Source organism: Ligilactobacillus agilis (assembly GCF_025311475.1).
Lineage (GTDB): Bacteria > Bacillota > Bacilli > Lactobacillales > Lactobacillaceae > Ligilactobacillus > Ligilactobacillus agilis.
Map to the genome: position 1 here is coordinate 1,725,172 of NZ_CP104397.1, position 57,671 is coordinate 1,782,842.

At 40.8% G+C, this 57,671-nt stretch carries 55 protein-coding genes and 2 tRNA genes (2 of these 57 only partly in view); 17 read left to right on the forward strand and 40 right to left on the reverse strand.

Annotation, left to right across the window (positions count from 1 at the left end; genetic code table 11):
* A protein-coding gene (gene rplK / locus N4597_RS08695; RefSeq protein WP_050610906.1) for a 50S ribosomal protein L11 crosses the window boundary here: on the reverse strand, positions 1-21 show its beginning. It extends 405 nt beyond the left edge of the window; the window shows 21 of its 426 coding nt (coding positions 1-21); it begins with the start codon at positions 19-21; its stop codon lies off the left edge, out of view.
* Between the two features lie 220 nt (positions 22-241).
* Here rplK and N4597_RS08700 point away from each other — a divergent pair, with 220 nt between their 5' ends.
* Complete coding sequence (locus N4597_RS08700; protein WP_089144739.1) at positions 242-1,057, forward strand: VOC family protein; 816 nt, start codon at positions 242-244, stop codon at positions 1,055-1,057.
* A gap of 31 nt (positions 1,058-1,088) precedes the next feature.
* Here N4597_RS08700 and N4597_RS08705 read toward each other — a convergent pair whose 3' ends face one another.
* The 6 genes from N4597_RS08705 to N4597_RS08730 all read right to left on the reverse strand — a co-directional run bounded on the left by N4597_RS08705 (position 1,089) and on the right by N4597_RS08730 (position 8,419).
* Positions 1,089-1,760 (reverse strand): 2,3-bisphosphoglycerate-dependent phosphoglycerate mutase, encoded by a 672-nt coding sequence (locus N4597_RS08705; RefSeq protein WP_089144740.1) that lies wholly within the window; start codon positions 1,758-1,760, stop codon positions 1,089-1,091.
* A 126-nt stretch (positions 1,761-1,886) separates the two neighbouring features.
* Positions 1,887-3,032 (reverse strand): C40 family peptidase, encoded by a 1,146-nt coding sequence (locus N4597_RS08710; protein ID WP_172580073.1) that lies wholly within the window; start codon positions 3,030-3,032, stop codon positions 1,887-1,889.
* A 218-nt stretch (positions 3,033-3,250) separates the two neighbouring features.
* Positions 3,251-4,273, reverse strand: a complete 1,023-nt coding sequence (locus N4597_RS08715) for a DMT family transporter (protein WP_260903451.1) — start codon at positions 4,271-4,273, stop codon at positions 3,251-3,253.
* 15 nt (positions 4,274-4,288) lie between these two features.
* Positions 4,289-5,239, reverse strand: a complete 951-nt coding sequence (locus N4597_RS08720) for an AEC family transporter (protein WP_089144743.1) — start codon at positions 5,237-5,239, stop codon at positions 4,289-4,291.
* Between the two features lie 152 nt (positions 5,240-5,391).
* On the reverse strand, positions 5,392-6,189 hold the full coding sequence (locus tag N4597_RS08725; protein WP_056975902.1) for an endonuclease/exonuclease/phosphatase family protein: 798 nt from the start codon (positions 6,187-6,189) through the stop codon (positions 5,392-5,394).
* Between the two features lie 70 nt (positions 6,190-6,259).
* Positions 6,260-8,419, reverse strand: a complete 2,160-nt coding sequence (locus tag N4597_RS08730; protein ID WP_089143970.1) for a PTS transporter subunit IIBC — start codon at positions 8,417-8,419, stop codon at positions 6,260-6,262.
* A 257-nt stretch (positions 8,420-8,676) separates the two neighbouring features.
* Here N4597_RS08730 and N4597_RS08735 point away from each other — a divergent pair, with 257 nt between their 5' ends.
* Complete coding sequence (locus N4597_RS08735; RefSeq protein ID WP_260903454.1) at positions 8,677-9,831, forward strand: LCP family glycopolymer transferase; 1,155 nt, start codon at positions 8,677-8,679, stop codon at positions 9,829-9,831.
* A gap of 177 nt (positions 9,832-10,008) precedes the next feature.
* Here N4597_RS08735 and N4597_RS08740 read toward each other — a convergent pair whose 3' ends face one another.
* Together N4597_RS08740 and N4597_RS08745 are read right to left on the reverse strand one after the other, a co-directional pair.
* Complete coding sequence (locus N4597_RS08740) at positions 10,009-11,001, reverse strand: alpha/beta hydrolase (protein WP_089143848.1); 993 nt, start codon at positions 10,999-11,001, stop codon at positions 10,009-10,011.
* Positions 11,002-11,006: 5 nt separating this feature from the next.
* Positions 11,007-11,576, reverse strand: a complete 570-nt coding sequence (locus N4597_RS08745; RefSeq protein WP_260903457.1) for a DapH/DapD/GlmU-related protein — start codon at positions 11,574-11,576, stop codon at positions 11,007-11,009.
* A gap of 123 nt (positions 11,577-11,699) precedes the next feature.
* Here N4597_RS08745 and N4597_RS08750 point away from each other — a divergent pair, with 123 nt between their 5' ends.
* Complete coding sequence (locus N4597_RS08750; RefSeq protein ID WP_192944604.1) at positions 11,700-12,575, forward strand: LysR family transcriptional regulator; 876 nt, start codon at positions 11,700-11,702, stop codon at positions 12,573-12,575.
* 77 nt (positions 12,576-12,652) lie between these two features.
* Here N4597_RS08750 and N4597_RS08755 read toward each other — a convergent pair whose 3' ends face one another.
* From N4597_RS08755 to N4597_RS08775, 5 genes are all read right to left on the reverse strand, one after another.
* The gene (locus N4597_RS08755) at positions 12,653-13,114 is read right to left on the reverse strand and encodes a hypothetical protein (protein ID WP_260903460.1); all 462 of its coding nucleotides are present in this window, start codon (positions 13,112-13,114) and stop codon (positions 12,653-12,655) included.
* Positions 13,115-13,229: 115 nt separating this feature from the next.
* Positions 13,230-13,922 (reverse strand): hypothetical protein, encoded by a 693-nt coding sequence (locus N4597_RS08760; RefSeq protein WP_260903463.1) that lies wholly within the window; start codon positions 13,920-13,922, stop codon positions 13,230-13,232.
* A complete protein-coding gene (locus tag N4597_RS08765) occupies positions 13,915-14,355 on the reverse strand; it encodes a DUF7768 domain-containing protein (protein ID WP_260903466.1) in 441 nt (146 codons plus the stop codon). The genes N4597_RS08760 and N4597_RS08765 overlap by 8 nt, the downstream gene beginning before the upstream one ends.
* A gap of 5 nt (positions 14,356-14,360) precedes the next feature.
* The gene (locus N4597_RS08770; RefSeq protein WP_260903467.1) at positions 14,361-15,128 is read right to left on the reverse strand and encodes a phage antirepressor; all 768 of its coding nucleotides are present in this window, start codon (positions 15,126-15,128) and stop codon (positions 14,361-14,363) included.
* Between the two features lie 71 nt (positions 15,129-15,199).
* On the reverse strand, positions 15,200-15,727 hold the full coding sequence (locus N4597_RS08775) for a hypothetical protein (RefSeq protein WP_260903469.1): 528 nt from the start codon (positions 15,725-15,727) through the stop codon (positions 15,200-15,202).
* 514 nt (positions 15,728-16,241) lie between these two features.
* Between N4597_RS08775 and N4597_RS08780 the strand changes: the two genes are divergently transcribed.
* From N4597_RS08780 to N4597_RS08795, 4 genes are read left to right on the forward strand one after another with little or no spacing between them, the layout of a single operon-like run.
* Positions 16,242-17,621: a hypothetical protein gene (locus N4597_RS08780; protein WP_260903471.1), complete on the forward strand. Its 1,380-nt coding sequence runs from the start codon at positions 16,242-16,244 to the stop codon at positions 17,619-17,621.
* 18 nt (positions 17,622-17,639) lie between these two features.
* Positions 17,640-20,438 (forward strand): ATP-dependent DNA helicase, encoded by a 2,799-nt coding sequence (locus tag N4597_RS08785; RefSeq protein ID WP_260903473.1) that lies wholly within the window; start codon positions 17,640-17,642, stop codon positions 20,436-20,438.
* Positions 20,439-20,454: 16 nt separating this feature from the next.
* Positions 20,455-20,658 (forward strand): helix-turn-helix domain-containing protein, encoded by a 204-nt coding sequence (locus tag N4597_RS08790; protein ID WP_073126685.1) that lies wholly within the window; start codon positions 20,455-20,457, stop codon positions 20,656-20,658.
* 19 nt (positions 20,659-20,677) lie between these two features.
* Positions 20,678-21,508 carry a hypothetical protein gene (locus tag N4597_RS08795; RefSeq protein ID WP_260903480.1) on the forward strand — a complete coding sequence of 277 codons (831 nt, stop codon included), beginning with the start codon at positions 20,678-20,680 and terminating at the stop codon, positions 21,506-21,508.
* Positions 21,509-21,556: 48 nt separating this feature from the next.
* Here the strand turns inward: N4597_RS08795 and N4597_RS08800 are convergent, their stop codons facing one another.
* The 15 genes from N4597_RS08800 to tnpA all read right to left on the reverse strand — a co-directional run bounded on the left by N4597_RS08800 (position 21,557) and on the right by tnpA (position 37,375).
* A complete protein-coding gene (locus N4597_RS08800) occupies positions 21,557-21,994 on the reverse strand; it encodes a DNA cytosine methyltransferase (protein ID WP_313958057.1) in 438 nt (145 codons plus the stop codon).
* 92 nt (positions 21,995-22,086) lie between these two features.
* Entirely contained in the window at positions 22,087-22,557 is a 471-nt protein-coding gene (locus N4597_RS08805; RefSeq protein WP_260903483.1) for a DNA cytosine methyltransferase, read from the reverse strand.
* A complete protein-coding gene (locus tag N4597_RS08810; protein ID WP_019189673.1) occupies positions 22,557-22,772 on the reverse strand; it encodes a helix-turn-helix domain-containing protein in 216 nt (71 codons plus the stop codon). Before N4597_RS08810 ends, N4597_RS08805 begins: the two co-directional genes overlap by 1 nt.
* Positions 22,773-23,061: 289 nt before the next feature.
* Positions 23,062-24,441: a 23S rRNA (uracil(1939)-C(5))-methyltransferase RlmD gene (gene rlmD, locus N4597_RS08815; protein WP_260903491.1), complete on the reverse strand. Its 1,380-nt coding sequence runs from the start codon at positions 24,439-24,441 to the stop codon at positions 23,062-23,064.
* Between the two features lie 100 nt (positions 24,442-24,541).
* Positions 24,542-25,549 carry a diacylglycerol kinase gene (locus tag N4597_RS08820; protein ID WP_050610885.1) on the reverse strand — a complete coding sequence of 336 codons (1,008 nt, stop codon included), beginning with the start codon at positions 25,547-25,549 and terminating at the stop codon, positions 24,542-24,544.
* 21 nt (positions 25,550-25,570) lie between these two features.
* Positions 25,571-27,004 carry an Asp-tRNA(Asn)/Glu-tRNA(Gln) amidotransferase subunit GatB gene (gatB, locus tag N4597_RS08825; protein WP_050610884.1) on the reverse strand — a complete coding sequence of 478 codons (1,434 nt, stop codon included), beginning with the start codon at positions 27,002-27,004 and terminating at the stop codon, positions 25,571-25,573.
* Positions 27,004-28,470 carry an Asp-tRNA(Asn)/Glu-tRNA(Gln) amidotransferase subunit GatA gene (gatA, locus tag N4597_RS08830; RefSeq protein WP_056976293.1) on the reverse strand — a complete coding sequence of 489 codons (1,467 nt, stop codon included), beginning with the start codon at positions 28,468-28,470 and terminating at the stop codon, positions 27,004-27,006. The genes gatB and gatA overlap by 1 nt, the downstream gene beginning before the upstream one ends.
* 2 nt (positions 28,471-28,472) lie before the next feature.
* Positions 28,473-28,775, reverse strand: coding sequence for an Asp-tRNA(Asn)/Glu-tRNA(Gln) amidotransferase subunit GatC (gene gatC / locus N4597_RS08835; RefSeq protein WP_050610882.1), 303 nt, complete (start codon positions 28,773-28,775; stop codon positions 28,473-28,475).
* Between the two features lie 57 nt (positions 28,776-28,832).
* Entirely contained in the window at positions 28,833-29,993 is a 1,161-nt protein-coding gene (locus tag N4597_RS08840; RefSeq protein ID WP_089144978.1) for a CamS family sex pheromone protein, read from the reverse strand.
* Positions 29,983-32,007, reverse strand: coding sequence for an NAD-dependent DNA ligase LigA (ligA, locus tag N4597_RS08845; protein WP_260903496.1), 2,025 nt, complete (start codon positions 32,005-32,007; stop codon positions 29,983-29,985). Before ligA ends, N4597_RS08840 begins: the two co-directional genes overlap by 11 nt.
* 12 nt (positions 32,008-32,019) lie before the next feature.
* A complete protein-coding gene (pcrA, locus tag N4597_RS08850) occupies positions 32,020-34,287 on the reverse strand; it encodes a DNA helicase PcrA (protein WP_260903497.1) in 2,268 nt (755 codons plus the stop codon).
* A gap of 175 nt (positions 34,288-34,462) precedes the next feature.
* The gene (locus N4597_RS08855; protein WP_172578628.1) at positions 34,463-35,593 is read right to left on the reverse strand and encodes an ATP-grasp domain-containing protein; all 1,131 of its coding nucleotides are present in this window, start codon (positions 35,591-35,593) and stop codon (positions 34,463-34,465) included.
* Between the two features lie 39 nt (positions 35,594-35,632).
* Positions 35,633-36,220 (reverse strand): glycoside hydrolase family 73 protein, encoded by a 588-nt coding sequence (locus N4597_RS08860; protein WP_260903500.1) that lies wholly within the window; start codon positions 36,218-36,220, stop codon positions 35,633-35,635.
* Positions 36,220-36,810 carry an ECF transporter S component gene (locus tag N4597_RS08865; protein WP_056976302.1) on the reverse strand — a complete coding sequence of 197 codons (591 nt, stop codon included), beginning with the start codon at positions 36,808-36,810 and terminating at the stop codon, positions 36,220-36,222. Before N4597_RS08865 ends, N4597_RS08860 begins: the two co-directional genes overlap by 1 nt.
* A gap of 124 nt (positions 36,811-36,934) precedes the next feature.
* Positions 36,935-37,375, reverse strand: a complete 441-nt coding sequence (gene tnpA, locus N4597_RS08870; protein WP_260903503.1) for an IS200/IS605 family transposase — start codon at positions 37,373-37,375, stop codon at positions 36,935-36,937.
* A gap of 65 nt (positions 37,376-37,440) precedes the next feature.
* Between tnpA and N4597_RS08875 the strand changes: the two genes are divergently transcribed.
* The 3 genes from N4597_RS08875 to gdhA all read left to right on the forward strand — a co-directional run bounded on the left by N4597_RS08875 (position 37,441) and on the right by gdhA (position 41,479).
* Positions 37,441-38,838, forward strand: coding sequence for an RNA-guided endonuclease InsQ/TnpB family protein (locus tag N4597_RS08875; RefSeq protein WP_260903506.1), 1,398 nt, complete (start codon positions 37,441-37,443; stop codon positions 38,836-38,838).
* 308 nt (positions 38,839-39,146) lie between these two features.
* Complete coding sequence (locus tag N4597_RS08880; protein WP_172585433.1) at positions 39,147-40,025, forward strand: LysR family transcriptional regulator; 879 nt, start codon at positions 39,147-39,149, stop codon at positions 40,023-40,025.
* A 119-nt stretch (positions 40,026-40,144) separates the two neighbouring features.
* On the forward strand, positions 40,145-41,479 hold the full coding sequence (gene gdhA, locus N4597_RS08885; protein WP_089144413.1) for an NADP-specific glutamate dehydrogenase: 1,335 nt from the start codon (positions 40,145-40,147) through the stop codon (positions 41,477-41,479).
* 74 nt (positions 41,480-41,553) lie between these two features.
* On the opposite strand, the gene N4597_RS08890 is transcribed toward gdhA, so the two are convergent.
* From N4597_RS08890 to N4597_RS08905, 4 genes are all read right to left on the reverse strand, one after another.
* A complete protein-coding gene (locus tag N4597_RS08890) occupies positions 41,554-42,942 on the reverse strand; it encodes a flavocytochrome c (RefSeq protein ID WP_172585337.1) in 1,389 nt (462 codons plus the stop codon).
* Positions 42,943-43,018: 76 nt separating this feature from the next.
* Positions 43,019-43,465: a MarR family winged helix-turn-helix transcriptional regulator gene (locus N4597_RS08895; RefSeq protein ID WP_050610872.1), complete on the reverse strand. Its 447-nt coding sequence runs from the start codon at positions 43,463-43,465 to the stop codon at positions 43,019-43,021.
* A 182-nt stretch (positions 43,466-43,647) separates the two neighbouring features.
* Positions 43,648-44,181 carry a TetR/AcrR family transcriptional regulator gene (locus N4597_RS08900; RefSeq protein WP_094130469.1) on the reverse strand — a complete coding sequence of 178 codons (534 nt, stop codon included), beginning with the start codon at positions 44,179-44,181 and terminating at the stop codon, positions 43,648-43,650.
* Between the two features lie 222 nt (positions 44,182-44,403).
* Positions 44,404-44,838 (reverse strand): CopY/TcrY family copper transport repressor, encoded by a 435-nt coding sequence (locus tag N4597_RS08905; RefSeq protein WP_056976312.1) that lies wholly within the window; start codon positions 44,836-44,838, stop codon positions 44,404-44,406.
* 157 nt (positions 44,839-44,995) lie between these two features.
* Here N4597_RS08905 and N4597_RS08910 point away from each other — a divergent pair, with 157 nt between their 5' ends.
* Entirely contained in the window at positions 44,996-45,910 is a 915-nt protein-coding gene (locus N4597_RS08910; RefSeq protein ID WP_050610869.1) for an L-lactate dehydrogenase, read from the forward strand.
* 294 nt (positions 45,911-46,204) lie between these two features.
* Here the strand turns inward: N4597_RS08910 and N4597_RS08915 are convergent.
* Positions 46,205-46,277 (reverse strand) — tRNA-Thr (locus N4597_RS08915).
* A gap of 63 nt (positions 46,278-46,340) precedes the next feature.
* Entirely contained in the window at positions 46,341-47,477 is a 1,137-nt protein-coding gene (gene wecB, locus N4597_RS08920) for a non-hydrolyzing UDP-N-acetylglucosamine 2-epimerase (protein ID WP_260903514.1), read from the reverse strand.
* A gap of 109 nt (positions 47,478-47,586) precedes the next feature.
* Between wecB and N4597_RS08925 the strand changes: the two genes are divergently transcribed.
* Together N4597_RS08925 and N4597_RS08930 are read left to right on the forward strand one after the other, a co-directional pair.
* On the forward strand, positions 47,587-48,819 hold the full coding sequence (locus tag N4597_RS08925) for an aminopeptidase (RefSeq protein WP_260903516.1): 1,233 nt from the start codon (positions 47,587-47,589) through the stop codon (positions 48,817-48,819).
* Between the two features lie 56 nt (positions 48,820-48,875).
* Positions 48,876-48,949, forward strand: a tRNA-Arg gene (locus N4597_RS08930).
* A 59-nt stretch (positions 48,950-49,008) separates the two neighbouring features.
* On the opposite strand, the gene N4597_RS08935 is transcribed toward N4597_RS08930, so the two are convergent.
* From N4597_RS08935 to N4597_RS08945, 3 genes are all read right to left on the reverse strand, one after another.
* Positions 49,009-49,425 carry a DUF3284 domain-containing protein gene (locus N4597_RS08935; RefSeq protein WP_170091688.1) on the reverse strand — a complete coding sequence of 139 codons (417 nt, stop codon included), beginning with the start codon at positions 49,423-49,425 and terminating at the stop codon, positions 49,009-49,011.
* 72 nt (positions 49,426-49,497) lie between these two features.
* Complete coding sequence (locus tag N4597_RS08940; protein WP_094130477.1) at positions 49,498-50,739, reverse strand: DEAD/DEAH box helicase; 1,242 nt, start codon at positions 50,737-50,739, stop codon at positions 49,498-49,500.
* Between the two features lie 15 nt (positions 50,740-50,754).
* Entirely contained in the window at positions 50,755-51,753 is a 999-nt protein-coding gene (locus tag N4597_RS08945; protein WP_192944637.1) for a Gfo/Idh/MocA family protein, read from the reverse strand.
* 212 nt (positions 51,754-51,965) lie between these two features.
* Here N4597_RS08945 and N4597_RS08950 point away from each other — a divergent pair, with 212 nt between their 5' ends.
* Together N4597_RS08950 and N4597_RS08955 are read left to right on the forward strand one after the other, a co-directional pair.
* Entirely contained in the window at positions 51,966-52,325 is a 360-nt protein-coding gene (locus N4597_RS08950; RefSeq protein ID WP_050610863.1) for a DUF4828 domain-containing protein, read from the forward strand.
* A 121-nt stretch (positions 52,326-52,446) separates the two neighbouring features.
* Positions 52,447-53,205 carry an epoxyqueuosine reductase QueH gene (locus N4597_RS08955; RefSeq protein WP_094130481.1) on the forward strand — a complete coding sequence of 253 codons (759 nt, stop codon included), beginning with the start codon at positions 52,447-52,449 and terminating at the stop codon, positions 53,203-53,205.
* 54 nt (positions 53,206-53,259) lie between these two features.
* Here N4597_RS08955 and N4597_RS08960 read toward each other — a convergent pair whose 3' ends face one another.
* The gene (locus tag N4597_RS08960) at positions 53,260-53,631 is read right to left on the reverse strand and encodes an iron chaperone (RefSeq protein WP_050610861.1); all 372 of its coding nucleotides are present in this window, start codon (positions 53,629-53,631) and stop codon (positions 53,260-53,262) included.
* 125 nt (positions 53,632-53,756) lie between these two features.
* On the opposite strand from N4597_RS08960, the gene N4597_RS08965 reads away from it, so the two are divergent.
* Positions 53,757-55,337, forward strand: coding sequence for a potassium/proton antiporter (locus N4597_RS08965; protein WP_260903523.1), 1,581 nt, complete (start codon positions 53,757-53,759; stop codon positions 55,335-55,337).
* A 72-nt stretch (positions 55,338-55,409) separates the two neighbouring features.
* Entirely contained in the window at positions 55,410-55,883 is a 474-nt protein-coding gene (locus N4597_RS08970; RefSeq protein ID WP_260903525.1) for a flavodoxin, read from the forward strand.
* 52 nt (positions 55,884-55,935) lie between these two features.
* On the opposite strand, the gene N4597_RS08975 is transcribed toward N4597_RS08970, so the two are convergent.
* Positions 55,936-57,671 carry the 3' portion of an ABC transporter ATP-binding protein gene (locus N4597_RS08975; RefSeq protein WP_260905291.1) on the reverse strand. Its footprint extends 73 nt past the window's final position, so only the last 1,736 of its 1,809 coding nucleotides appear in the window; its start codon lies beyond the right edge, outside the window; it ends in the stop codon at positions 55,936-55,938.

The window sequence follows — 57,671 nt, forward strand, 5'->3', positions numbered from 1 at the left end:
GTTGACTACGTTTTTTGCCACGGTAAAAACCTCCTTGTATTCCGTGTGTGGTTCGGATGGTCTTAAAATTTGACCTCCCACGAGTACGCATAAAGCATACCCATAAAATATAGCATAGTAAAAATAAGTTTGCAAGCCTTTTAGAAAATTTATTTGTAACCTAAAATAACTTACTTTTTATAAGTAAAATTGTTATAATGAGTTTACAATTATTAAATATTAAGAAAAGCGAGGTCACCTTATGTATAACCAAGAAACAGTAATTACTTCCTACCTTTTAAACGTTACTAACCTAGCTAACGTGACTAACTACTATCACCACCACCTTGGTTTAGATATCTTAGAAAAAGCATCTAAGCAAGTTATTTTAGGACTAGCTGGCCGCCCCCTCTTAATTCTTAAAGAACAAGTCGGCCAAACCCGTCAGCAGGTAGCCGGTCTTTACCACACCGCCTTTTTAGTTCCAGACCAAGCTAGTCTAGGTGGAATCTTGCGGCACTTACTAGTAACTAATACCCCCCTACTAGGCGGAGCAGACCATGGTTACAGCCAAGCGCTTTACTTACAAGACCCCGAAGATAACGGGATTGAGATTTATTGGGATAAGCCCCTTTCCAATTGGGACATCCGCGCCAACGGTCAAATCATCGGGGTAACAGAAGAGCTAGATGGCACCCGGCTCTTAGAACTTGCTGACAATCGGACCGGACTACCTCAAAATACTAAGTTAGGTCATATCCACCTTCAGGTCACCGACCTCAAAGCCAACCGGACTTTTTACCAACACAACTTAGGCTTTGAACTTAAAAGTAGCATGAAGCAAGCTGACTTTTTGGCTTACGGACTTTACCACCACCATTTGGCCGCTAATACCTGGACTAGGGCCAAGCTAACAATCAGGTCCCGAAACCAGCTAGGCTTGGGGACCTATGCACTCACTGTTCCCGACCTAGACCTAGTGAGAGAACAACTAGATGTTAATAATTACCCCTACCGTAATTTAGCCACCAAACTAGCCCTCACAGACCCAAACGGAATTGAGTTAATCATTAGCTAAAATAAAAGCGGACTATTTTGGTCCGCTTTTACTAGATAATTTCCTTTTTGACAATCTTTAACTGACCATCTAATTCATAGATAATCGGCTGGCAGTTTTCGACCTCTAAGCCGTCAATGCCTTCGTCACTAATTGACTCTAAGTACTTGATTAAAGCTCGAAGCGTCGACCCATGTGCAACTACTAGTTGATTTTTACCTACCAATAATTTAGGGGCAATCTCGTCTTGCCAGTAAGGCATAATTCGGTCTAGGGCTTGGGCTAAACTCTCCGCCGTGGGAATACTTCTAGGATCAAGGTTAGCATAACGCCGCTCTAAATCAGGCTTGGCTAAGGCTGGGGGAACGGCATAAAAGGACCGACGCCACAAGGCAACTTGATGCTTGCCATAAATTTTACGCGTATCATCCTTATTTAGTCCCCTTAAGGCACCATAGTGTCGCTCATTTAAGCGCCAAGTTTTATGCAAGGGCAGATACAGTTGGTGACACGCCTCTGCTACCAGATTGGCTGTTTTGATTGCCCGACCTAAAAGCGAGGTGTGAATATCAGTAAACTTTAACTCGTTTTGCGCTAGTGCTTGGCCAGCAAGAATTGCTTGCTTCACACCTAGTTCAGTTAAAGGGGCATCATTCCACCCGGTATACACGTTTTCTTTGTTAGCGATGCTTTGCCCATGTCTGATGAGCACTAATTTTACCATCTACTTATCCTTTCTTTCTCACACTCTTCTAGCCCAAATTATACCACACTTATTAAGTGTATAAAAAAGAAGCTAACTTAACGCCGCTGGCTAAGTTAGCTTTCCTTTTAAGTGAATTGTATTAAATTAGAGACGACCTGCAAATGATGGAGCCCAACCAGAGATGGAACCATACTTAACAAATTGGCCAAATGTAGGTGCGTGGATGTAACTACCGCCACCAACGTAGATTGCTACGTGGTAAACACCGCCACCTTCACCCCAGAATAAGAGGTCTCCAGGTTGTGCTTGGGAAACAGGAATCCGGGTAGTTTGTGCAGCTTGAGCAGCAGCAGTCCGAGCAAGTGACTTACCAAAGTGGCCGTAAACATATTGGGTTAAACCTGAACAGTCAAAACCTGAAAGACTTGAACCACCCCATACATATGGAATGTGCATCTTAGTCAATGAATCAGCCATTGCTAAAACTGAGCTAGAGTTAACACTTGAAGCAGCTGGCGCAGCACTAGTTGAAGCGGCTTGACTGCTTGCTTGGTTAGTAGTTTGACTAGCAGCTTGGTTGTTACTGTTATTGTTAGCATTGTTGCTTGAGGATGATACTGAAGCAGCAGCAGCTTCTGCTTGGTTAGCAGCCTTTTCTGCATCGTCAGTACTCTTAGCAGCAGCTACTTGCTTAGCAGCTTCTTCAGCTGCCTTCTTAGCTGCTTCTGCTTTGGCCTTAGCTTCATCTTCGCTAGCCTTCTTAGCTTCCAAGTCAGTCTTTTGAACAGCTAAGTCAGCCCGGGCTTGAGCTAATTCCTTGTTTTGTTCCTTTTGCTTTTCAGCAGCAGCTTGTAAGTCGGTTTGCTTTTGAGCTAACTTTTCTTTGTCAGCCTTTTGGTCTGCTAAAGTTTGGTTATTAGCACGAACCACAGTCGCCACTGTAACTGTCCGGCTAACGGCTTCTGTTACAGAATCTGAGTTAGCCACAAATTCAAGCATAGACCCTGCATCATTTAATTGGGCTGCCCGAGCTTGGTCAGCTAATTGTTCAGACCGTGCAGCGATGTTCTTCTTCAAAGTTGCAATTTCTTGAGAAGTCTTTGCTTCTTGACTTTCCAACTTAGATAAAGCAACTTGACCTTCTGAAACCTTCTTTTCTGTTTCAGCGATTTTAGCTTTAACAGCGTCTAAATCTGATTGGGTATCAGCTGAGGCACTTGTTGCTACCCCTAAAACTGTGAAAGCCGCTGCTGCCATCACAGCAACCTTTTTCAATCCTAATTTCTTCATAATTATATACTCTCCTAAAATACAATTCATTTACCGTTCAAACGGCTACGAATAATATTTTAGCATATAAATACTTTTACGCTATTACAGTAAATTTACAGTTACTGACTAAAAAAGCTTATAACCCCACTAATATTACAGTTATATTTCAATTTAGTAATATAAACGACAAAAAACACTTACAAACCCGCAGGACTTGTAAGTGCCTTACCACATTATTAATGTTTCAAATGTGTAGTATAGTGGCCTAACTTATCTTCTTCAGCCACCACTTCTTTTTCTTCTGGAAGTTTATTAACTACACTAGTATCTTCCACGGTTCTATTGCCCACAAAGGTAATCACTGAACCAATCAAGATAATTACAATCCCAATGATTGTAGTAGGCAGAATTTTTTCGTGAATTAAGATGGCAGCTAAAATCGGCGCTAACCCTGGTTTAATAAAGAAGACCAAGGAAGCAGTTGAAACGTCTGAATTTTCCATTGCCATAAAGTAAAAAGCAAAGCCCCCACCGGTCACACAAATTCCTAGGTAAAGCAACAAAGGCAAGGAGCCAATTGTAATATTAGCCAAGATAGGTAGGTTTGCAAACGTCTTTAAGGCTGGAATAGTTGCTAAGCTTCGAGCAACAAATGGTAAGTGGGTTACTAATGAGAGAACTAATAGTTCAATCGTTCCAGCAACAAAAGTATAAGCGGTCATAACAACTCCGTTTAAGCCAAGCTTATTTGAACCGTAGCGTGACACAATTGAATAAAAACCAAATGTTACCGCTGAAAGGAGGCCCAATACAATTCCAACTGGTTGAGAAAGGTGGGCTGGATCAATAATCACAACTAGCCCAATTAAAGAAACTACCACTGAAATAAAGCTTGCCCGACTCATGCGCTCCCGTAAAAGTAAAAAGGCAAATAATAAGGCGAATACGGGATTGCAACTAAAAAGCACTGCCACGGTTGAAGCCTTAGTAGCTGCAACGGCTAATTGAAAGAGGGTCATACTAACAATCACACAGCAAAAACCCGTCAGCCAAAAGATTTTCCAATCTGCCCTTGTTAATTTCCGTTTTAGCTTACTTAAGCTAGCTTGAGCAATTGGAAGTAAGACCAAACTCCCGATAAAAAAGCGAATTAAGTTTAACTGAATCGGATTAAAAGTCGCTCCAGCAACCTTTAAAGCAATTTCCATTGAACTAAACAGAAAAGTTGATAAGCAAATGTAAATAATGGTTTTTTTCACAAATAAAACTTCTTCCTATGTAAGATTTTGAGTTATTACCATTAAGATAGGGACAACAACCATTGTCATTAAAGTAGTTTCTGTCACCATTACTGCGGCATACTCAGCGTCAGCCCCGTACAATTTTGCTACTACCGGCGCGTTAGTCATAACCGGCATCGCCGCCTGTAAAATAAAGACCTGTTTCATCAAGAGGGGCATCGGTGCCTGCATTACCAACAAAGCCATTAGTGCAGGCGCAACTAGAAAGCGTCCCCCTAAGATTAGTAAGTTATCCTTATGCAAGGTCAACCGCCCTAAACCGGCGTTAGAGACCGCAATTCCGATGAAAATCATAGATAAGGGAATTGTCAACCCACCAATATAGTGGAGGTCACTTTGAATAAAGGTCGGGATTTTGACCCTTAAAAAGACCAAGATTACCCCTAGAATATATCCTAGTAGCGGCGGCGAGAATACCTTTCTGATAACCTGCCTTAAATCTAGCCGTGCCTTTTGTCCGCGACCATCCCGTTGGATAAAGTAGGTCCCAATTGTCCAAAAAAAGGTTGTATTACACATGTAATAGACTAAGACATACGGAATGCTTTGATTACCAAATAGCGCTTCGTTAATCGGGAGCCCGATAAAAACCGTATTTGAATTGAAAAACATTGAGGTAAATACCCCACGCCGACTCTTATCCACTCGAAAAATCCGGGCAATTGCCATCGCTAAAGCCATCAAGATTGTCATCGAGAGGGCCGGGTATTTCAATTCTGGTAGCATCTTCAATAATTCATGGGCAGTGAACTTACTAGTAACTGTATCCAACATGTAACAAGGCAGTGCCACTTGAGTTACTAATCGCGCAATCAATCCGCTAGAACGCCCGTCAAACCACTTTCTTTCAGTCAAAACGTAGCCCACAATAATCATTACTAAAATGACTAGCACTCCTGAAATACTATGGTAAAAAACCTGCATATATCTTCACTTCTTTCGTCCCTACATGCCCCCTAGTATATCATACATTAAGCCATTATTTTTAATCGTTTTGTAATGAAAACGTTCTAACTAAAAAAGATTTTTAGGCATATTAAAATAGCCTAGGAAGCAACCGCTCCTAGGCTATTTAGCTACTCTATTTCAACTAAGATTCCAAAATGATCACTAACTTGCGGACTAGTTTGCCCATCAAAAATCACCTGATACTTAGACACTTTAAAAGTATCACTGAGGTAGACGTAATCAATCCGCAGCTGTCCTTCATTATCTTGCCAACCATCAATAGCTTTCACTACCGTGTGCTCACCGTAACGTTTAGCAGCCACCTGGAAACTATCCACCAACCCTAAGTTAGCCTCCCTAATTTGTTGGTGGGCAGAACTTTCTGGGGGGTTATTGAAATCTCCCATTATTACCAGGGGCTGTTTTTGCCCCTTAAGCGCTGCTTTTGTTTTAGCCCATTCGTAGTCAAACCCATTTTTGCCTGCCCACGAATAATGTCCCACCACAAAGGTGGCTTGACTAGTTTGCCCCACTAAAATTTTACGAGTCAATTTTCCAACGTAGCTGGGATTAGAAGTTACTTGCTCTGTGCTAATTAACTTTTCTTTGCTCAATAGCGCTAACCCTTCTTGGTAGGTGTCATAACCAATGTGGGTATAACTATAAGACCAGTAATAATTTAAGCCTAATTCTCGCAAGCGGCTAACTAAAAGGTAGGCAAAATTATCCTCATGAAGCGGAACTTGGTTGGCTAAGGGGCAAAAATAGTCGTCACCCTCTATTTCCTTAGAAGTAATTAATTGGTTAATTTCTTGTAAAGCAACTATATCTGGGTTTTCTTCCTTTATATAGGTCGCTATCTGCGCTAGTTTTTCCAGCGGTTGGCTCTCAATGTAGCTATGTGTATTTAAAGTCATCACTTTCATATTCAATCTTCCTTTCCCCAATATCAAAAAACAGGGACATGAACTTAAGTTATGTCCCCATCTTTATTAATTAACCTTTGGCTTGACCAATTACAGTTCCAGCAGTTTGCTTGCCAGTCTTATCTAAAGTAAATGTTACTTGGTCAACGTTAGTGAAGGCAACAATCATTGTATCTTCCTTACCCGCAGCAGCTAAGGCGGCTAGATCAACTTGAGCCAACTCTTGGCCAGCCTCTACTTGGTCTCCTTCTTTAACCATTAAAGTAAATGGCTTACCTTCCAAGGAAACAGTGTCAATTCCCATATGAACTAACACTTCCATGCCCGCGGCTGTTTCTAAGCCAATCGCATGCTTGGTTGGGAAAAGACTCTTAACTTGACCAGCAACTGGGGAAACAATCTTTCCATCCGCTGGTTTAACAGCATAACCATCACCCATCATCTTTCCTGAGAAAACAGGGTCATTAACTTCAGTAATTGGCATTACTTCCCCATTGGCTACAGCTACTACTTCGGCTTGAGCACCCTTAGCCACTGTTTCTTTTTTAGCAGCAGCTGCATCAACTACCACGTTAGGAATTTCCATTCCAGAGTCTAAAATGTCTTGAATATCTGATTTCAACACGTCAGCTTTAGGTCCATAAACAGCTTGAACCCCGTTGTCTTTAGTGATAAGTCCCATTGCACCGACTGCTTTCCATTGATCTTCGCTACCAACTTTAGCTTTATCTTTTACAGTCACACGTAGACGGGTCATACATGCATCCACATCTTCAATGTTAGCTTTACCACCTAAAAGGTTGATGATGGCAAAGGCTTGATCATTACCTTCAACTGGTGCACCAGTTCCGCTAGCATTGTCACCTGTATCTAAATCGTAGTTACCGTTTCGGCCTGGAGTTGCAAAATTAAATTTCTTAATCAAGAAGTTAGCTAAGAAGTAAGTGAACACCCCAAAGAGAATTGAAACCCAAACAAAGTTGAGTAAATCTCCACCAAGACCGGCTTTAATTGCCAGTGGTGTCCGGGTTAGCAATTCGATGTTACCAAATGAGTGAACCCGCAATGAAACCAGGTCGGCTGTTGCAAAGGCAGCCCCTTGAATGAAGGCGTAAACAACGTACAATGGTACGGCTGCAAACATGAACATGAATTCAAGTGGTTCTGTTACCCCAGTTAAGAAAACGGCTAAAGCAGCTGAGAAGAACATTGACTTGTAAAGATGCTTCTTGTCAGGGTCAACGTTCTTGTACATTGCAAGTGTCATCCCCATCAAAATCCCTGTGGCCCCAATCATTTGTCCTACCTTGAAACGAGCTGGGGTCCAGTGAGTTAATACATAGTGATATTGGCTCATATCGCCAGCATTCTTAAGGTTAACTAAATCAGTTGCCCAGGCTAACCATAGTGGGTCTTGCCCGAAAACATGAGTCCCTGCTTGCGGACCAGATAAGATTTCATAAGTTCCCCCTAAGGCAGTGTAGTTAATAGGAATTGTTAACATGTGGTGCAAACCAAATGGGAGGAGCAAACGTTCTAGCGTCCCGTATAAGAACGGTGCCAAAATAGGAGCATTATCTTGTGATTCCGCAATCCATAACCCAAAGTTGTTGATACCACCTTGAATTGTTGGCCAAACGACGGCTAAAATCAAAGAACAAATTAATGACCATAAGATAACTACGAAAGGAACGAAGCGCTTACCATTAAAGAATGATAAAGCATCGGGTAATTTACGGTAGTTATAATACTTGTTATAAGCCATTGCCCCAATAAAACCGGCAATGATTCCGACGAAAACCCCCATGTTTAGTGCGGGCGCTTCCAAAACGCTGGTAAAGAAACCTTTAACCATGATTTTGGTTCCAAACAAAGTATGTGTGTAAGCTTTAGGATCGTTTAGCATTTCGCTAGTAACCCCAAAAATAGAACCAGTAATCCGGTTGATTAAAATGAAGGAAATCCCAGCTGCAAAGGCACCACCAGCTTTTTCTTTAGCCCAACTACCACCGATAGCCAATGCAAAAAGAATATGTAAGTTGCCAATAATTGCCCAACCAATGTTTTCAACCACGCCACCAGTCGTAACTAAGGCTGTTACGTGTGGGTTGATTAAAGGAATTGTCTTCCCAATACTAATCATTAAACCAGCTGCTGGCATAACAGCTACGACCACCATTAAAGCTTTACCGAATTTTTGCCAAAATTCAAAGCTAAATATTTTCTTCATATTAAGTCTCCTTTTTCTGTTGCGTAAAATTTACGCAACCGGTTTCGTTGAATTTATTATATCTTGTTTGCGCTTCAATGTAAACCTTTTCTTTCTAGGAAAATTTTTTCTCTAGCTTAAAAGAGTTGATTTTTCGGCTTTGATACCGCATTTCAATTCTTAAATATCTGTAAAAAAATTACCATTAGTTTTAATTTTAGGTCTACCCGTGTATAATGACTTATAGTGGATTTTTACATTTACATAAGGAGTTATTTATGAACAATAAAAACCAACATGACTATCGGCCGAACGATATTCCCCCCCGGCGTGAACATCGCGGTCATAGTTCACAGCACGTTCTTATCAGCCCCCATCGTAAACGCAAGCGTCTGTTCACAATTTTACTGGTGCTTGCCTTAGTCATTTTCTACGGCGGTGGCGCCTACCTCTACCACATGTTAGCCAATGCTAAAAGTGCTGTTAACGAAACCTATACTGCTACTAATATCAAAAAATCGCGTAACGTTTCAAAGGTTTTAAAAGCCAAAAAACCGATTTCAATTCTTCTCTTAGGAACCGATACTGGTGATTTAGGAAGAACTGATAAAGGACGCACAGATACCCTTATCGTTGCTACCATTAACCCATCTACTAAGCGCGTTACCTTAACTTCTATCCCGCGGGATCTTCAAGTTAAGGTTCCTGGTTCAATCGATAGTTACGATAAAATCAACGCTGCCTATACAATCGGTGGCGTTTCAACTGCCATCAAGACAGTTCAAAATACCTTCCACATCCCAATTGACTTCTACGTGCTTGTCAACATGGGAGGGTTAACTAAGATTGTTGATGCTATTGACGGTGTGACCGTTACTCCGCCATTAACCTTCTCTTACGAAGATGCACACGTAACCAAGGGTAAGAAGGTTACCCTTAACGGTAAGGAAGCCCTCTCTTATTCGCGGATGCGTTACGATGATCCCCTCGGAGATTACGGGCGGCAAAAGCGGCAACGCCAAATCATCACGGCCATCATTAAAAAGTCACTCTCAGTTTCAACCCTTTCCTCTTACAAGGAACTCCTCAATACACTAGAAGAAAATATGAAAACCGATTTGACTTACGATGATATTATGACCATCATTTCCGAATACAAAGCTGCCGGCCAAAGCATTAAGTCCTATGCCGTTCAGGGTGAGGAAGCCATGATTGACGGTGCTTCTTATCAAGTCGCTTCTGCAGCAGTTAAGCAAAAGAATTCCGACCGTATCAGAAATGAATTAGGCCTGGAACCATCCGATGCCGAGTTCACTGGGCGCGTTGACTATGACGATAGTTACGACAGCACGTCTACCACGACTTCTACCTACGACAACACTTACAGTGATTCTTACGGTAACTCCTACAGCACTAGTACCTACGACTACTAGTCCATAACTAAAATAACCCGCTGAATGTCCAGTAATTTGGACTTCAGCGGGTTATTTCTATGACTAATCAAGTCGCTCTATTTAAAAATGTGTACGGTAAGAATTATTATTCCAACTAATTTTTTAGAGACTAGACCACCTTAACTCTAATTTAACTTCTTTGTCATAAAAAACTCACTACAGATTTTCTTCAAAAAATTTCTGTATTTTTGCAAAGGGAATTACTCCCACATTGTCATATAAGTCAGTATGCGTTGCCCCTTTAATTGAAAGAAACTCTTTATTAGCAGAATACGGATTATCTTTCACCATATTTTTATAAGCATCTTTGCCCATATAATAGCTATGTGCTTTATCACCGTGCATAATAAGGACTGCACTGCGAATTTCATTGCTATACTCTAAGATGGGTTGATTAATAAATGACATAGTGCCTATTATATTCCAGCCTTGATTTGAATTGAGCGACCGACTATGGTAACCACGGTCTGTCTTATAGTAAGCATAATAGTCTTTCACAAACTGGGGAGCATCCTCAGGTAACGGGTCAACTACTCCTCCTGCTCTTTCATAGTATCCCACTTGATAATCTTTTGTCCTTTGTTCGTTCCATTTCTTTTTTATTTCATACCTAGCTTCTTCGTTATTCTCAGAGTCAAAATAACCTTTGGCCGCTACCCTAGTTAGATCATACATTGTAGACACAACGGTCCCTTTGATACGTGTATCAAGCGCAGCAGCGTTAAGTGCTAGGCCACCCCAACCACAAATTCCGACAATACCTATTTTATCAGCATCGACCCCTTCATAATTACTTAAAAAATCAACTGCCGCTTGAAAATCTTCTGTATTGATATCAGGTGAGGCCATATTTCGAGGGTTGCCTCCACTTTCACCAGTGAAGGAGGGATCAAATGCCATTGTTAAAAAACCTCGTTCTGCTAGCTGCTGTGCATATAAACCTGAAGACTGTTCTTTCACAGCTCCAAAGGGACCGCTTATCGCTATCGCTGGAAGTTTTCCATTAGGATTTTTCGGTTCATACAAATCAGCTGCAAGTGTGATTCCATAACGATTAATAAACGTTACCTTCATGTGCCTTACTAGCTTGCTTTTAGGAAATACCTTATCCCATTCAGTTACTAAAGTTAATTCCTCTTTTTTCACCATATCAATCACTCCTCAACATTTTTGATAAACCTTGCTGGAACACCGGCGACTACTGTGTTTTTCGCTACATTTTTCGTAACTACAGCGCCAGCTGCAATAACAGCTCCGTCCCCAATTTCTACGCCTTGACAAATAGTCGCATTAGCTCCAACCCACACATTTTTGCCAATTTTGATTGCTTTAGGAATAACATTTCCCCTATCTTTTACTTTTAGGTTATGATTAAGTGTGGCCATTACCACATTATGACCTATGAGCGTACCATCTCCAATTTCAATTCCACCTTGGTCTTGAAATATACAAGCAGCATTGATAAAAACATTCTTACCTAATTTGATATTTTTCCCACAATCCGTATAAAAAGGGGGAAACATCCTAAAGCTTTCATTTATTTTTCTACCAGTCAATTTTTCCATCAATACTCTAATTTCCTCACTGGTATGATATTTATTGTTCAACTCCATCGTGACTTTAAGAGCCTCTTGCGATAAATAAGACATGAATTGATGTTCTTTTGAGCCTGCAATAACCTCTTTTTCAGCCGCCATAGCTTCTAAAAAATTTGCTAACTCCATCTTAACCCCTCCTTGTAAGCGTATTATATACTTCTATCTTTAAAATATAAAATACTTATAATTTATTATTAGATATTCATTTTGTCTATATCTAGACGTATAATAACCTAAGGGGGAATCAATATGGAAATCAGAGTTTTAAAGTATTTTGTAGAAATGGCTAATCAACAAAACATGACCAAAGCAGCTAAAAAATTGCATCTTACACAACCAACACTTTCAAAACAATTAAAAGATTTAGAAAGTGAACTTGGTCAAAAATTATTTAACCGTTCCAACCACAGTATCAACCTTACGCCTGAAGGAAAAATCCTTTACAAAAGAGCACTGGATATTTTGGGAATTGTCCAAAAAACCAAGACTGAATTTCAAGCTATGAGCGCTTTTAATGGAGGTGATTTATATATTGGCTGCGCCGAATCTTACGGGATAACCATTATTGCTAAAGCCGTCAAAGTACTGAAACAAAAATATCCCAACATTAAGTTTCATATTTACAGCGGCAACTTCCAAACAGTAGTTGAAAGACTAAATAATAGCCTATTAGACTTTGCTGTAACCGTACAGAGCCTTGACACTTCTTCCTTTAACTCATTAAGTTTACCCTACCTAGATACTTGGGGACTTTTAATGCGGAGAGACAGTCCTTTAGCAGCTAAAAACAACGTAAGTATTGCTGATATTTCAAAATTACCTCTAATCATTTCAAGACAAGGCTTTTCTGACGAGATGCCCAATGATTTAAAAAGCATCCAAGCTCATTTGAACATCGTTGGAACATATGACTTGCTATACAATGCTAGCCTCTTTGTAAAAGAAGGTTTAGGTTATGCCCTTTGCTTTAAGCATTTAGTAAACACTAACGCGAATGAACTCATTTTCAAAGAAATAACTCCTACTATTTCCTCACCTATGAAGATTATTTGGTCAAGGAATAAAACTTTATCTAAAACCGCTACGTTACTTTTGACAGAACTAAAAAAACTAATCTCTAGTTAAATATTTATATCAAACTAAAATAACCCGCTGAATGTCCAGTAGCTTGGACTTCAGCGGGTTATTTTTAAGCATAGCATCTAATACCACAGTTGCTCATACGGTAAATCCAATATGTCAAACACATAATACTCTGGTTCCCAGCCATACTCGAGTAACAGATCTAGCACTACCTTTAACTGCTTAGTTTGTGACTCAGTTAAGCTGAGGTTTGCTTGCATACAGTTAAGCGCTAAGGTATTAGTAACGGAAAGCAATGACTTGTAGTAAGAGTCCGGTCCGTCAAAACTTTCCAAAAATTCAGCTAGGTTAGTTACATAGATTAGTTCTAAATCTATCACCTTTTCTGCAGGCGGATTAAATTTTTTAAAGTCGCTAATATTTCGTTTAACAGTGCTTAAGTTGGGAATTTTACTAGGATTATCAAAAGCCTTTGTGATCCGCTTTTTAGCTTCCTGATACTCATCCTCAAGTGAATTAGCGTTAAAGAACACATCAATTTGCCGACTAGCTGTAGTATTAGTCCGTCCGGTACAGCTCAACCAAAAGGTTTTCAATTTCTTTTGTTTGACTGCTGCTGATTTTCTTTCTCAACGTCGCAATGGTAAAAGCCTTTTTCATAAAAAATTCCTACCTTTTCACTAGATTTTGCTTTAGTCAAAATATCTCTTCTCTTTCTAACTTTGCATCTTTATTAAGCCCGCTTATAAGTTTTAGAATAATGCATCGTATGAACCAGCAGAAAGAAAGAATGTTCCTAACATAAATACGACGCTTAACTTCCGGAACCTGCTCAAGGCTTGCATCGAAGTCAGCAAAGTCATCCTCTTCCAGATAATCAAGAATGGTTTTATCCCCTTCATAGAACTCTACTTCATCAGAGTCATTGCCATAAAGGAATCTTGCAGAGTCTAAAGCATTGGTATCGTAATAAGGAAAAGTGTCTGCAATCCTGCGTTTCATATCTGCATACTCCTGCTCATCCGATATAATCTCAATAGGGAAGAAGATATGAAATCTTGGTCTAGCAGACTTATCTCCCTTTGAAATGTTGTGGTGTTTACTATACGATACAGCAAAAGCAACACCCGGTATTTCAAGTGCTATATCAAGGGGAGTTACCCATTCATCCGGGTTATCTGAATGGTCATTATCACAGTCAAGTGGAATGCAATCCGAAAACTTGAAGTTGTCCTTACTGCGATAATTCCCTTTATACTTTGCGGTTACATGATCCATCTTTGTTGCTGCAATAAAGAAGTCCTTGTCGGTAACAATCATCTTATTGGGATACAGGCAGTTCCCGCTATTACCGACACAATCTGCTGTGTATATAGTGAAATTAATCATATTCGTTTACCTCCTTCATCGCATGGTCAAACCATCTGATTTTCATTCTTCTTTTCTTGGCAACACCAATCTCACGAGCCATGCCACGACTTACCACTCCACCAAATACCCAAAGTTCCGTGCATTTACCAAGAAGTACATAATTGAAATGCATGGCCATCTCTCGCTCTGTCTCATTGCCGTCATCCATGAACTTTGGATAAAGAAGATGAGGTGTTACTGGGATAGCATTCTCCTTAACGGCATATCTGCTGTATGCTTTTGCATTCTTTACATTATTTTCGATATCACCTGCATACGGACTGCAAACATATACCAACGGAAGATAGACAGCCTTTTTATCAGCTGCCACTTCTTCACGATGGATATTGGTAAGAGCCTCATATGTAGTCGGGTCGGAATAACCCTCATGATTAAACTTATCAATGCCCATATCTTTTAATCCTCCTGTTCAATGACTGGTAAGATGCCTTCGTTCTTCAGAAGGTCATAAAGGAAAAGTCTGCCCTTCTGTGTCCAATAGGTATGCATCACACTTCTGCTCTCATCAATTGCATAGGTACGTGATTGTGTGTATCCGCATTCTGCATACTGCTGATATAAAAGCCAGGTCTTTCTGAACTTGTACTGAACTCCAAGTTCGTGAAGAAGTGCGTTGAACTTGCGACCACTCATACCGTAGTTCTTTGCAATCTGTGTAATAGGAACTGTGTTCTTGTTCTGTAAAATAAGGTCATAGTAGCTTGCCTTTGGCTGCATCTCTGCAATCTGCTGACGCTGAATAAGCGTCTGACATTCAAGCTGTTTTCTTCTCTCACGCTCTTCTTTAAGCTGTGTAAGTGCTGCAATCGCAAGATCAGGATTTTCCAAAATCTCATCGATGGCATACATTCCATGCTTACGGGTAGCCGGAAGAACCTCTGCAGTTACCCAATGTTTGAACTTCTTCGCATTAGGCATCTTGCTTGAAAGGATAAGACTGTAAAGACCAGACTCGTTGATAATGATGGTTCCCTTATCCTGGTTACCATCAAAGAGCATGACTTTATGTCTGTCCTCTTCATCTACATGACGGTTAATATCTCGACTACCGTTCTGGTACCCGAGAATGTCTGCTACATCCTTGCCGACAAACATAACCTCACCGTTTACAGTTGCTGTTCTTAGAGAGCCAAACTCTGTGCTGTTAAATACTTGTAATTCCATACGAATTACCTCCTTCAAAATAAAATTCTTTGGAGGTGTCACCCTCCTACCTGGTAGCCTTGGGAGAAGGGTTAAAAGGACGTTTTTGAAAAAACTTTTTTTAATTTTTTGATTGCACGTCTGTAACGATGACTGACATTGTTGGCATCTTCACCGATTGAAGCTGCATACTCGCCAACGGTCATGCCATAAAGAACAATCGCAATAACCATTTCTGCTGCGTCCGGCTTTAAAATTTCTCTTATATGAGAGCAATAATGTTTGTACTGCCATTCATGATCCATTCGCTCTTCCAGTCCATCGATATCTCTTGTGAAAACAGACTGGTCGATTGCTTTGGCCATAATTGCCTCTTCGGTGTTAACTTCAATAACACCCTCTTTGTTCTTCATCTTTGCATTTCCTGTATGACGGTCATGCTTGTGCCAACTGTTGTAATCGGGTCTGTTAAATCTCTCTTCGATTACATCTTGGATTCTCTTTTCGTAGTCTTCCTGACTTTCTTCTTCTGAAATGGAGATATTTAACCATTTCTCCAATTCCATGTTTTCGACCTCAAGTGTCTGATACTCGTTCTCGTAACGAATCTTGATTTTCATAAAGTTCCTGCCTTTCTGCCTGGTTCTTGCAGAAGGGCATAGGAAACAAATAGGGTCGTTGCTTATAGAAGTACCGACCCATGAAATGCCTGAAAAAGAGCATAAGGAAATAAGGGTACTTCTATCGCACCTTTCACAGGTTGTCCTGTGATTGATGCCGATATCTGTATCCCAATGCCCTTATAGCTAATCAGGCCTTGTGATATTTATTTTTAAGTGCCTCTGGCACTTAGTTGAATTCACCTAATGAACTCAACTAAAGGTCAGAGAGGTAAAATAACTGCATTTGTAAATTATCTCTGCGAACGCATATTAACAAACTGCGAAAACGTAGATTTTTGGGTTCCTTTCTGATATAATATTGGGTAGAACAATTTCCCAATACAGCCTTACAAGTAGCAAGCGCTCGCTGTTTGCTTTTTACACTTCACATTATAGATAAGTGGGTCGGTAGAACTTGGTAGTGGCTGGTAGGCTTCGGTAGTCTTGGGTGTAATGAAGAAAGAGGTGGATTATGGAATTCACAGAATTTGCAGAAATACTAAAACCCATCATCGGTGGTTCATACAGCACTCATGTTTTTACCAAAACACTGTTTGAATCAATCATCACTGAAGAGGGTCTTTTACAAATTGAAGATATAAGTGAAAACACTTTTAAGGCCTATTACAATGGCAATACTAAAATTACAAATATAGCAAAGCGTGTTTTACCACACATTGAGCCGGAACAGTTCATTTCGTATTTAAATAGTTTTCAAAAAGCAACAAGGCAAAGGTTGTGCGATGCTTTTCAAACTCATATAGAAGATATAAACCTGTACAATGCTTCAAAGAAAATCGCATATTTGTTTGAAGAGATTCTTACAACGACTGCTGTGCAAAAAAGAAAAAGCACTCCGAAGAGTGCTAAAAAAGACAGTGAAAAAACGCCACATGATATTCTTACCGAGAAAGTCTTGGCTTCAGGACAGGCTATTGCGGATGTATGGGGTAATGCTATTTCAAATTTAGTTGGTCCCACTACTTCAACTGACATGCTTGACGAGAATAGACTAAATCCAAAAGATTATGCCTTTCTTGAACGATTCAAAAGTCAGGTTGAACCCCTTCTCACATATTGTATGGATCATGACCCTACAGGAGAAGGAACAAAGTTATCACTTGCTGACGAAATTAATGATTTTCTTCAATCATGGAAATATGATGTGCGAAAAATTCAAGATGCCTGTTTAAGAAAGCTTGTAGTTGATGCAATGCAGGTACTTGGAGATTACACTTACTACATTTCAGATAAGTTTTTACGATGGATTCCTGATACTGATATTCTTTGGTTTAGGAACGAATCCATTGAAGAAGGTAATCAGCTACGTGATGTCCTTCGGCCAGAGACTATAAAAAAGCGAACTGAAATGAAAGATATTTATGTGCGTTTATATCCAATCCCCGAGGATAATACAGATATGAACGCACTTGAGATTCCGAGTAAGCAAACTACAAATGAGTCTCCATACTCTTCGGCGGACATTTTACTGCTTGAAGAATTCACTGCAGATTATGACGAAATCATGGTTACTCTCATCGGAGAAAACTATGCTGAGTCATTAATCGACATGACTCTGCCATCTAAAATAAAAGACTTGTATGAAACCAAATGGATGTCAAAAGCAGATACATTTGCTGATCCATCTTTAAAATCATATGTTTTTGGGTTACTTGGAGAATTAAACAATGTAAGCAATAGCTTCTTAGCTAGTGGTTCTGCAACTCCTTTTTTAGGAAGTTCCAGAACCAAAATACGCAATTTGTATGTAAAGCTTCATCTCGACCAGTTTGCTGGAACATTTCCGTATGATGCATTTATCGATGACTGGGACGATGGAGAAAATTATTAATCGGAAAGGAGGATGTTGATGCCATCGATTGATGAATCCATCCGTAAAATAGACAACGTCATATGTAGGCATTTAGATGAAATAGAAAACAATTCTCGTGGTGCTATTTCTCAAGATATTTTAGAGCAGCTGACAAAGTTCGTAAATCATGTCATGCTCAAGTTTTATGCCAACGGCAGAGAAATACCTATCACTGCCGAAAACATAGCAAAGGCCACAGAGTTTGCACAGATAAACAGTGAACTGTACACTTTATATAAATTCCATAATTACCTGGAAGTAGTCACCACACAATATACATTGGATGAAGACGGCTCCGAACGATTAATGCTTAAGTATTATCAATACCTGTTAGAAGCAAAGAATCTTATCTGGCACTACTTTGGTATTGAGGTACTGCATAATTTAGATAAGTTTCCTCTTCATCTAGATGATACTTTACAGGAATACTATAAAAAGATTTCTGAAAAAATAGAACGATATCCAGTGGAATTCAAAGCTGAAAAAAATGACAAATACTATATTCAGAAAATTAAGCCACTGTTTGTTAACAGACACATATATTATGAAATCACATTTACACCAATAGATGATAGAAAAAACAAGTCCAAATCTAATAGGGTAATTGCTTTTACTAAACTACCAATCAAAAGCAATTACGCATCAAAGTTTCATCTCGTACATGAGACTATCGAGATATTAGGAAAAACAATGCCTATCATTATTATTGACGGCTGGGAGGTCTCCATTCGTGACTGTGAATTTCAAAATTTTATTAAACTGATAAAAGGAGAGAAAAAAAGAGTACCATATCCAGAGCAACGCTTAATCTGTGAGTTCCTTACCAGAACAAAATACACTTTGACTGCTCTAATGGACTTCCCGGATAAAGCATATGATAGGCTTACTCTTGAATGGAAAAATAGCCTTAAATCTATGGTATTTATTCCTATTTTAGATTACTGCAGAGAACTTATTCGAAATGGTCGTAACGGAAAAAATGTGCTGCGATACCTTCTCTATAACATGAACAATGTTATTATTAAAGGTCAATATTCGGACGGCTACTATAGCAAATATTATGAAGAATGGGTACACGCCGGAAACAGTCATCTTTCTAATTTATATTTATCAAACGGTTGCAGGCAGTTTGATTCTTTACCATTTAACAGATCTCCTGTTGGACATAATCCAAAACTAGGTGCTGTTTTTGATTGTATTCCGTGTAAAGACAAACGCCCAGAATTGTTCGCAAGATTTATAAGGAACAACACTGAAGGTAGAGGACAACTCTTTACTGATGTTGATGAACTAGGTAATTTTCCTGATTACCCAAGACTCATCGAACAGTATAACGATAGCCTTTATTCAGGGCACAGACCTGAAAGTGATTTAATGCTTGAACATAATCAAGTATTTATAAACGATTACAAACTCGATACTTGCACTGTAATTGAAAAATTACAAGAGTTGGCAGAGTCAGGTATTGAGAACTACAGTGCCGATGTTGAAATTTGGCTGATGTTCGATGATTACGAAATTGACTGCGATGAAAAGAAAGACATCATTACCCGTATATTTTCGGAATCAAAGGTTGGTGTGATATACGGTTCAGCAGGTGTAGGAAAATCTACGCTAATAAACCATGTTTCTCACTACTTAAATGATGATTCCAAGCTATACCTTACACAAACAAATCCAGCAAAAGAGAACCTGATGCGAAAGATTGATGCAGAAAATACAACTTTCTCAACAATTGAAAGTTTCAAACGTCAAGGGTCTGCTTTTGCGAAGTATAAATTATTGGTTATTGATGAGTGTAGTACCGTCAGCAACAAAGATATGGTTGAGGTTCTTCAAAAGGCAAATTTTGAAATGCTTTTATTGGTTGGAGATACTTATCAGATTGATGCGATTCAATTTGGAAATTGGTTCTCGGTATTAAAAGCATTTTTACCAGAAAGTGCTGTATTTGAACTAACCCAGCCCCATCGAACAAAGGATGAACGATTACTTGAACTGTGGGATAAGGTCAGACAGATGGATGATACTGCAAAAGAAGTCATCGAAAGAGAAAGCTACTCCTTAAAAGTAGATGAATCCCTTCTCTCTTCTCTTGAACCCGGAGAGGCTATCCTCTGCCTAAACTACGATGGTTTATATGGAATCAACAACATCAATAGATTCCTACAGGAAAGCAATCCTAATCCTGCTGTTCAATGGGACATTCAACAGTATAAAGTTGGAGACCCGATTCTCTTCCTTAATTCAGATAGGTTCTTCCCTGTCATACACAATAATATGAAGGGAATAATCAAGGGAATAGAAATCTTAGACCCCGGCACTCATGAAGAACGCATTCAGTTTGATGTTGAGATACCTAAGGCAGTAGATGAAAGTGATCTCCGGCGTATTAATCTCGAACTACTTGAATGTTGGGAAAGCAAAGGAAAATCGTTAGTTAGATTTTGTGTTCACAAATTAAAGAGTGCTGACGAAGATGGAGATGAAAGTACCTCATTCACTGTTGTACCATTCCAAATTGCTTATGCTGTATCAATACACAAAGCACAAGGTCTTGAATATGACTCTGTAAAGATAGTTATTACCGATGAGGTGGAAGAATTAGTAACTCACAATATCTTCTACACTGCTATCACAAGAGCCAGAGAAAAATTAAAAATCTACTGGACTCCTGAAGTCGAGGAAAAGGTTATTAACCGAATCAGACCACGAGATATCAGTAAAGATGTAGAACTCTTAAAAAACTATCTCACAGAAAAACAGCAAGAAGAATCATTTGATTTTTGGTTGTAAAGCAAGGAGGTTAATTATGCGAATCAGTTATAACAAATTGTGGAAAATGTTAATCGACAAAGAAATGAATAAAAATGATCTTAAGGATGCTGCTGGAATCAGTGCAGCTTCCATAGCCAAACTTGGCAAAGGTGCAAACATCACAACTGATGTTCTTCTCAAAATCTGTGAGGCTATGGATTGTAAGTTGGAAGACATCATGGAAACGATAAAGGATTAAACCAAAGAGGAAATAAACTATGTCAAAAGCTTCAGACGCATTTGAAAATGAAATAGTCACAATGGTTAGTAAACACATTGGAGAAAGTCTACCATCAACTCTACCTGATTGGATGCTTAAGGAAGGAATTATTCCTGGTGCTAAAATAGTATCCGTTGATGGAATTGGTAGTAAAAGCAAAGATAATAAAACTGCTGTTATTATCAAATTAAGCGAGGGAGAGCCAATTAAGATTTCTGCCAAACTTAGAAATGCAGATTATTTCGGAAATTGGTATGGACATAAAAGATTCATAGCTGAGTTTGGAACGGCAGCTTTTGAAAGAATGACAAAGGCATCTACCGTTTGGGCTAACGAATGGGCAAAAACTGCAACTGCACCTTATGTTGGCGTAAGTATATGCTTTGGAAGAAGATCTGGAAAAACCGGGCAAGACTTTCTAGATATATTTACTGCTGATGATATTCTCACAGTTGCTCGTGGTTTTGGAAGCGGAGACCACGTTGCTAACTGTATGTATATTTCAAACAATAGTGCAAGTACTATTCAGTCTTTGATTAACAACATCGAGGAAATTACAACTGAATCTGTTAATGCAGCAACTGAAAGTTTCAAGGTTGCTCATAGACCTATAAATCCAATTACAGAAGGCACAAACCGTGGAAAGAACGTGTATACTCGATTCAAACCGTACCAAAAATTAGCCACCAAAACAGTAATACGCGATCCAAAAGAACTCTTTAAGTTAGGTGAGTTTGTTGAAGTAGAACCTAGTGCATTAAATCATAATCATATACTTGATGATTTAGAAGCAAATTACAATATCGTAATTCCAAGAAAAGGAAGATAGAAAATAAGGAGACTGTTCACTCATATTCGTAAACAGTCTCCATTATTTTTACTCTAATGCAGCCTTGATTCCTAAGACCACTTCGTATGCAAGATTTACAGGAACGGCATTACCAATCATTTTATAAGCAACATCAGTATTCTCATAGATGTATTTGAAATCGTCTAGGAATCCTTGAACTCTTGCAACCTCTCTAATAGTCATTCGTCTATAAAGATGTTCTTTACCTTCTACGAATCTACAATCATTTTTCCCGAATTTAACCATTTTAGGTGCTTGTGGATGAAGCTGGCACTGTCTTCCTGATGCCTGCACAGTAAATCCTTGTTCATCCCAGTCTCTCACTCTATTTCTACTCATGAAAATGGTTGAGAATGCGCCAGTAAAATATTCATTGTTATTAATTGCATTTGGATTATGCTTGTTTTTTTCTGCTGCCGGAACTGCGGTATCCTGTAAATCCCAAATTATGTCTCTCAGAGTAATTTTTTATCATCATCCTCTGTAGAACCTTTTGGGAATTCAAACTTGATTTTTAAATCTTTTCTGAATCCAATATAGAATACTCTTTTTCTATCCTATGCAACGCCATAATCTTTTGCATTTACAAGTGTAAGCGATACATCATAGCCAGTCTCATCAAAAAGTCTCAATATATTTTGCACAGCGTCTGAATGTCTATTTGCTAACATCCCACTTACATTTTCTGCTAAAAAGAACTTAGGCTTAAACTCCTTTAAGATTCTGATGTAATCAAAGAATAATTGTCCACGCTCATCTTCGATACCTCTAAGAGCACCTGCTTCCGACCAAGACTGGCAAGGCGGTCCTCCGATTATTCCGTCTACTTCTCCATCAATATACTGTGCGATATCTTCCTTGGTCACTTTTCTTACATCGCCCTCAATCAATTTTGTCTTAGGATGATTCGCCTTAAAAGTAGCCCATATTGTTTTATCAAATTCGTTAGCAACTGGAATATTAAATCCCGCTCTTTCAAAGCCAAGATCAAGACCACCGCAACCGCTAAACAAACTAATTACATTCATTATTTTTCCTCCCATACCTTTGAATCTACTTCAAAGGAAATATCGTTCTTTTCACAAAAATCTTTGATTTTCTTTAATGCCTGATAATTCGGAATTGCCTTTTCATTTTCCCAACGATTTACTGTTGAAAAAGAGACACCAATCGCATCAGCGAACTCCGTTTGATTCAACAGACATTTTCTTCTAATATCTTTAATCTCACTGCTTATACTCATGAGTGACCTCCTCATCCATTTATATAGTGTTATTATAGCATATTTAACGCAAAAAGTAAATTGATTTGAGTGCAAATTCCGCACCACCAATTAAATAAATACCATAAGACGTGTGCCAAAATACGGACAGCTAAAATCAATATTTTTGTCTGCCCAACCTTAAATCAACACTTCTATCTATCCGCCTATAAAAATCAATAGCTTTTCAGCCCTTAAAACGCAAAAAATCCGAGGACCTGGATTTACTTCCAAATCCTCGGAAAAGCCTTATATTTCAAGCATTTTCACACTATCTATTATGTACTTTAGTCAACAGAACTACGCACTCCACATGTGTTGTCTGTGGGAACTGATCCACGGGCTGGATGGGGGCTGCGACTTGGTAGCCCTTAGCAATAAAGGACTGTAGGTCACGGACTAGCGTGGCGGGATTGCAGGAAACGTAGACAATCTTTTTAGGAGCCATGGCGGTGGCGCTAGTGATTAGGCTTTCCGTTAGGCCCTTTCTTGGCGGGTCAACCATGATGACATCCGGCTTGATGCCTTGGGCTTGCCAGGTAGCCATCCAACTTTCGGCTTCACCAACCTCAAAGGTTAGGTTGGTTAGCTTATTGACTTCAGCGTTGCGCTTAGCGTCGGCAATGGCTTGGGGAACAATTTCAACCCCATAGACTTTGTTAGCATGGCGGGCCATACTTAGGGAAATGGTCCCGATTCCACAATAAGCATCAATAACTGTTTCCTTACCAGTTAGAACGGCTTGCTTAATAGCGGTTTGGTAAAGCCGTTCCGTTTGGGTGGGATTGATTTGGTAGAAGGACTGGGCCGAAATCTTGAAAGTCAACCCATCAAGTTGATCCTCAATTTCGGCTTGGCCGGCTAAAAGCTCAGTCTTGCTTCCTAAAATGACGTTGGTTTTAGCTTCGTTCACATTGTGTAAGAGGCTAACCACGTCCGGGCAAGCAGCCATGATGTCACGTGCAATTTCAGGTGCGTGCGGTAACTTCTTAGTCCGGGTAACGATTACCACCATTACCTGCTTCGAGTAGTAGCCCCGGCGTACCATTAGATGGCGCACTACGCCCGTGTGACTTTTTTCATCATAAGCACTTAGCTGATATTTTCTTAAAATATCCCTGACCGTGACTAGCACTTGGTCAATGCGTTTGTCTTGAATGTAGAAATCTTCTAAGGAAACAAAGTCATGACTACCTTGCTTAAAAAAGCCAATTTCTAGTTGACCTCTAACCTGGCGAACAGGAACCTGCGCTTTATTTCGGTAGGCATAAGGTTGGGCCATTCCTAAAGTTTGAGCCACTTCAAGTTGATCTAAGTGCGCTTTCGCTAGTAAATCCTTGATTAATTTTTGCTTGAAAGCTAGTTGAGCAGGGTAGCTTAAATGCATCAGCGGTGCAATCCCTGTTTGGAGGTACTTGGCCTTCGTTTTGACCCGGTCGGCTGAAGTACTTAGCCATTTTAAGGCCTTGGCGTAACCAAAATGTTTGCCTAACTTTTCAACCTTAACTACAACTTCCTCACCTGGTAAGGCCTCTTTAATGAATAACGGGTAGCCTTCTACTTTAGCAACGCCTAAGCCTTGGTAGGTTAAATCTTCAATTCTTACGGTCAACTCTTCTTTTTTATAAACTGGTAACTTTAACTTCGCCATAATTGTCCTTTCTTCCACACATAATCATTAATTACATAAGTCTTATTATAAGTTACAAGCCAAAAGAAAAACAAGCGCCAAGAGTAGCGCTTGTTTTTACTTATTCATTTTTATCCTTTGAATAGTCTTCGACACCCTTAACAAAGAGTTCACGGGCATCCTTTTCATTTTCTTCTTCCCGATTAGTGATGGCATCATTAGGAATCTTGTCGGTGTTAGCAAAGATTTCTAGATGTTGCTTTAAATTCCTGAAGGTCATTGGGGCATCGCCACCATATTCACCATCAATATTAATCATCATCTTACTATCGGGAGCTTCGGCCTTAACCTTTTTCGTCTTAACATATAAGACCCGTGGATCATTAACGTGCTTACCACCATTTAAAACCATGGTAATCAACTGTAAGATCTCTAGCAGGTTGCTGGTTTTAACCACAATTAAGGTAAACTTACCATCATCCAAAGAAGCATCCGGCACAATTTGTTCAAAGCCCCCAATTGAGTTGGTAAGGGCTAAGAAAAACATCGAAGCTTGGCCATCAAAAACCCCGTCATCATATTCAATCCGCATGTTAACTGGCCTAATTCTTGGTAAGAGTTCAGCCCCCTTCACCAGGTAAGCCAGGTAGCCAAATAGTGACTTGAGTTGTGAAGGTACACTATAGGTCAATTCAGACAACAAGCCTCCGGCGGCGATATTAACAAAGTATTGGTCGCCAGCCTGGCCGATGTCCATCTTAACGGTTTGGCCCTTAGCAATCACCTTAGCCGCTTCTAACGGACTCTCGCGGGGGATCTTTAAAGCCCGGGCGTAATCATTGGTTGTTCCGGCCGGAATAATTCCTAACTTAGGGCGTTTTTCTAGCGGTGCAATCCCATTAACCACCTCGTTAATGGTTCCGTCTCCCCCCGCGGCAATCACTAGGTCAAACCCTGCTAGGGCTGCCCGTTTGGCCTCGTTTTGAGCCGACTTAGGTTCGGGCGTGGTCGCATACGCACTTGTTTCGTAGCCCGCATTCTCGAGGACATTTAAAATTTCGACTAGGTCGTTTTTCATAGCCTCGCGTCCGGAAGTTGGATTGTAGATAATCCGACATCTTTTTTCCATAATCTTTCCTCGCCTAAAGCCTTATCTTTCTTTTAAACTTGCCATGAGTAACTTGTTAACCACTTTCGGATTAGCTTTACCCCGTGTCTTTTGCATAATTTGGCCAACTAAGAACCCAACTGCCCGGTCCTTACCATTCTTGAAGTCTTCGATTGATTGTTCATTGTTGTCTAAAACCTCATCAATGATTGGTTGCAGCTTAGCTGGGTCAGATAATTGCACCATTCCCTTAGCTTCCACGAAGGCTTTAGGATCAGTGTCATTGGCAATAATTTCTTTAAAGACCTTCTTGGCAATCTTAGATGAAATAGTTTCATCTTGAATCAACTTAATCATTCCCGCAAGGTGAGCTGGGGTTAAGGCAGTTTGGCCTAATTCTAACTTATTGGCATTTAAGTAGGCGTTAACTTCCACCATCAACCAGTTAGCAGCTAACTTAGGATCTGCTCCGTTAGCAACTGTTTCGTTATAGAAATCTGACATTTCCAAGGTTTGGGTTAAAACAGAAGCATCGTAGTCAGATAAGCCCCAGTCATTTACGTAACGTTCACGCCGCTTATCAGGCATTTCTGGGATAGAAGCCTTAACTTCGTTAATCCAGTCGTCACTGATATGAATTGGAGGTAGATCTGGTTCTGGGAAGTAGCGGTAATCGCTTGCCCCCTCCTTAACCCGCATCAAAATTGTTTCCCCGGTATTTTCATCGAAACGGCGTGTTTCTTGTTGAACCTTACCACCGGCTAAGAGCACCTGTTGTTGGCGCTTTGCTTCGTATTCAAGCCCCTTTCTAACGTGTTCAAAGGAGTTCAAGTTCTTCATTTCCGTCTTAGTCCCGAATTTATCAGAACCAATTGGGCGAACAGAAATGTTAACGTCAGCCCGCATAGAACCTTCTTCCATCTTCACATCAGATACACCCGTAAATTGAATAATTTGACGTAACCGTGTCAAGTAAGCGTAAGCCTCAGCTGGAGAGGCAATGTCTGGCTTAGAAACAATTTCAATCAACGGAGTTCCTTGCCGGTTTAGGTCAACGTAAGAGTAACCATCAGGATTGTGGGTATTTTTCCCCGCATCTTCTTCGACGTGCATTTCTTCAATCCCAATTTTCTTTTTACTACCGTCTTCCAATTCAATTTCCAGCCACCCGTTGGTTCCAATTGGCGTTTGGGCTTGCGTAATTTGGTAAGCCTTAGGATTGTCTGGGTAGAAATAGTTCTTGCGGTCGAAGTGAATATCCTTAGTAATCTCACAGTTTAAGGCTAAAGCTGCTCGCATCCCAAACTCTAGAGCACCCTTATTGACTTCAGGTAAAACACCTGGATATCCCCAATCGATTACGTTAGTATTGGTGTTTTGTTCTGCCCCATATTGAACTGGCGCTGGTGAGAAAGCCTTAGACTTGGTTTTCATTTCTACGTGGACTTCAAGCCCAATCGTTGTTTCAAAATTCATTAATTTTGACCTCCAATCGTTGGCACTGCCTTATGAAAGTCAGTCGCTTGTTCAAAGGCATAACCAGCTTTGTAAATCGTATTTTCAGCAAATTGTGGTCCAATTAACTGTAAGCCCACTGGTAGGCCATTAGCAAATCCTGCTGGTAGTGACATCCCTGGTAAACCAGCTAAGTTAACTGGAATAGTTAAAATATCATTCATATACATTGTGACAGGGTCATCGATATCTTCACCTAAACCAAAGGCTGGTGTTGGCGCAGTTGGTCCCATAATTAAGTCGTATTGGCTAAAGACCTTAGCAAAGTCTTGGCAAATCAAGGTCCGAACTTGAGCAGCCTTCTTGAAGAAGGCATCGTAAGTCCCAGCCGAAAGTGAGAAGGTCCCTAACATAATTCTACGCTTAACTTCGTCACCGAAGCCTTCAGACCGTGAACGAACGTAGACATCTTCAAGGTTCTTAACGTCACTTGCTCTAAAGCCATAACGAATTCCATCAAAGCGTTGTAAGTTAGAGGAAGCTTCGGAAGAAGCAATGATGTAGTAAACAGGTACCCCATATTTGCTGTAAGGAAGGGATACTTCTTCAACAGTTGCTCCCAAACTTTCAAAGGTCTTAGCTGCCTTCAAAATTGCTTCCTTAACTTCGGAAGCAACCCCTTGGCCAAGGTATTCCTTAGGTAAGGCAATCTTTAAGCCCTTGATATTGCCGTCTAAGCCCTCAGCAAAGTTAGGCACTTCCTTAGCTGAACTAGTAAAGTCGCGCTTATCATGACCAGCAATTGCATTTAGGATTAAGGCGTTATCCTTAACCGTTCTTGTCAACGGTCCAATTTGGTCCAAGCTTGAGGCAAAGGCAATCAAGCCATACCGTGAAACCCGACCATAGGTTGGTTTCATACCAACAATACCGTTATAAGCAGCTGGTTGGCGGATGGAACCACCTGTATCAGAACCTAGTGAGGCTAAAATTTGCCCTGAAGCTACTGCTGCTGCCGAACCACCAGAAGAACCACCAGGTACCTTAGTTTGGTCCCAGGCATTTTTGGTCAACTTAAAGGCTGAAGTTTCCGTTGACCCCCCCATGGCAAATTCGTCCATGTTGAGTTTACCAACGTTAATCATACCTGCTTGATCTAACTTATCCATTACAGTTGCGTTATAGATTGGCTTAAAGTTAGCTAACATCTTACTTGCGGCAGTCGTAGTTAAATCCTTAGTTACAATGTTGTCCTTAATCCCAACCGGAATCCCTGCTAGTAAGCTATCGGCTGGAATCCCCTTTTGATCTAGTTCTTCTGCCTTAGCTAGGGCTTGCTCTTTATTTAAAGCTAAGAAAGCCTCAATCTTAGGATCAATAGTTTCAATCTTGGCAAATGTTTCCTTAACCAATTCGGCTGAGCTTAAATCCTTATTAACCAAAGCTTGGTGTAAGTTTTCTAAGTCTGTCTTAAAGTAATCTACCATGCTTAACCTTCCTCACTTTCGTCAATAATAGCAGGTACCTTAATATAACCATCTTGGCTTTCAGGTACGTTTTTCATTAGTAAGTCTCGGTCTAAGCCCTTAACTGCCACATCTTCACGCATTACGTTAAAGGCATCAGTTACGTGGGTTGTTACAGGTACTCCCTCTGTATCAACTTCGCTGAGTTCTTGCACCATCTTGATGATTTCATCCATTTGACCGGTAAATTTCTCTAACTCTGTTTCATTAAATGAAAGCTTAGCCAAACCAGCAACGTGTGCTACTTCGCTTGCAGTAATTGCCATCATTCATCCTTCTTTCTTCGTATATAACAATTATTCTAGCATATCTTAAAAAAAAGTTTAATAACTAGTAAACACATGGGTATAGTAGGAACTATCCTTAGCCGTCTTCGCTAAGAAACTTTGCACCGTCCCATCAGAGCCCTTAACTTGAATATCAACTGGGATGCCTGACGGTAAGTATGTCTTGGCTGCTTTAGCTACATACTGGGTAAAACTGGTAATCTCAGTTTCTGAATAAAATTGGGTTGTGATTGTTACCTTCAACCCTTGGAGGTTCTTGCCCTTATACTTTGCTTGCGCCGTAACTCCGGCTAGGTTAGGGAAGAAGTTTTGAATTTTATTCTTAAACGACTCAAAGGCTGCCTCGTCATTATCGTTTGGAACTGATTTGGTTGAGGTTGCCGGAAAGACGTAACTAGAAATATCAGTATCCGTCCAGTCAGTAATTTCACTAGAACCTGCCTTTACCTCAGTGTAAGCGTAAAATGATCCGCCAACCAAACTATCCATTTCGGCTTGCTGGTACATCGCCACCACAATTGGGACATCATTTCCGACTTTCGCCCGTAACCGTGCCACCACCTTAGCAGCCGCAATCTTGCCTTGCTTCTCCATTTCTTCTTTAGAAATAGTGGTTACGTAGGTAGCACCATATTCTTCTTTTTGGTAATAATCCTTGCGGTTCATTCCAATTCCAACGGTAATGCCGGCCAAAGATAGATTCCCCTTAGAATCTTCTTTCATGTAGTCTTGTTCTTCAATTTGTTGGACATACATTGGGTTCCGCTCATTTTCACCATTTTTCCCATTATCCTCAGGGTTTAATCCGTCCGGATTCTTACTGGATTTCCGCGCTAACCAGTCTTCGACAGTTGACTTTGATAAGGTCTGTCCTTCTTGGAAAACGTAGTCCTTAGTTGAAAAATACTCTTTAGAAATATCCGTCAAACCAGATTCAAAGCTCTTAAGGTTGAGGAGGTTTTCTGAATTTTGACTAACGCCAACCCCACGCGACTTATTGGTTCGGTAACGTCCATTGATAATTACCCCGGTATACTCGCTATCGTTAGTCTGGCCGGTAGTTTGATAACCACTTGAAGCGCTCTCCTCGTTAGTATTAGTCGTGGTTCCACTACTTGATCCTAGGTTGCCACAGGCCGTCAATAAAAGCGTACTAAGCCCCAGCGTTACCATGAGATTTAACTTCTTATTCACCATCAATTGCCTCCATTTGTGCAATGAATTGTTGTTCATCCATAATTTCAATGCCTAATTCTTGGGCTTTGGTCAACTTACTACCCGCGTCATGACCAGCAATCAGAAGGTCTGTCTTCTTAGAAACAGAGCCCGTCACCTTGGCCCCATGAGCTTCTAACCACTGCTTGGCCTGCGACCGCTTTAACTGGTCCAATGTTCCCGTTAAGACTACCTTCTTTTCGTTAAAGAAGCTGTCTTCGTTAGCCTGGGCAATCTCACTTGCACTTTGACCTAAAAAGTCGAAGTTGACTGCAACCTCTTCAAGTTCAGCCAATAATTGCTTGACCTCTGGCCGTTCAAAATACGTTACCACACTATCAGCAATTACTTGCCCTAAACTGTCAATTTGAGCAATCTCTTCACTTGGAGCCTGACTTAACGCCGTCACACTCTTAAAACGTTCAGCTAACAGCCGGGCTACCTTGGCACCGACATGGCGAATTCCCAAGCCAAAAATTAGACGTTCACTAGAATTATGCCGACTATTTTCAATGGCTGTCAATAGCTTAGTAGCTGATTTTTCCTTAAACTTATCTAAAGCTAATAGGTCCTCCAGCTTAAGCTTATATAAATCAGCAACATCACTAATTAAGTGGGCCTCATACAACCGCTCGATAATTTTAGGTCCCAGCCCATCAATATTCATGGCATCACGGCTTGCAAAGTGGGCTAGACTTTCCTTGATTAAGGCCGGACACTTGGGGTTAATACATCGGAGTGCCACTTCATCGTCAAGGTGAACTAGCTTAGCCCCACACTCCGGACAAGTAGTTGGAATTTCATAAGGCACTGAATCCTCAAGGCGCTTAGCAACTACGACCTGTGAAATTTCAGGGATAATGTCCCCCGCCTTATGAAGTTTAACCGTATCACCTAAGCGGACATCTTTTTCTCTTAGGTAGTCTGGGTTATGCAGCGAGGCTCTTGCTACCATCGTACCTGCGATTTCAACTGGATCCATGACCGCGGTCGGAGTAACCACCCCGGTCCGTCCAACCGTCCACTCAATTTGGTGAATCACGGTTTCCTTTTCATCCGGTGGAAACTTGTAAGCAATGGCCCAACGTGGCACTTTGACCGTATTCCCTACTAATTCGTGTACCTTAAAATCGTCAGCCTTAATGACAATCCCATCAATTTCGTAAGCAAGTTCACCGCGTTTGGCATGAAATTCATCAATATAGTTATTGATAGTTTCCATATCAGTTGCCAACCTAAAGTCTGGGTTAACCTTAAAGCCGAGTTCAGCCAGCTTAGCTAGTGCCTGGCTTTGACTGGTTACCCCCAATTTTTCAGGTTCCATTAGGTAATAGATAAACACACTGAGGTTGCGTTTAGCAGTAATTTTGGTATCCAACTGTCTAAGCGAACCCGCGGCTGCATTACGGGGATTAGCAAACACTGCTTGTCCTTGGGCTTCGCGCTCCTTATTCAAGGCTAAAAATGAATCCTTGGGCATATAGCATTCTCCCCGCACTTCAATGCTGACAGGTTCCTTTAAGGTTAGCGGAATGGCTTTAATTGTCTTTAGATTAGCGGTAATGTCTTCGCCAATAATTCCGTTTCCGCGGGTAGACCCCTTGACAAATACCCCATTTTCATAGGTTAAGGAAATTGCTAGCCCATCTATTTTTAATTCACAATTGTAGGCAAAAGGGGCCTTAGTGGCTTCATTCAACCGGTCGATAAAGGCCGCTAACTCTTCTTTTGAAAAAACATCCCCCAATGATAACATTGGAATCTCATGTTCAACTTTGGTAAAGCTGGCTAAAACTTGCCCCCCAACCCGTTGGCTGGGAGAATCAGCCGTTACTAAGTTAGGAAATTGTTGTTCTAGCGTCAATAATTCTCGGTAAGCCTGGTCATAAACCGCATCTTCCACACTAGGATTATCATTGACATAATATTCCTGACTCCAAGTCATAAGTTGCTGTCGTAATGCTGCTAGCCTGCTTTTTGCTTGTTTTTCTTCCATGACCTTTCCTTCCTAAGCTTTGCTAATTGGTGCATATGCCGCCAAAAGTCGCTTGATTCCTTGCTCTTTAAAAGCAATATCTAATTCGGTCTCATCACCGCTACCACTTACTTTAACAATTGTTCCCAAGCCCCACTTCTTATGGTTGACCTTAGCGCCTACCTTCCAACTAGTCGCTACATTTGCCTCGCTCTTCGTTTGACTGAATTGAGGACTAGCCGGCCGTGCTTGTCTAAAGGGATTAGTATTTTTAACGGTCCGTAGGCCCCCACGGCTTTGGTGGTTCATGCGCTCTGCAAAGCTAAGTGGTTTAGGACTACCTTGTTTGGTGGCTAAGCCTACATGATTGATTAAATCCCCATCTATTTCTTCAATAAACCGCGAAACTGGGTTTGATTGGAAGCGGCCGTATAGCATCCGTGACGAGGCGTTTGTCAAGTAAAGTTCTTCTTGGGCGCGGGTAATCCCTACGTATGCTAACCGTCTTTCTTCTTCTAGTTCGTTTTCGTCTTCGTTGGCACGTGCTAACGGAAAAATTCCTTCTTCCATTCCGACTAAGAATACGACCGGAAATTCCAACCCTTTAGCAGCGTGTAGCGTCATCATTGTTACTTCATTAGGCTCATCTTCGACCCCGTCTTGATCAGAAACCAGGGCTAAATCGCCTAAGAATTCAACAAAGGGATCATCAGCCTCTTCACTTGGTTGCCAATTATCATCAAACTGCTTAGTAACCGTTAGAAATTCCTTCAAGTTTTCCAAGCGACTTTCGTTTTCAACCGATTGGTTTTCCGCTAACATTTGTTGATAACCGGTCCGTTTCAAAATTTCTTCCGTTAACTCTGTGATTGTCGCAGTTTCCTGGTAGGTATGTAGCTTCTCGATTAGGTTGGCAAACTCACTTAAGGCCTTGCTTGCCTTCCCCCTGATTCCTACGAGCTCGATTGATTGACAAGCTTCAAACAAGGATAAATCATGCATGGTTGCAAAATCCTGTAACTTAGCCAAACTAGTAGCCCCAATTCCACGCTTAGGTTCATTAACAATTCGTTCAAAGCTAAGCGAATCATTAGGGTTAGTAACCAATCTTAAGTAAGCTAAGATATCCATAATTTCTTTGCGGTCATAGAAACGGTGGGCCCCAATTAATTTGTAGGGTATGTTAGCCTTAACAAATACTTCTTCCAGGCTACGAGACTGGGCGTTAGTCCGGTATAAAACAGCAAAATCACCGTAAGCCCGCCCCTTTGCTAGTTGCTCTTTGATGGTTTTAATTATAAAAAAGGCTTCACTAGCGGCACTGTCAGCCCGGTAATAATTAATCTTAGCTCCAGTCGGATTTTCAGTCCATAAGGTTTTAGCACGCCGATTGTCATTATTCTTAATCACCGCGTTAGCCGCTGCGAGGATATTTTTAGTGGATCGATAATTTTGTTCCAACTTAATAACCGTGGCATCTGGATAGTCTTTTTCAAAATCGAGGATGTTAGACATATCTGCTCCCCGCCAGCCATAAATACTTTGGTCAGCATCCCCAACTACACAAAGGTTATGGTACCCTTGAGCCAAGAGTGAGACCAACTGGTACTGAGCCTCATTTGTATCTTGGTATTCATCCACGTGAATATACTTGAATTTTCTTTGGTAATACTCCAAGACCTCAGCATCCTCTTTAAAGAGGCGAATAGTTTCCATGATTAAATCGTCAAAATCCATTGCCTGGTTAGCCCGTAACCGCCGTTGATACTCAGCATAGACTTTGGCGACAATCTGTTCATACGGACTGGTCGCCTTAGTTTGGTAGTCTGTTGGGGTAACCATTTTATTCTTTTCATTTGAAATAGTGGCTAGGATGGCCCGGCCATCATATTTTTTAGGGTCAATGTTTAAATCCTTCAAAATATGCTTGATCAAAGTTCGTTGTTCGCTACTACCTGTGATTGTAAAGGCTCGTTGGTAGCCAATCCTATCAGCATAGCGCCGTAAGATTCTGACGCATAAAGCGTGGAAGGTGAAGACCCACACCTCTTGCCCACTGCTATCACCTAATAGTGTATTAATCCGTTCTCGCATTTCACGGGCGGCTTTATTAGTAAAGGTAATCGCTAAAACATTCCAAGGCATAACGCCTAAATTTTCAATCAAATAAGCTACCCGGTGGGTTAACACCCGGGTCTTACCACTACCGGCCCCTGCCATAATTAGCAAGGGGCCCTCTGTGGTTTGGACCGCTTGAGCCTGTTCCTTGTTCATACTTGCTAGTAAATCTCGTGCTCCCATTGTAAGTTCCTTTCCAAAAGTATCATTGTTTCCTATTATAGCAAACTAAACCTACGCGACAAAATTAAAGGTTGCAATAAAGCTTGCCCCATAAAAAATGATTCATAATGTCCTCATTTTTCAAGACAATATGAATCATTACTAATATTTCTCATTTTCTTTACTAAAAAGAACACTACTCTTCTAACTTATCCCAAATCCCCGTCGCAGCTACTTGTTCTTTAATGGCTTGACTAGATTCACCCGTTACTAAGACATGTCCCCAATTGAGGGTGGTCATCGACTTAGGGTAGCGGTAAAACTGGTAGTGCCAATTAGTTTTTAAAAGCCACTGGGTTCGTAGAGCCTCGCGCTTATCCTGCTCAATCATAACCATCCCCGTAGCTTGAATTAATTCCGGTTGAGCTAGGGGCATATTGGCTAGCACCCGTAAATGCTGTTCAAAAATATCAACGTTGGCAGCCCGACTAAAAACATAGCCCAAACTGTTAACCCCAGTTACCAACCGTTTAACATATAAAGCACCTGTTTCGGTTAAAAAGAATGATAAGGTCATAACCCCTACTGACTTAACCTGCTTAACCACTAGTTCACTTAACCGTCTAATCTCGTTAGCCACGTCACTATCAACTTGTGCTGGCGCCAATACCTGGTGCAACTTACCTTGACGGTACTCGGCTTCCACTAGGGGATAAAACTTAATGTCACCATTCTTATCCTTGCTCATGGTTACGGCCAATTCCTTTTGGTAAGGAATCATTGATTCCAAGATAAAGGTCCCTTGATCAATAATATCGGCGCACTTAGCGATATCTGTTTGCTTTTTGATGACAATTTTTTTGCTAAAGCCCTTTTGAATTGGCTTTAAAATAGCAGGGTAACCAATGGAACTGATTGCCTGGTAAACATCATCTAAATTAACAATCGTCGCGTAAGGAGCAATGTTTAAATTACTTTGTTCAAAGAAAGTGCGCTCCAAAAGACGATCTTGCACAATCTCTAAGGTTTCACTTCCCTGAGGCAACTTTGTAAACCGGCTCAAATAGGCAATCGTTTGTGCCGGAATTGTTTCTGATTCATAGGTTACTAAACTGCATCTTTGAGCAAAATCTTGTAACTTGGCTTGGTCAGTATAGGTTCCTACCACTTTAACATCAGCTCCCCTAAGAGTGGGAGCCTCTTCGTTAGGACCGTAAGCAATTACATCAAAGCCTAATTTATGAGCCGCCTGTTCTAACATAATTCCGTTCGGACTTTCTCCGATAATTCCAATTGTTGCTCCTGGAAATAAAATTTCGTCTTCCATTATCAAAACTCGCTTTCACATTTTCTAATAAAGATTAGCTTAATCGTAACTATCAAGTTGATATTGTTCAATCAATTCGATTAACTTGGCCGCGTAATTTGGATCAGTAGCATAACCACGCTCTTGCAAGGCCTGGGCTGCTTGCTTATAGTCACTAGCCTCCAAAACGGCTTGGTAATGGTTGTGATCCCAGCCCGTACCATCTACAAAAAGTTTGCTATGGGCTTCAACTGCCGCCTTCCAACTAGGATAAACAACAAAATAATCCTCAACGGTAATCCATTGGCCGTTAACATATTCTTTAGTTGCTAGTAAAGTACCATCTTGCTCATTTCCCTTAACCCCAAATAAATTATTATACTTACTAGCCAATTGACTCTGCCCCCAATCTGACTCTAGGGCAGCTTGAGCAATCGTGATACTAGACTTAATCCGATATTTTCTTTGCTCGGCTTGGGCCAAAGGGGCAATCCTGGCAATAAACTCCTTTCTTACCTCCGTTTGTGGCTCCCTTTCTTCCTGTTTATTAAAAAAAGGAAACACTAAACAAAAAAGCAGTCCCAGCAAAATCAATAATAATAAGTAGTTAACCAAATTACCTTGACGGCGTGACCTTCTTTTTACCATTAATTATTTTTCAACCTCTTCCTAAGTGGGCCTGCAATCAAGGGACTAACCAAGCCGGCTAAAATTGCCTCAGGTAATCCATTAGTTGCAATTACCCCCAACAAGTAAGGCAATAACTCATTAACATTTAAAGCATACATTGCCTGTGATTTGCCCCGGTAAAAGAGGTATATCTGCCCTAAGACCAAGAGCGTATTTGTTAACGAACCCAAGATGGCCGCTAGCACCATCGCACTCGACTGCTTGGCTAACCGTTTTTTTAGCCAGCTAAAACTTCCTCCGGCTACAATTCCAATCAAGATTCGGGGTAAAATCGCAATTAGCGGATTAACAAAGACAATCGTCGCTAAGGGACTGGTCGGCCATACAAAGGCCCTAATCCATGTAATCACACCCCAAATGCCACCAACAATTCCGCCGTACAAAGGTCCCATACTTAAAGCTACCACAATTACCGTAATGTGAATAATCGTTAAATTTAAGGGCCCTAAGGGAATGTAACCTAAAAACGGAATAAAGTTTTGAATAATAATAATCGCTGCAAATAAAGCAATTATTACACGCTTGACTAACTTTTGCTTAGTGTTCACATTTTGCACCTCACCTTTTAAGCCTGGGTAAAATTTCCTTTATTATACCATGAACTTAACTAACTTGATTATAAAACGGGCTTAACCTCTGATTTTAATCAGGAGTCAAGCCCGCTAAACTATCTTATCTATTTTTACCATAATAGCCTTTAAGTTGCCTTCTCATGGCTTCTGTATATTGCGATTCAATATATCTTTCTACAACTTCTTTACTCATATCACCTAAAGTCCCCATATAATAACTAGGCGACCACAAATGTCCACCCCACAATAATTTTTTAGTTTCAGGATATTTTTTAAACCATATTCTAGCTGACGCTCCTTTAAGATTTTTAACAATATTAGATGGAGCGTATTTAGGTTTAAAAGAAATTAACATATGTACATGGTCTGGCATAACCTCTAGTTGACTAACAGTTACTTCTGAAATAGCTGCTTGTCTTTGTAAAATAGCTTTCATAGCGGCTACTTTTTCTTGAGTGTCAAATATTTTTCTGCGGTACTTAGTAACGAAAACTAAGTGAAAGTTGAAGTTATAAACGTAGCCTTCTTCATGTATAATCATTTACATACCACCCTTTCGATGTTACAATAATTATAACATATATTTCTTGAAAGGAGGTTACATAAATGGTTAAAAAGAAGCGTAATAAATTCGGCTACACAAGACAATATCATATTTCTTTAAGCTATCAACAAATAGACTTGTACGAAAAAGCAATCAAAACACAAAATGAGTTATATCAATTTGCATTGAAATATCTATATAAGACCTATGGTCGTAAACATATTGGCAGACCATTACCTTTTGGGCAAGGAATAAACTACCTTAATAATAAAATTAAGGCAATGTTTATCAACGAAAAGTATGAATTGAACCGCTGGAATGTTAAGAAACTAGGATTATCTTCGCACGCGGCCGATGAGTTTTTGAAAACAATCTTCACTAATTTTTCTCAATATCGTAAGAGATTAGAACAAGCAGGGCAAATGTCAGCTGTGGAAAAATATAATCTCAGAATGAACATTACTAAAGATAAAGATGGGAAACACAAAAATCCTAAACATCGTTCATGGTATCGTAAAGGTTCAATGAATTTTCTACGGAATAATAACTCATTTAGGACAATTACTTCACAAAAATTGCCTAAGGGCAATACCAAATTGGTTTCACCACACCATTTAAATGTAGCCGATTTTGGAGAAATAATGGTATTTGAGAATTTAAAGCATCTTAATTTTGAAGAGATAGCTTTAACTAAGATTAAAAGATTACCAGATAATACATTTAGACTACAAATAACCTTTACTCGTGAAAAGAAACGTAGTTCTCAAAATAAAGTTGTTGGCGCAGATTGGAACATGTTTAACAATGAAGTATTTAGAACTTCTGAAAATAAAACCATAGCAATACCTAAGGATATTGTGAAAAAAGCTAATGAATTAGAAGCAGCAAAAGATAAACTTAAATCTTTAAGAGACAGTGAATACAACAAGCGTGGTAAAACTGCTTTATGGCAAAGATATCAACGTAAACAAGCAAAATTAAGTGCCAAAAGAGCTAATCTTTTAACTGAAACATACAGAAAGTTAGTTCACGAATTAGTAGACGAGTTCGATACTATCATCATCGAAAAGATAGATGCTTTTGAGATGAGAAAACGTAGTTGGTCACTGAATAAAGCGCAAAATGCAGGTAAGAATAAGCGCTTAGCTTTAATCAAACCTTATGAATTATCGAAGATTGTTGAATCATTGGTAAATAAACAAAATAAGACCCTTATTAAAGTGGATCCATATAAAACTAGCCAAGTAGAATATGGGACTGAATATGAAGAAAAGCACGAGTTAAGAGAGACTAATAAAGATGGTAAACGCATATATGTTTCAGCATATACTGGCAAAGAAGTAGATAGGGATTATAACGCAGCCTTAAACATTAGGGAATGGGGCTTACACCCAGAAAAACATGTAAAATTAAGGGATTATCCTAAATTAAACGCAAGTAACTTGGTGGAAATAATTTAAAAAAACGAAGTTTTTTAGGAAACGGAACCAAATCCTACCGAACTAATAGCACAAAATTATGCGTATCACCCTGAGCGAGTCAAAATGGGTGCGATAATTAGTGAATAGTATATATTTAGTATAGTGGCGGTATTTCCAGTCATTATAACTAGGTTCGGAGCGTGTATGGCTTTTTGATGTACACGTAATGTAATCGCGTGACGCGATTTCTGCGATTTTAATCGCGGGTAGTTCAAAAAGTGGCTCTACTTATTTAGGAATAAAATGCTATAATAAAAATAATTACTACTTATATAGAGGATACGCATATGAATATTAAAAGTTTAGAGTACTATCACAAATTAGTCCAAGAAAAAAACTTCTCAAAGGTTGCCGCCTACTTCGATGTTAGTCAACCAACGATTACACTTGCAATCAAACGCCTAGAAGCTGAGTATCAAACTACCTTCTTTATTCGGGACCGCTCCCATAAAGAATTGGTTGTTACTGACATGGGCTATCAATTTGACCAACACATTATTTCTATTTTAAACGAATTAGAAATCGCTGCCAAAGAAATCAAACGGGGCAGCGAACAAAAAATTCTCTTTGGCCTCCCACCAATTATCGGCAACTACTATTTTCCTAAATTTACCCCCGCTCTTCTTAAAGCAGGGGTTATGGAACAATTAGAAACCTTTGAGGGCGGCTCTACTGACATGCTTTCCCACCTATTGCGCGGTAATATTGACCTCGCTCTTTTAGGTAGCTTGGAACCAATTAAGCAACCTAAATTGAAGGTGGTCCAACTCGCTAGCAATCCTTTCAAAATCATTGTCTCTAAACAACACCCCCTCGCTAACAAGGGCGCGGTTTCTTTTAGCGATTTAAAGAAAGAAAAGTTCATTGACTTCTCCCAGGGCTTTGTACATACGACCGCCCTAAAACAATTAGCTAAAGCGGCCAACATTCGGACCAAGATTATCTATCAAACCAACGACCTACATATTATCAAGGCCCTCGTTGCTCAAAATATTGGGATTGGCTTTTTGACCGACCTAGCTATTCTCCCTAGCGATGAACTTGTTGCCTTAGATATTCTTGACGAGGGCCAACCAACCTTCATCACTTCATTAGCATCACGAACTAATCATATTCTAACCGAACAACAAGCAGCTGTTTTCAAGGTATTCCAGGATAACCAATAATAAGATTAAAAATCAACTAGGAAATATTTTGTTTTTTTAGTTGATTTTTAATTTATTTCTAAGGTATAATTGACCTGTTAAAAAATCACTTATGTTTTTTCATAATTGGAGGTATGCTTATGTCCTATGTTGATGAAGTTTATAATCGTGTCGTAGCCCAAAACCCTAGCCAACCAGAATTCCACCAAGCAGTTAAAGAAGTGCTAGAATCTCTACGCCCTGTCATCGAAGCTGATGAGGCTAAGTATCGCAAAGAAGCCCTCCTTGAACGACTCACCACTCCTGATCGCCAACTGCTATTTAGAGTAAGTTGGGTCGATGACCAAGGTCAAGTTCAAGTTAACAATGGTTACCGAGTGCAATTTAATAATGCTATCGGTCCTTACAAGGGCGGCTTACGACTCCATCCATCTGTATACCTCGGAATTATTAAGTTCTTAGGCTTTGAACAAGTCTTCAAAAACGCCCTTACTTCCCTTCCAATCGGCGGGGCTAAAGGGGGCTCGGACTTTGACCCTAAAGGTAAGTCCGACCGTGAAATCATGGCCTTCTGTCAAAGCTTTATGACTGAACTTTATAAATACATTGGGGCAGACATCGATGTCCCTGCCGGTGATATTGGAACTGGCGGTCGTGAAATTGGTTATCTCTTTGGCCAATATAAGCGCCTAAAGTCAACTTATGAAGGCGTGTTGACTGGTAAGGGCCTAACATTTGGTGGGTCCCTTGCTAGAACTGAAGCCACTGGTTATGGTCTGCTCTACCTTGTAGATGCCTTACTTAAAGACCATGGTCATGATTTGCAGGGTAAAACCGTAACTGTTTCCGGGGCCGGCAATGTTGCTATCTATGCTATTGAAAAGGCACAACAATTAGGGGCTAAGGTCGTAACTTGCTCCGACTCTACCGGTTGGGTTTATGATCCTGAAGGGGTCGACGTTGCCTTACTTAAGGAAGTTAAAGAAGTTAAGCGTGCCCGCCTAACTGAATACGCAGCTAATAGACCTAGTGCCGTTTACCATGAAGGTCGTGGGGTTTGGACTGTTAAGACAGACGTTGCCCTTCCATGTGCAACTCAAAACGAATTAAACCTTGATGATGCTAAGCAATTAGTAGCTAACGGGGTGGTAGCTGTTTGCGAAGGGGCTAACATGCCAACTACCCTTGAAGCAACTAAGTACCTCCAAGAAAATAAGGTCCTCTTTGTCCCTGGTAAAGCAAGCAATGCCGGCGGGGTAGCCGTTTCTGCCCTAGAAATGAGTCAAAATTCCGAGCGACTAGCTTGGAGCTTTGAAGAAGTTGACGGCAAACTTAAAGATATTATGGTTAATATCTACCACAACATTGCAGCTGCCGCTAAGAAGTATGGTCTTGATGGCGATTACGTGGCCGGCGCTAACATTGCCGGTTTCCTTAAGGTTGCAGAAGCAATGGAAGCCCAAGGTGTGGTTTAATTTAAAACTTAATTTTAATTAAAAAAAGCGAGTCATATCCCCTAGTCAGGATTATGACTCGCTTTTTGAGGTGCTTATTTTCCTAAAATGTACTTAGCCGCCTGCTTACCGGCTTGCAAACCAAACACAACCGTTTCGGCAATCGAATTACCACCAATCCGGTTATTCCCATGTAAGCCCCCAGCTACTTCACCAGCTGCATACAGACCAGAAATAACCTGCCCGTCTTCATCTAATACCTGGGTTTTAGCATTGATATGCAATCCCCCCATGGTGTAGTGAATCCCGGGAGCAATATGGATTGCGTAGTATGGAGCTTGGTTTAATGTAACTAAGCCTGTCTTGCGGCCAAATTGGCAATCTGTGCGTGTAGCTACCGCTTGATTCCAGTTTGACAGAGTCTGGCTTAAGTTTTCTTTAGGCAGTGCCAGTTTCGTGGCTAACTCCGCTAAACTAGCTCCGGTTACTACTAAGCCAACCTTATCGTAAAATTCGATTGCTTTTACCCGCTGTCTGACGGTTTGGTCAAAAATTAGGTAAGCGCCATTTTCATTTAGGGCCGTAATCGCAGCGGTTACCCGCTTCCTAGTTGCCAGTTCGTTTACAAACCGTTCGCCATTTTTGTTAACCAAAATGGCCCCTTCTCCCCGAACAGCTTCCCCAATTAAGTACGTGTGGTCAAAGTCTTGTTGGACAGTGGGGTGCACCTGGATAAAATTCATATCCACTAGCTGGGCCCCTAATTTTTGGGCCAATAACAAGCCATCCCCACTAGCCCCGGCGTGGTTAGTTGTTTTATAGTTTGCCAATTGTGGTTGGTATTGTGCAATTAAGTTGGCATTAGCCCCAAAACCACCGGTGGCTAAAAGCAACGCTTTAACCCCGACCTCTACTTCTTTACCGTCAGTGCCAGCGACTGTAATGCCGGTAATTTTTTCAGCTGCTTTCTTTATCGCCACCAGCTTAGTGTCCGTAAAAAGAGGGATGGCTTCGGCAACACAACGGGCTAACAAACCCTTGATTAAGTAAGCACCAATCGGAGCCATTGACTGGGGCCGGTGCATCCGCTTTTGACTCATTCCTCCCGAGATGGTTAAATCACTAAGCACAATTCCTTGCTTTGCTAGCCACTCGATTGCCAAGGGAGCGTGAGTTACAAAGTATTCGAGTAACTCCTTGTCGTTTAGTTTTCCCCCACCTTGAAGGGTTTCTTGATAAAAGGCTGTAAAATCATCAATGACTCCGTTAGCTAATTGAACCTCGGTTTCGGCAGCATTCATACCGGAAGAAGCCCGCATCGTATTTCCACCTAAGGATGCCATCTTCTCAATTACGGCCACCTTCAAGCCGAGGCGCTTAGCTTGAAGGGCACTTACTAAGCCAGTTGCACCAGAACCAACAATTACCAAGTCATACTCTTTTTCTAAGCTATCAATATTTGCCGTTTGAATTTTTGTTTGCATCTTTAATCCTCGCTTAATAAAAAAACTGCACTTGACCTCCTCTTCGTCAAATGCAGTACTAAAATCTCTTCATCTATTATCCAATTACTGAATCCTGACGATTTTCTTCCCCAATAATTTCAATTGTTTGTCGTAAAACCCGTTGGAAAATAGCCAAGTCGGTTGGAGCCACTTCACTTTCCAACCGGTCTTGCATCCGGGCCCAAAAATCTTCGTCAGAATTAATTAATTCAGAATACTTGTCAGTTACTAATAAGTGAGTCACGCGCCGATCCACATCATCAATCCGCTTTTCAATCAAGCCTAAGTTGATTAGCTTCTTAATGTGGTAATTAGTGTTAGGTGTGGATTGTCCTAACAACTTAGAGATGGTCCCAATCGTTGGTTCCTTAAGTTGATAGATTGCCTCCAAATAATAAACATCGATTGCGCCTAGTTTCTCTAATTCCTTGAAACTCTTTTGATGCTCACGTAAGCGCAAAACCTGCGCCAAATTAATCATTGATTTCTGTAATGAACTCACCATTACGCCCTCCTCTAAATTAATTGCGCTGCCATTAGCGCTTTTTTTGTATAACATTAACAATCTTTAGGTTAGCGATACCACTACCCTTATTTTAAAATAGATTGTCCCCAAAGTAAATTAAAAAGTATAAAATATTTTGTGTTTTTTTTTTTTTTGAAAAATTATATATCTTAAATATCTTATTCTATTTTACCAAGTTGGCCTAAAAAATTTGCTAACTGCTTAGGTTCCATTTGGTAATTACTGTTAATCCATTTATACAGTAAGGTTAAAAAAGCGCCCGCAACCATATCAGCAGCTAGTTGCGGATACTGTGAACTATTTAATTCACGGGCAAGCCAGGGAGTACTTTCTAATTTTCCATTTTTAGCACTGACCAAAAGGCGTTCACTTAGCATCTCCAGCATCTGCCATAATAAGAAGCTACTATCATTGTTGACTGAGATATTGCGAAAAAGTTGTTTTTCTTTACTAATCATGCTAATAGTTGAACCAATCAAATCTTCTTCATCAATGCGTGCAATTAAGAAATGTTCGAATGCATAACGTAATAAGTCATACTTATCTTGAAAATATCTGTAGAAAGTACTTCTATGAACGTCTGCCTTTCGACAAATCTGCTCAACCGTTATCTTTTCTAACGGCTCAGAGCGTAATAATTCTTGAAAACTTAGCGCTAACGAATTCTTACGTTTTTCTTGCAACTGACTCATTATGTAGCATTCCTTCCCCTCTAAAATACTCACTTTCCTATACTACCATAAACCCTAATCTGATTACCACTAAAAATTGACTACAAAATACGATTCTCACTGGCACTAATTTCTGTTAAAAAAGGCCGCAATTTAGCCTTAATTCTGTCAACTTCTGTCAAATCACACTAAAAATTAGCAGCTTCTGTCAACAACCAACATAACTTTCCTACTATATAATAATTAGCAATGCTTAGCCTTATGTCCCTTTGGTAAACAATCACACTCAAGCTCAAGCGGGGCGGTCTTTTGCTTAGCCGCCAAAATTCGACTAACCTCTTCAATATCGGCTTGACTAAGGGGAATCTCTCTTACTACATTTGCCAGAGTTTGCCCGATATGTTTCTGACAAATCTTAGCAAAGCTGGCTAATAGTTGTTCCGTAATTGTCGCTTCTTCCTCTACTGCCGGTAAGTAGAGGTAAGCCCGCCCCCTTTTTTCTGTTTTGACATACTTCTTAGTAACTAACCTACTGATATAAGTCTTAGTTGTCGCTTCTTTCCAGCCTAACTTTTCAGCCAGTAAGTCAATAATCTGCCGACTGGTCGCTGCCTGCAAGGTCCATAAAATCCGCATTACTTCCCACTCAGAGTTACTAATTTCTACGCGTTCATTCATTAACGGTCACCTCACCTTTATCTTACTAAAAGTACCTTAACTTTTAAAGTTTTTACCTATTCAAAATTAAATTAACCCAAATCTCATTTTTCACTTGAAAAATTAATTTTTAGTGTAATAATATAATCATAGTTTGTTTTGAAATGGAGGCTTTTATATGCGCAAACTCGCTGTTATCGGGCTCGGACACGTCGGTGCTACCGTAGCCTACACATTAGTTACTAAGGGCTTAGTTGATGAGCTCGTCTTAATCGACAAGAATGAAGATAAGGTGGTCGCAGAACAATACGACCTACTCGATATGCTCGCTCGTATCGATACCAGTACTAAGATTAAGATTCAAGACTATGCTAGCCTTAAGGATGCAGATGTCATCATCACCACCTTTGGTAACATTCGTGCTCTTTCTGATGGTGGTAACCGTTTTGGCGAATTCGACCATAATGTTGCTCAAGTTAAAGAGGTTGGGCAAAAAATTAAAGAAAGTGGCTTTAACGGCGTGATTGTCAACGTCACTAACCCTTGTGATGTTATCGCTACTCTCCTTGTTCGTTATACTGGTCTACCACACAATCAAGTTGTAGGAACCGGTACTTTCCTTGATACCGCTAGAATGCAACGCGCTGTCGGTCAAGCTTTAGGTGAAGACCCTAAGAACGTTACCGGTTATGTTTTAGGTGAACACGGTGAATCCCAATTCACTGCTTGGTCAACTGTTCGCGTCAAAGATCATCCCATGGCCGAAGTGGCAGCTGAAAAGCAACTCGATTTACCCGATCTTGATAACCAGGCTCGGCGCGGTGGCTGGCTAGTCTTCCACGGTAAGAAGTTTACTTCCTACGCAATCGCTACCTGTGCCGTAAAACTTGCCCAAGCTGTCTTAGCTGATGCTCACTTGGCTTGCCCAGCTTCAGTCTTTGTAGAAAAGTATGGTTGTTACGTGGGCTATCCTGCAGTTATTGGTGCAAACGGGGTAGAAGCAGTTAACCATGTTCCTTTAACTAAAGAAGAAGAAGACAAACTTACCTCTTCAGCCAACTTCATCGCTGAAAAGGTTGCTTCCGTTAAATAACCTGATAATTAAAGAAACCAGTCAAGTAGTTTATTCCACTTGACTGGTCTTTTTGATTTGCCGTCATAAAAAAGTCCCCCAGCTTATTTACTTACGCTTATAGTCACTTAAAAACAATAACCCCGCAAAAGCTGCGATTGATAGAATCAACTCCATTAGCTCACCTCACTTTTTCAACGTTTTAGTGAGTGTAACATACTTTTAAGGTTAGGTCTATTAATTTAACTTACTTTTAATTAGTTAAATTAATGACAAAAAAACACGCTAGTCCAAAAACTAGCGTGTTACTTCAGATGCTGACTAAAGGACTTGAACCTTCGACCTACGCATTACTAGTGCGTTGCTCTACCAACTGAGCTAAGTCAGCAAAACCTGATATAAATAATATATCAGATAACTAATTTAATTGCAAACTTTTTTGGCAATTTTTTTAAAATTCTTTTGGTCGTTGCTCACTAAGCCCGAAATGATAGGCAATTGCGGCCAAAATCCGTTGACTAGCTTGCCCATCCCCATATGGATTCTGAGCTTGCGCCATTTGTTGATAAATATTAGGGTCATCTAGTAACTCTAACATCGCCGCTTTAACCTTAGCAGGTTCAGTTCCCACTAATTTCAACGTTCCCGCACTGACACCCTCTGGTCGTTCAGTGGTATCCCTTAAGACCAAGACTGGTTTACCTAACGATGGTGCTTCTTCTTGGACCCCACCAGAATCTGTCATGATAAAGTAACTTTTGGCAGCCAAGTTATGAAAATCAACCACATCTAAGGGAGCAATCAAATGGATGCGCTCATGCTTACCTAAAATTTCGTGAGCCAATTTTTGTACCTTAGGACTTAAATGCACTGGGTAGATTACTTCAACCTCTGGTCTTTGCTCAACCACTTCTAGTAAGGTCCTAAAAACTCTTGCCATCGGCTGGCCTTGGTTTTCCCGCCGGTGCATCGTCACCAAAATTAATTTGTGCCCAGGATCAAGCTTAGCCAGCAGTTCGTGTTGATAGTCAGAGCTTACCGTTTGCTTCAAAGCATCGATAGCCGTATTACCAGTTACAAAAATTTTAGCAGCGGCCTGATTTTCCTTTAGCAGGTTGGCCTTACTCTCTTCTGTCGGCGCAAAGTATAAATCCGCTAAGTCGTCTGTCATTTGCCGGTTCATTTCTTCTGGGAATGGAGAATACTTGTTCCAGGTCCGCAAACCTGCCTCAACGTGTCCGATTGCCACCTGGTTATAAAAGGCGGCAACACTGGCAGCAAAGGTCGTTGTTGTATCCCCGTGAACCAAGATTATATCTGGTTTAACTGTTTTAATTACCTGATCTAACTTGGTCAATACATTGGCTGTAATTTCAGTCAACGTTTGTTCTTTATGCATGATATTTAAATCATAATCAGGTACTATCTTAAAGATTTCCAAAACTTGATCGAGCATTTCCCGATGTTGGGCCGTTACAGTCGTTACCGCTTCAAACTGTTCATCCGTCTGCAAGGCTAGCACTAAGGGGGCCATCTTAATCGCCTCGGGTCTGGTACCAAATACCGTCATTACTTTAATTTTGTCCAAAAAAAGCCCTCCCTCTAATTTAATCCTTTACATTATACCATAGGTCTAACTAGGCATTTTTTGAATTTTTATGGTAAATTAAAGCTAAGTAAAATTTCGAGGTGATTTAATGACTATGACAAATTTTGAAGAAAAACTTGCAAAGTACGCCCAACTCATCATTGAAGTTGGGGTCAATGTTCAAAAAGGCCAAGCGGTTGTCTTATACATCTCCGTAACCCAACAAAAATTGGCTCACTTACTAGTCGAGAAGGCCTATCAAGCCGGAGCTAGCGAAGTTATTGTTAAATGGAGCGACACTTTTAGTAACCGCCAATTCTTAAAATGCGCCTCCGCAGAACGATTAAGTAATGCCCCTGAATATATCGTTAAGGAAGCCGAGTATATCGTTGCCAAGAAGGCTGCCCGGATTTCCGTGGTTTCTGAAGATCCTGGTGCTTACGCTGGCATTGACCAAAAGCGGATTGCGCAAAATCAAAAGACCATGGGGCAAGCCTTACTATCTGTACGTAAGGCCACTCAAAATAACGACCTCAGTTGGACGGTGGTTGGCGCGGCCGATGAAGCCTGGGCTAAAAAGGTTTTCCCTGACCTAGCTGGCCAAGATGCAGTTAGCCGCCTGTGGGAAGAAATCTTTAAGGCTTGCCGGATTAATGAAGCAGACCCAATTGCAGCTTGGAAGGCCCATGACCAACAACTGCGTTCTAAAGCTGAGTGGTTGAATCAAGAACAATTCTCAGCGCTTCACTATACTTCGCCTCTAACCGATTTTACCGTTGGTTTGCCTAAAAACCATATTTGGGAAGCGGCTAGCAGCTTAACTCCTGATGGAATTTCCTTCATGGCTAACATGCCGACTGAAGAAGTCTTTACCGCCGCTGATTGCCACCGGATTGATGGCTACATTTGTTCTACTAAGCCACTGAGTTATGCCGGTAATATCTTGGAGGATATGAAATTCACATTTAAGGACGGTCAAATCGTTGAAGCCACCGCTAAAAAAGGCCAAGCCGTCCTCGACCACCTGCTAGAACTTCCAGGGGCACGCTCATTGGGAGAAGTTTCTTTAGTACCTGACCCTTCCCCAATCTCTCAGTCAGGTATCACCTTCTTTAACACCCTCTTTGACGAAAACGCTAGTGACCACCTAGCTTTGGGCGCTGCTTATCCAACCAACGTTCAAGGAGGAACGAACATGACAGACGAAGAACTCCTAGCTCATGGGGTCAACGTTTCTCAAACCCACGTTGATTTCATGGTTGGATCTAGCGATATGAATATTGATGGCATCAAAGCCGATGGCAGCCTTGTTCCCGTCTTCAGAAATGGTGATTGGGCCTAAGAAGTCATTGACATAATTTAAAAAACTTTCTATACTTATTAAGTGTGGAAAGTTTTGTGCTTGTAGCTCAGCAGGATAGAGCAACCGCCTCCTAAGCGGTAGGTCATCGGTTCAATTCCGATCAAGCACATCGAAAATAAGCGCCGGGTTCATTTTAGAAAACGAACCCGGCGCTTATTTACTCTTTGATTACAAGCTATAGCTCAGTTCCAGCTGTTTGAGTAGCTTCTTATAATTATAGCTCTTAAGCCACCCTAAAAAGAAGTCACTTATCGCTAATTCAAACTTAGCTAACCAATTTTTAGCAACGAGCTGACTTTGATAAACTAACTCAACCTGATTGGCCCCTAATTTCTTTAAGTCGTAGCTTCGCATCAGTTGGCCTTGGGCTAATTCAACCATGTAATGATAACTTTGATTTTGCTCGGCAGCTAAAACAGTCACTGCCGCCTTATGCTCTTCGTTTCCAGCCTGATACTTAGCCCCCGCTAATTCACTTGCTACGGCCTGGTAACCCAACTCTTGACTTAAATCATCCAAGGCTGTTTGAATTAGCCGTTGATATAAAAATTCGGCTGACACATTCAGTTTGGTCTTTACCTTCATCATCATCAACTCTTTTCTGAATCCAAATCTTTCTTCTAGTGTACCGCAATCTTATTGTAATTGCGAAGATTTTTACTTAGCGCGCCGCTTCCCCTTATTTTTTTGATCACGCTTGCGCTTCTTTTTATGTTTACGGACCTTTTCAGTCACAGCTTGAACAGGTTTAGAAGCTTTCTTTGGTTTCTTTACCTTAGGACTACTTTTTTCCGGTAATTCCGTTACAATTTGCCCTTCGTACAGATAAGCAGTCATGAATTGGTAGGCTTCTTTACGAATCAATTGCTTAAATAAACGCAAATCATGCTCGTTTCCTAGGTTGACTACCATCCCCTTGGCTCCCATACGCCCTGTCCGTCCAACCCGGTGAACGTAGGTGTTGTGACTGTGTGGAAGGTCGTAGTTTACCACTGCTGGTAATTCCTTAATATCCAATCCCCGGGCAGCTAAATCTGTTGTTAATAGCAACCTAATTTCCCGTTTTCGCAAAGCTCGTAGCGCTGCTTGCCGGTCGACTTGTCGTTGTTCACTACTGAGGGTGGCTAAAGGAACATGATGATGTCTTAATTTTTCGGCAACGTCCTTTAACGTGGCGGCCTGCTTAAAGAAGACCAGGCCATAAAAGCCATCAACGTTAGCCAGTTTGCGTAAGGCCTCTACCCGCTTTCTAGTCGGAGTCTCAATCAGATAATGGGTAACCTCTCCTTGGGTATGGTCTTGTTGTCTAACATCTACCACCGTAACCTCTACCCCAAACCACTTATGAAGTTCGTCTAAAATCTGATTTTTAGTGGCAGAAAAGAAGGCCAACTGAGTTTCGGCTGGGGCTTTGCTTACCAGTTCACGGCAGGTTGTTAGGGTTTGTTCTTGGCCCAAAAGTTCATCGGCCTCGTCAATCACAATGCTCGTAAGGGTGTGTAACTTTAACTTCTTGTCGTTGGCTAGACTCAACAGGCGGCCTGGGGTTCCAACAACTACTTCGGGCCGTTTCTTCAATTTTTCTACTTGCCGTTTAACGTTAGCCCCCCCAATGACAGAAGTTACATTCAAATTAAGTAATTTTGCCCACGGTCTAATAACGTCAGTCAACTGGGCCGCCAATTCCTGGGAAGGCGCTAAGATTAGCAATTGGACCCCATCGCCTGGAAGAAGGCTTTCTAACAGTGGCCAGCTATAAGCCAAAGTTTTCCCTGAACCCGTAGGGGCCAACCCTAAAACATCTTTACCCGCAGCTAATAGTGGGTAAACCGCCTCTTGAATCGGAGCTAGCTTTGTAAACCCCGCTTCTTTAAACTGTGCTTCAAACTTTTGATTCATAAAAATCCTTTCTGCTTAGTTCTCATCTTCAAAGTACAAGTTACTACTTTGGCGTAACTGATACATCACTTCGTTAACAGTTACCGTCTGTTCTAACCAAGCTTGTGCTTGCGCTTTATTTTCTGGAAGGTCTGGATTAGTTAAAACCTTGCCAAATGCTACTGCTTCTGCTAATAATTCATTTTCCGCAGGAGTTTGGCTTAAAGTGCGAGTTGCGGTTGGCGTGCGCAATTCTACTTGCTTCAAGTCGGCTGCGTTATCCATCCAAATAGTCTCTTTTAGGCCATAGATTTCACCTGGCAAATAAGAATTAGCGGTTTTGCCCACATTTAAAGTCACAGTGAAATCTTGGTAGGTCAAAATCGCTACCCCCTTAGCATCTATTCCATTAGCTAGTTTAGTTGGAAAATATTGAGCATTAAGCGGCTTGCCAAACCAACCAACCGCACAATGAACCATGTAAACCCCTAAATCCTGTAGAGCTCCCCCCGCAAATTTAGGCGAAAAGATATTGGGATTTTCACCGGCTAAATAAGCATCGTAACGAGACGAATACTTCATATAGGTTAAAGTAGCACCTTGAACTACAGGAAGCTTAGCAACCGCCTCCTTAACCGCCAAATAATTAGGTTCGTGTGTATGGCGGGCTGCTTCAAATAAAAATTGCCCCTGATGCTCAGCCAACAGCTCACGTAATTCCTGCATTTGCCCAGGGTTTAGACAAATTGGTTTTTCAACAATTACATGTTTGCCTGCTTTTATAGCCGCCTTAGCTTGACTAAAGTGTAAGCTATTAGGTGAAGCAATGTAAACTACCTCAAAACTAGGGCTAGCCATAAATTGTTCTAAATCTGTTTTGAAATCTTGGACACTAGGGTAATCCTTGGCAAATGCTTGGGCCTTTTCAAGTTTACGTGAATAAACAGCCCGTAATTCAAATAACCCACTTTCATGGGCAGCATCAACAAAGCGTTTGGTAATCCAGTTTGTTCCCACAATTCCTAATCTTAACATTATTTTTTCACCTCGTAATAATTATTTAAGTCTATTTTACCAAACTTACATATAAAGCGGATACAAAAAGGCTTTGCATGACAAAATTATGACAAAAAAGGGCAAATATTTCAGGAAAAATAAATTTTTTGACTTTCAGTTTTTTCTCTAATTTTCGTGGTATATTAGAGAGTGAAATTTAAACTATGGTAGAGACAAAGAGAGGGGTACAAATGAAGCGCAAAAGTGGCATCGCAGTTTTAGGGCTATCAATTTTAGCGGGAGTCAATAAAGTCATCCACACCCGCAAGAAAGCAGCTATCACAACAACTGCGCTTCCTTTAATTTACGCAGGCACTTGGTTTTTTACAGACCAAAATAGCCAGCACCAACATAAGCTAGAGGTAACAATGGACTTAGATATTCTTTTGGACGGACGCAAGCTCGCTGGGACGGTCGAGAAAATCGATGAACGTGAATTGCTCTTTTTAGATAACTATGGTTACCACTTACGAATTGATGCCATCGATGCCCACCCGGTTAGCGTTTATGATGAGGCGGATAACCAAATTTACAGGTTTACCTTACAATAATTTTTCCCGGTCATTAAGGTTATTGGTTTAGTCGCTAAGCCAATAACTTTTTTCTTTTGTCAACTTTTTAGGCTATAATTAAGAAAACTAACTACTAGCTCACTCTTAAAGGATGATGACTATGATCGACTTACACGAAATTTTGGACAGGATGAATCCCAACCAAAAAATTAACTACGATAAAGTAATGCAAAAAATGACCCAACGCTGGGCTAAGGAAAATACCCGCCCCAAGATTTTACTCCATAGTTGCTGCGCCCCTTGCAGCACCTATACCTTGGAATACCTAACTCAGTTCGCAGATATTACCGTCTACTATGCTAACTCTAACATCCACCCCCGGGCCGAGTACCAACGCCGCGAATACGTGCAACAAAAATTCATTCACGATTTCAACGAAAAAACCGGCAACCAGGTCGCATTCTTAGCAGCTCCATATAAACCCCAAGAATACTTTCAAAAAGTACGGGGCTTAGAAAAGGAAAAAGAAGGCGGTGCTCGCTGCGAAGCCTGTTTTGACTACCGCCTCGATAAGGTTGCTAAAAAAGCGGTCGAACTTGGCTTTGACTACTTCGGCAGTGCCCTAACCATCAGTCCCCATAAGAATTCACAGGTCATTAATAAAGTTGGCATCGAAGTCCAAAACTTTTATGACACCCACTATTTACCAAGCGACTTCAAGAAAAACGGCGGTTATCAACGTTCCGTTGAAATGTGTAATGAGTACGACGTTTACCGTCAGTGTTATTGTGGATGCGTCTTTGCCGCCAAGGACCAGGGCATTGACTTTTCTAAAATCCGCCGCGAAGCCCTAGCATTTATGGCAGGCAAAGACGGTGCCCGTGATTTTCCTGAAATTCGTTTTAACATTCAAAATTAAGTAGAATCAAAAAAGCACGCCACCAAGCGTGCTTTTTGATTATAAAAACTAGCTTTATTTACGCCAAAATGTTTGGCAATCCTTCTTATCGTTTAAGTTAAATTCAATTACCTTGGCTAGTAGTTCATAAGGAACCTCTTGATCAAAACCTACCCGAACCAACTTTTTGCCGTAGGAAAGACCAGCTTGTTGAATTTCTTTTTCAAAAACAGTAATAATCTTAGCTTCCCCCGCAAACGAAAAGTGGGCTTTGGCTACACTAAAGCCAATAATAAAAGTCCCGTGGTCAGTAAACATCGGTTGTTTCCAGGCAATCCGCCCCTCCAAGTTAGGGTAGTGTGCTTCCACCCACTTTAACACTTGGGCAAATTTTTGCCGGTGTTCTAGATTATCAATGCCCGCCAAGTAGTCGTCGTAAAAAGCCATTCCCATCACCTACTAAAGTTTTTTGCTTAAATTATAACCTAAGCAAGTCTCTTTAAAAAAGGTTAATAATAATGTTATGCTTAAAAGAGAATCTATTTTAGGGATGGTGAACTTTATGGCAACCAGTGTTTTTTTTCGGGGCGTTAGTTATTTTACTAGCAGTTTTGGCAGAAAAATTTGCCGGTAAATTTAAACTACCGGCGTTAATTTTATTCATGTTTATTGGAATGTTGTTTGGAAGTGACGGTTTATTTAAAATTCCCTTCTCAAACTATCGGCTTGCAGATCAAATCTGTTCTCTAGCCTTAGTTTTCATTATGTTTTATGGTGGCTTTAATACCAAGTGGAAAGTCGCTAAGTCAAGTGCGCCTAAATCGTTGCTCCTCTCAACTTTAGGGGTTATTATTACCGCAGGAATTACCACCGTCTTAGCCGTTTACCTGCTACATTTTAAGTTACTTGAGGCTTTGCTAATTGGGGCGGTGTTGTCATCAACCGATGCGGCTAGTGTCTTTGCTATTTTGCACCAGCAAAAAGTTAACCTAAAATATAATACCGCCTCGCTTTTGGAACTTGAAAGTGGTAGTAATGACCCGGTAGCTTATTTACTTACGGCCTTAATCATTGGCTTTATCACCGGGGCCAAGCAGGTTAATATTCCCTTGGAAATCCTGTTACAAGTCAGCATGGGCCTTTGGTGGGGCTTCATCCTCGCTAAGTTAGCCGTCTACTTGCTTACCCAGACTAACTTAATTGCAGAGGGGCTAGAAACTATTTTCTTAATGGGGATGATGCTTCTTTGCTACGCCCTTACGGAAGTTACTGCCGGCAACGTCTTTTTGAGCATCTACCTACTAGGACTCATTATCGGTAACGCCCAAATCGCTAATAAACAGGTTATTATTCCCTTCCTCCACGGGATTACTAGCCTCGCACAGATTCTGATCTTTTTCTTATTGGGCTTACTAACTTTCCCGCACCGCATGTTAGAAATTATTCCGACTGCCCTAATAATTGCAATCATTATCACCTTCATCGCCCGGCCTCTAGCTGTATTTACCCTCCTTTTACCTTTCAAGGCTAAAATCAACCAGTGTTTACTCGTTGCTTGGGCCGGCTTACGGGGGGCGGCTTCCAGTGTGTTCGCTATCTTTGCACTTGCCCACGGAGTCAGCCTTAATTACGACCTCTTTCACATCGTCTTTTTAGTCTCGCTCTTTTCAATTGCCCTCCAAGGTAGCCTGCTCCCCTGGGTTGCTACCAAGTTAGACATGATTGACGAAAGCGACGATATCCGTAAAACTTTCAACGACTACCAAGCCGAATCTGCCATCACCCTCATGCGGCTCTTCGTTCCTAAAGACCACCCCTGGGTTAACCGCCCCATCAAAGACGTTCACCTACCAAGCGGTTCATTAGCTTTGATGATTAAACGTAATAGCAAAACCATCATCACCAAGGGGGATACCATTATTTTAGGCGGTGACATCCTCATCTTAAGTGTGCCAGCTTATGAAACTAAAGGTAACGAAACCCTTAACGAAATTAATATCGACGCTAACCACCCTTGGGCCGGTCAAAAAATCGCAACCCTTAATTTACCCGATAATATGTTGATTGCCTTAATTATTCGGGGCGAAGAAAACCTAATTCCCGATGGTAACACCGTAATCGAACCTAGCGACACGGTCGTATTATACCATTAAGTTTTTCACTAACAGCCTTTACTTAGACTTAACTCTAAGTGCTATACTGAAGGCGAAAGCGAGATGATTCCTATGAATGATAGATTAGTTATTTACTTTTCTCAAACTAAACGAACTGAAAAAGTCGCCAACTTGATTGGTCAAGCTTGTAAGACTAGCCCATACCCTATTCAAGTCACAGTGCCATACAGTTCTAAAGATTTAGATTGGACGCTACCAAATAGTCGGGCTAACCAAGAAATGGAAAATCCGGCAGCCCGGCCTGACCTCAAGCTTCTCAAGCTAGAATTAACCGGCAAACCAAAAATCTTTTTAGGCTATCCGCTTTGGTGGTCACAGGCCCCTAGAGCAATCAACACTTTTCTAGACACCTACGATTTAAGCGGCTATAAGCTTTACCTATTTTGTACTTCTGGTAGCAGTTCAATCGATAAAAGCGTCCGCGAATTAAGCAAAACCTATCCGCAGCTAAACATTCAAGCTGCACATCGCTTTGCAAACGACACCACCCTAGCTCAAATTGAGACTTGGCTAAAATCTTTATAAAGTAAAAGAAACTGGAACTTTGTTAGCAAAATTCCAGTTTCTTTTGTTAGGATTAATGAGCAAATTGACTGTTGTATAAGTCAGCATAAAAACCATCCTGGGCCATCAACTGACTATGATTACCAGTTTCGACAATACTTCCGTGCTGCATTACGATAATGTTATCAGCATCACGAATAGTCGATAACCTGTGGGCTACCACGAAACTAGTTCGCCCAGCTAATAATTTTTCCATCGCCTTTTGAATCAAGATTTCAGTCCGGGTATCAACCGAACTGGTGGCTTCATCTAAAATCAAGATTTCTGGGTTAGCCAAGAAAGCACGCGCAATCGTAATTAGCTGTCTTTGCCCTTGGGAGATGTTGCTTGCTTCCTCGTTCAAGACCGTATCATAGCCGTCCGGTAGCTGCCTTACAAAGGTGTCTACGTGGGCAGCCTTAGCAGCCGCAATAATTTCTTCATGGCTAGCATCCTCGCGCCCATATTTGATATTATCGTAAATCGTCCCCGTAAATAACCAGGTATCCTGAAGCACCATGGCGAAGTGTTTACGTAAGCCCGCCCGGCTTAACTTTCTGGTATCCACACCATCTAAGCGGATTGCTCCTCCTTTGATGTCATAGAACCGTTCTAACAGGTTAATCAAGGTCGTCTTCCCTGCACCGGTTGGCCCAACGATTGCCACCATTTGGCCCGGTTTAACCGCTAAATTAAAATCAGTCATCAAAATCTTATCATCACTGTAACCAAATTTAACGTGATCAAACGTGACCTTATTAGCCGCAAATTTTGGCTCGTCTGCTTGGGCTTGAACTTGCGCCATTTCTTCTTCATCCAGCAGTTCAAAAATTCGTTCAGCCGAGGCGACCGTTGATTGGATGGTATTAGCAATATTGGCTATTTGGGTAATCGGCTGCGTAAATTGGTTAACGTATTGTAGAAAGGCTTGAACGTTACCTAAAGTTACCTGGCCTTTAGCAACTTGAATCCCCCCGACAACTGCCACTAGTACATAGCCGATATTTTTAACTAGATTCATCAAAGGCATAATAAAGCCAGAGATAAACTGCGCCTTCCAAGAACTCCGGTAATAATTTTCATTTTCCTTTTCAAATTCCGCAATCGTGGCTGCTTCCTTATTAAAGGTTTTAACCACTGTATGCCCCGCGTAATTTTCTTCCACCTGGTTATTAATTAACCCCAAGCTTTTTTGTTGGGCCGCAAAATACTTTTGTGACCGCGGGGCCACCACAGCCACCACAATTAGGCCTAGCGGAATTGTGATACAAGCAATCAAGGTTAACTTCCAACTGATGCTTAACATCATGAAGAAGACCCCGACGAAGGTAACTACACTGGTTACTAATTGAGCCAAACTTTGTTGCAACGTCCCTGCGATATTATCCATATCATTAACAGCCCGGGACATAATATCCCCGTTTTCGTGGGTATCATAATAATTAATCGGTAGGCGTTGCATTTTTTCCTTCAAATCTTTACGTAATTTATACACAATTTTTTGGGAAACGTTAGCCATAATTACCTGTTGTGCAAAAGCCAAGGCCGCAGAAATCAAATACATTACCGCTACCACCAACAAAATATGCTTAATCTTGGTAAAGTCGATTGGATAAGCACTAAGTTGCTGGCCCATCTTCATTTGCTTGTAACCCTTCATGATGCCGGCAAAAATTGTGGTAGTCGCTTCCCCTAAAATTTTAGGCGTTCTAATTTGGAAGATAACTGAGCCCACCGCAAAGATTAATACTACCAAAAAGCTCCACTTCC

Bases quoted from the DNA above. Each gene is read 5' to 3' on its own strand.
- N4597_RS08700 (WP_089144739.1), top strand. From the start codon at position 242: ATGTATAACCAAGAAACAGTAATTACTTCCTACCTTTTAAACGTTACT.
- N4597_RS08705 (WP_089144740.1), bottom strand. From the start codon at position 1,760: ATGGTAAAATTAGTGCTCATCAGACATGGGCAAAGCATCGCTAACAAA.
- N4597_RS08710 (WP_172580073.1), bottom strand. From the start codon at position 3,032: ATGAAGAAATTAGGATTGAAAAAGGTTGCTGTGATGGCAGCAGCGGCT.
- N4597_RS08720 (WP_089144743.1), bottom strand. From the start codon at position 5,239: ATGCAGGTTTTTTACCATAGTATTTCAGGAGTGCTAGTCATTTTAGTA.
- N4597_RS08725 (WP_056975902.1), bottom strand. From the start codon at position 6,189: ATGAAAGTGATGACTTTAAATACACATAGCTACATTGAGAGCCAACCG.
- N4597_RS08730 (WP_089143970.1), bottom strand. From the start codon at position 8,419: ATGAAGAAAATATTTAGCTTTGAATTTTGGCAAAAATTCGGTAAAGCT.
- N4597_RS08735 (WP_260903454.1), top strand. From the start codon at position 8,677: ATGAACAATAAAAACCAACATGACTATCGGCCGAACGATATTCCCCCC.
- N4597_RS08740 (WP_089143848.1), bottom strand. From the start codon at position 11,001: ATGGTGAAAAAAGAGGAATTAACTTTAGTAACTGAATGGGATAAGGTA.
- N4597_RS08745 (WP_260903457.1), bottom strand. From the start codon at position 11,576: ATGGAGTTAGCAAATTTTTTAGAAGCTATGGCGGCTGAAAAAGAGGTT.
- N4597_RS08750 (WP_192944604.1), top strand. From the start codon at position 11,700: ATGGAAATCAGAGTTTTAAAGTATTTTGTAGAAATGGCTAATCAACAA.
- N4597_RS08760 (WP_260903463.1), bottom strand. From the start codon at position 13,922: ATGATTAATTTCACTATATACACAGCAGATTGTGTCGGTAATAGCGGG.
- N4597_RS08765 (WP_260903466.1), bottom strand. From the start codon at position 14,355: ATGGGCATTGATAAGTTTAATCATGAGGGTTATTCCGACCCGACTACA.
- N4597_RS08770 (WP_260903467.1), bottom strand. From the start codon at position 15,128: ATGGAATTACAAGTATTTAACAGCACAGAGTTTGGCTCTCTAAGAACA.
- N4597_RS08775 (WP_260903469.1), bottom strand. From the start codon at position 15,727: ATGAAAATCAAGATTCGTTACGAGAACGAGTATCAGACACTTGAGGTC.
- N4597_RS08780 (WP_260903471.1), top strand. From the start codon at position 16,242: ATGGAATTCACAGAATTTGCAGAAATACTAAAACCCATCATCGGTGGT.
- N4597_RS08785 (WP_260903473.1), top strand. From the start codon at position 17,640: ATGCCATCGATTGATGAATCCATCCGTAAAATAGACAACGTCATATGT.
- N4597_RS08790 (WP_073126685.1), top strand. From the start codon at position 20,455: ATGCGAATCAGTTATAACAAATTGTGGAAAATGTTAATCGACAAAGAA.
- N4597_RS08795 (WP_260903480.1), top strand. From the start codon at position 20,678: ATGTCAAAAGCTTCAGACGCATTTGAAAATGAAATAGTCACAATGGTT.
- N4597_RS08805 (WP_260903483.1), bottom strand. From the start codon at position 22,557: ATGAATGTAATTAGTTTGTTTAGCGGTTGCGGTGGTCTTGATCTTGGC.
- N4597_RS08810 (WP_019189673.1), bottom strand. From the start codon at position 22,772: ATGAGTATAAGCAGTGAGATTAAAGATATTAGAAGAAAATGTCTGTTG.
- rlmD (WP_260903491.1), bottom strand. From the start codon at position 24,441: ATGGCGAAGTTAAAGTTACCAGTTTATAAAAAAGAAGAGTTGACCGTA.
- N4597_RS08820 (WP_050610885.1), bottom strand. From the start codon at position 25,549: ATGGAAAAAAGATGTCGGATTATCTACAATCCAACTTCCGGACGCGAG.
- gatB (WP_050610884.1), bottom strand. From the start codon at position 27,004: ATGAATTTTGAAACAACGATTGGGCTTGAAGTCCACGTAGAAATGAAA.
- gatA (WP_056976293.1), bottom strand. From the start codon at position 28,470: ATGGTAGATTACTTTAAGACAGACTTAGAAAACTTACACCAAGCTTTG.
- gatC (WP_050610882.1), bottom strand. From the start codon at position 28,775: ATGGCAATTACTGCAAGCGAAGTAGCACACGTTGCTGGTTTGGCTAAG.
- N4597_RS08840 (WP_089144978.1), bottom strand. From the start codon at position 29,993: ATGGTGAATAAGAAGTTAAATCTCATGGTAACGCTGGGGCTTAGTACG.
- ligA (WP_260903496.1), bottom strand. From the start codon at position 32,007: ATGGAAGAAAAACAAGCAAAAAGCAGGCTAGCAGCATTACGACAGCAA.
- pcrA (WP_260903497.1), bottom strand. From the start codon at position 34,287: ATGGGAGCACGAGATTTACTAGCAAGTATGAACAAGGAACAGGCTCAA.
- N4597_RS08855 (WP_172578628.1), bottom strand. From the start codon at position 35,593: ATGGAAGACGAAATTTTATTTCCAGGAGCAACAATTGGAATTATCGGA.
- N4597_RS08860 (WP_260903500.1), bottom strand. From the start codon at position 36,220: ATGGTAAAAAGAAGGTCACGCCGTCAAGGTAATTTGGTTAACTACTTA.
- tnpA (WP_260903503.1), bottom strand. From the start codon at position 37,375: ATGATTATACATGAAGAAGGCTACGTTTATAACTTCAACTTTCACTTA.
- N4597_RS08875 (WP_260903506.1), top strand. From the start codon at position 37,441: ATGGTTAAAAAGAAGCGTAATAAATTCGGCTACACAAGACAATATCAT.
- N4597_RS08880 (WP_172585433.1), top strand. From the start codon at position 39,147: ATGAATATTAAAAGTTTAGAGTACTATCACAAATTAGTCCAAGAAAAA.
- gdhA (WP_089144413.1), top strand. From the start codon at position 40,145: ATGTCCTATGTTGATGAAGTTTATAATCGTGTCGTAGCCCAAAACCCT.
- N4597_RS08890 (WP_172585337.1), bottom strand. From the start codon at position 42,942: ATGCAAACAAAAATTCAAACGGCAAATATTGATAGCTTAGAAAAAGAG.
- N4597_RS08900 (WP_094130469.1), bottom strand. From the start codon at position 44,181: ATGAGTCAGTTGCAAGAAAAACGTAAGAATTCGTTAGCGCTAAGTTTT.
- N4597_RS08905 (WP_056976312.1), bottom strand. From the start codon at position 44,838: ATGAATGAACGCGTAGAAATTAGTAACTCTGAGTGGGAAGTAATGCGG.
- N4597_RS08910 (WP_050610869.1), top strand. From the start codon at position 44,996: ATGCGCAAACTCGCTGTTATCGGGCTCGGACACGTCGGTGCTACCGTA.
- N4597_RS08925 (WP_260903516.1), top strand. From the start codon at position 47,587: ATGACTATGACAAATTTTGAAGAAAAACTTGCAAAGTACGCCCAACTC.
- N4597_RS08935 (WP_170091688.1), bottom strand. From the start codon at position 49,425: ATGAAGGTAAAGACCAAACTGAATGTGTCAGCCGAATTTTTATATCAA.
- N4597_RS08940 (WP_094130477.1), bottom strand. From the start codon at position 50,739: ATGAATCAAAAGTTTGAAGCACAGTTTAAAGAAGCGGGGTTTACAAAG.
- N4597_RS08945 (WP_192944637.1), bottom strand. From the start codon at position 51,753: ATGTTAAGATTAGGAATTGTGGGAACAAACTGGATTACCAAACGCTTT.
- N4597_RS08950 (WP_050610863.1), top strand. From the start codon at position 51,966: ATGAAGCGCAAAAGTGGCATCGCAGTTTTAGGGCTATCAATTTTAGCG.
- N4597_RS08955 (WP_094130481.1), top strand. From the start codon at position 52,447: ATGATCGACTTACACGAAATTTTGGACAGGATGAATCCCAACCAAAAA.
- N4597_RS08960 (WP_050610861.1), bottom strand. From the start codon at position 53,631: ATGGCTTTTTACGACGACTACTTGGCGGGCATTGATAATCTAGAACAC.
- N4597_RS08970 (WP_260903525.1), top strand. From the start codon at position 55,410: ATGAATGATAGATTAGTTATTTACTTTTCTCAAACTAAACGAACTGAA.